This is a genomic window from Ectopseudomonas oleovorans, from assembly GCF_003052605.1.
GTDB classification, from domain to species: domain Bacteria; phylum Pseudomonadota; class Gammaproteobacteria; order Pseudomonadales; family Pseudomonadaceae; genus Aquipseudomonas; species Aquipseudomonas oleovorans_A.
The window spans coordinates 1-57671 of the sequence record NZ_QASO01000005.1; the positions used below are offsets into that span (position 1 = coordinate 1).

Annotated in this window: 41 protein-coding genes and 4 pseudogenes (1 of these 45 running past the window's edge); 25 read left to right on the forward strand and 20 right to left on the reverse strand. The window is 61.1% G+C overall.

Going from position 1 to position 57671, the window contains the following annotated elements; translation table 11 throughout:
- Positions 1-63 precede the first annotated feature (63 nt).
- Together rnhA and DBO86_RS00930 are read right to left on the reverse strand one after the other, a co-directional pair.
- Positions 64-516, reverse strand: coding sequence for a ribonuclease HI (rnhA, locus tag DBO86_RS00925; protein ID WP_003461424.1), 453 nt, complete (start codon positions 514-516; stop codon positions 64-66).
- Positions 517-557: 41 nt separating this feature from the next.
- Complete coding sequence (locus DBO86_RS00930) at positions 558-1316, reverse strand: class I SAM-dependent methyltransferase (protein WP_108232741.1); 759 nt, start codon at positions 1314-1316, stop codon at positions 558-560.
- Positions 1317-1388: 72 nt separating this feature from the next.
- Here DBO86_RS00930 and gloB point away from each other — a divergent pair, with 72 nt between their 5' ends.
- Positions 1389-2162, forward strand: coding sequence for a hydroxyacylglutathione hydrolase (gene gloB / locus DBO86_RS00935; RefSeq protein WP_003461422.1), 774 nt, complete (start codon positions 1389-1391; stop codon positions 2160-2162).
- Between the two features lie 121 nt (positions 2163-2283).
- On the forward strand, positions 2284-3858 hold the full coding sequence (locus DBO86_RS00940) for a lytic transglycosylase domain-containing protein (RefSeq protein ID WP_104730204.1): 1575 nt from the start codon (positions 2284-2286) through the stop codon (positions 3856-3858).
- On the opposite strand, the gene DBO86_RS00945 is transcribed toward DBO86_RS00940, so the two are convergent.
- Positions 3859-5301 carry an HDOD domain-containing protein gene (locus DBO86_RS00945; protein WP_108232742.1) on the reverse strand — a complete coding sequence of 481 codons (1443 nt, stop codon included), beginning with the start codon at positions 5299-5301 and terminating at the stop codon, positions 3859-3861.
- 147 nt (positions 5302-5448) lie between these two features.
- Between DBO86_RS00945 and DBO86_RS00950 the strand changes: the two genes are divergently transcribed.
- The 12 genes from DBO86_RS00950 to DBO86_RS01005 all read left to right on the forward strand — a co-directional run bounded on the left by DBO86_RS00950 (position 5449) and on the right by DBO86_RS01005 (position 18729).
- Entirely contained in the window at positions 5449-7278 is a 1830-nt protein-coding gene (locus DBO86_RS00950; protein ID WP_084340772.1) for an extracellular solute-binding protein, read from the forward strand.
- Positions 7275-9134, forward strand: coding sequence for an extracellular solute-binding protein (locus DBO86_RS00955; RefSeq protein ID WP_108232743.1), 1860 nt, complete (start codon positions 7275-7277; stop codon positions 9132-9134). The genes DBO86_RS00950 and DBO86_RS00955 overlap by 4 nt, the downstream gene beginning before the upstream one ends.
- Position 9135: 1 nt before the next feature.
- Positions 9136-10221: a microcin C ABC transporter permease YejB gene (locus DBO86_RS00960; RefSeq protein WP_108232744.1), complete on the forward strand. Its 1086-nt coding sequence runs from the start codon at positions 9136-9138 to the stop codon at positions 10219-10221.
- Positions 10222-10223: 2 nt separating this feature from the next.
- Positions 10224-11243: an ABC transporter permease gene (locus DBO86_RS00965; RefSeq protein ID WP_108232745.1), complete on the forward strand. Its 1020-nt coding sequence runs from the start codon at positions 10224-10226 to the stop codon at positions 11241-11243.
- 1 nt (position 11244) lies between these two features.
- Positions 11245-12858, forward strand: a complete 1614-nt coding sequence (locus tag DBO86_RS00970; RefSeq protein WP_108232746.1) for an ABC transporter ATP-binding protein — start codon at positions 11245-11247, stop codon at positions 12856-12858.
- 28 nt (positions 12859-12886) lie between these two features.
- Entirely contained in the window at positions 12887-13681 is a 795-nt protein-coding gene (gene fabI / locus DBO86_RS00975; protein WP_108232747.1) for an enoyl-ACP reductase FabI, read from the forward strand.
- Positions 13682-14082: 401 nt separating this feature from the next.
- The gene (locus DBO86_RS00980) at positions 14083-15294 is read left to right on the forward strand and encodes a CmpA/NrtA family ABC transporter substrate-binding protein (RefSeq protein ID WP_108232748.1); all 1212 of its coding nucleotides are present in this window, start codon (positions 14083-14085) and stop codon (positions 15292-15294) included.
- A gap of 18 nt (positions 15295-15312) precedes the next feature.
- Positions 15313-15891, forward strand: a complete 579-nt coding sequence (locus tag DBO86_RS00985; RefSeq protein ID WP_104730198.1) for an ANTAR domain-containing response regulator — start codon at positions 15313-15315, stop codon at positions 15889-15891.
- 129 nt (positions 15892-16020) lie between these two features.
- Entirely contained in the window at positions 16021-17250 is a 1230-nt protein-coding gene (gene alaC, locus DBO86_RS00990) for an alanine transaminase (RefSeq protein WP_074856024.1), read from the forward strand.
- Between the two features lie 162 nt (positions 17251-17412).
- Entirely contained in the window at positions 17413-18135 is a 723-nt protein-coding gene (locus DBO86_RS00995) for a 1-acylglycerol-3-phosphate O-acyltransferase (RefSeq protein ID WP_108232749.1), read from the forward strand.
- A gap of 146 nt (positions 18136-18281) precedes the next feature.
- Positions 18282-18476: a hypothetical protein gene (locus DBO86_RS01000; RefSeq protein WP_003461399.1), complete on the forward strand. Its 195-nt coding sequence runs from the start codon at positions 18282-18284 to the stop codon at positions 18474-18476.
- 10 nt (positions 18477-18486) lie between these two features.
- The gene (locus DBO86_RS01005) at positions 18487-18729 is read left to right on the forward strand and encodes a hypothetical protein (protein ID WP_003461396.1); all 243 of its coding nucleotides are present in this window, start codon (positions 18487-18489) and stop codon (positions 18727-18729) included.
- Between the two features lie 43 nt (positions 18730-18772).
- Here the strand turns inward: DBO86_RS01005 and DBO86_RS01010 are convergent, their stop codons facing one another.
- Positions 18773-19498, reverse strand: coding sequence for an amidotransferase (locus tag DBO86_RS01010; RefSeq protein WP_108232750.1), 726 nt, complete (start codon positions 19496-19498; stop codon positions 18773-18775).
- 298 nt (positions 19499-19796) lie between these two features.
- Between DBO86_RS01010 and DBO86_RS27000 the strand changes: the two genes are divergently transcribed.
- The 3 genes and pseudogenes from DBO86_RS27000 to DBO86_RS01020 all read left to right on the forward strand — a co-directional run bounded on the left by DBO86_RS27000 (position 19797) and on the right by DBO86_RS01020 (position 20448).
- Positions 19797-19910, forward strand: a complete 114-nt coding sequence (locus tag DBO86_RS27000; RefSeq protein WP_279630219.1) for a PA2485 family small membrane protein — start codon at positions 19797-19799, stop codon at positions 19908-19910.
- Positions 19911-19930: 20 nt separating this feature from the next.
- A complete protein-coding gene (gene ptrC, locus DBO86_RS01015) occupies positions 19931-20131 on the forward strand; it encodes a type III secretion system co-regulatory protein PtrC (protein ID WP_108232751.1) in 201 nt (66 codons plus the stop codon).
- A gap of 53 nt (positions 20132-20184) precedes the next feature.
- Positions 20185-20448, forward strand: a pseudogene (locus tag DBO86_RS01020) (PepSY domain-containing protein).
- A gap of 140 nt (positions 20449-20588) precedes the next feature.
- Here DBO86_RS01020 and DBO86_RS01025 read toward each other — a convergent pair.
- The 3 genes from DBO86_RS01025 to DBO86_RS01035 form a co-directional block, all read right to left on the reverse strand.
- Positions 20589-22733, reverse strand: a complete 2145-nt coding sequence (locus DBO86_RS01025; protein WP_108232752.1) for a 3-hydroxyacyl-CoA dehydrogenase NAD-binding domain-containing protein — start codon at positions 22731-22733, stop codon at positions 20589-20591.
- Positions 22734-22828: 95 nt separating this feature from the next.
- Positions 22829-24034 (reverse strand): acetyl-CoA C-acetyltransferase, encoded by a 1206-nt coding sequence (locus DBO86_RS01030; RefSeq protein ID WP_108232753.1) that lies wholly within the window; start codon positions 24032-24034, stop codon positions 22829-22831.
- A gap of 590 nt (positions 24035-24624) precedes the next feature.
- The gene (locus DBO86_RS01035) at positions 24625-25512 is read right to left on the reverse strand and encodes an AEC family transporter (protein ID WP_108232754.1); all 888 of its coding nucleotides are present in this window, start codon (positions 25510-25512) and stop codon (positions 24625-24627) included.
- 94 nt (positions 25513-25606) lie between these two features.
- Between DBO86_RS01035 and DBO86_RS01040 the strand changes: the two genes are divergently transcribed.
- Both DBO86_RS01040 and DBO86_RS01045 read left to right on the forward strand, forming a co-directional pair.
- Positions 25607-25966, forward strand: a complete 360-nt coding sequence (locus DBO86_RS01040) for a rhodanese-like domain-containing protein (protein ID WP_084340762.1) — start codon at positions 25607-25609, stop codon at positions 25964-25966.
- A complete protein-coding gene (locus tag DBO86_RS01045) occupies positions 25963-26769 on the forward strand; it encodes a c-type cytochrome (protein WP_084340761.1) in 807 nt (268 codons plus the stop codon). The genes DBO86_RS01040 and DBO86_RS01045 overlap by 4 nt, the downstream gene beginning before the upstream one ends.
- Before the next feature lie 133 nt (positions 26770-26902).
- Here DBO86_RS01045 and DBO86_RS01050 read toward each other — a convergent pair whose 3' ends face one another.
- The 8 genes and pseudogenes from DBO86_RS01050 to pqqF all read right to left on the reverse strand — a co-directional run bounded on the left by DBO86_RS01050 (position 26903) and on the right by pqqF (position 39278).
- On the reverse strand, positions 26903-27700 hold the full coding sequence (locus DBO86_RS01050; RefSeq protein WP_003461372.1) for a transglutaminase family protein: 798 nt from the start codon (positions 27698-27700) through the stop codon (positions 26903-26905).
- Positions 27697-28647, reverse strand: a complete 951-nt coding sequence (locus tag DBO86_RS01055; protein WP_108232755.1) for an alpha-E domain-containing protein — start codon at positions 28645-28647, stop codon at positions 27697-27699. The genes DBO86_RS01050 and DBO86_RS01055 overlap by 4 nt, the downstream gene beginning before the upstream one ends.
- A gap of 2 nt (positions 28648-28649) precedes the next feature.
- Positions 28650-30059, reverse strand: coding sequence for a circularly permuted type 2 ATP-grasp protein (locus DBO86_RS01060; RefSeq protein ID WP_108232756.1), 1410 nt, complete (start codon positions 30057-30059; stop codon positions 28650-28652).
- Positions 30060-30659: 600 nt separating this feature from the next.
- Positions 30660-33295: pseudogene (gene nahK / locus DBO86_RS01065) on the reverse strand (hybrid sensor histidine kinase/response regulator NahK/ErcS').
- Positions 33225-34388 (reverse strand): nitric oxide-sensing protein NosP, encoded by a 1164-nt coding sequence (gene nosP / locus DBO86_RS01070; protein WP_108232757.1) that lies wholly within the window; start codon positions 34386-34388, stop codon positions 33225-33227. Before nosP ends, nahK begins: the two are co-directional and overlap by 71 nt.
- A gap of 246 nt (positions 34389-34634) precedes the next feature.
- Positions 34635-35027 carry a hypothetical protein gene (locus DBO86_RS01075; protein WP_074856001.1) on the reverse strand — a complete coding sequence of 131 codons (393 nt, stop codon included), beginning with the start codon at positions 35025-35027 and terminating at the stop codon, positions 34635-34637.
- 258 nt (positions 35028-35285) lie between these two features.
- Complete coding sequence (locus tag DBO86_RS01080; RefSeq protein WP_074855999.1) at positions 35286-36470, reverse strand: porin; 1185 nt, start codon at positions 36468-36470, stop codon at positions 35286-35288.
- A 426-nt stretch (positions 36471-36896) separates the two neighbouring features.
- Positions 36897-39278, reverse strand: a complete 2382-nt coding sequence (pqqF, locus tag DBO86_RS01085; RefSeq protein WP_108232758.1) for a pyrroloquinoline quinone biosynthesis protein PqqF — start codon at positions 39276-39278, stop codon at positions 36897-36899.
- A 107-nt stretch (positions 39279-39385) separates the two neighbouring features.
- Between pqqF and DBO86_RS26165 the strand changes: the two genes are divergently transcribed.
- Positions 39386-39586 carry a hypothetical protein gene (locus DBO86_RS26165; RefSeq protein WP_208630311.1) on the forward strand — a complete coding sequence of 67 codons (201 nt, stop codon included), beginning with the start codon at positions 39386-39388 and terminating at the stop codon, positions 39584-39586.
- Between the two features lie 714 nt (positions 39587-40300).
- Positions 40301-41236, forward strand: a complete 936-nt coding sequence (locus tag DBO86_RS01095) for a hypothetical protein (RefSeq protein ID WP_108232759.1) — start codon at positions 40301-40303, stop codon at positions 41234-41236.
- A gap of 310 nt (positions 41237-41546) precedes the next feature.
- Here DBO86_RS01095 and DBO86_RS01100 read toward each other — a convergent pair whose 3' ends face one another.
- From DBO86_RS01100 to DBO86_RS01110, 3 genes are read right to left on the reverse strand one after another with little or no spacing between them, the layout of a single operon-like run.
- Complete coding sequence (locus DBO86_RS01100) at positions 41547-43616, reverse strand: 3'-5' exonuclease (protein WP_108232760.1); 2070 nt, start codon at positions 43614-43616, stop codon at positions 41547-41549.
- Between the two features lie 47 nt (positions 43617-43663).
- The gene (locus DBO86_RS01105; RefSeq protein ID WP_108232802.1) at positions 43664-46396 is read right to left on the reverse strand and encodes a site-specific DNA-methyltransferase; all 2733 of its coding nucleotides are present in this window, start codon (positions 46394-46396) and stop codon (positions 43664-43666) included.
- Between the two features lie 2 nt (positions 46397-46398).
- Positions 46399-49494 carry a BPTD_3080 family restriction endonuclease gene (locus DBO86_RS01110; protein ID WP_108232761.1) on the reverse strand — a complete coding sequence of 1032 codons (3096 nt, stop codon included), beginning with the start codon at positions 49492-49494 and terminating at the stop codon, positions 46399-46401.
- A gap of 644 nt (positions 49495-50138) precedes the next feature.
- Here DBO86_RS01110 and DBO86_RS26390 point away from each other — a divergent pair.
- The 3 genes and pseudogenes from DBO86_RS26390 to DBO86_RS01125 all read left to right on the forward strand — a co-directional run.
- Positions 50139-50408, forward strand: a complete 270-nt coding sequence (locus DBO86_RS26390; protein WP_108232762.1) for a hypothetical protein — start codon at positions 50139-50141, stop codon at positions 50406-50408.
- Positions 50405-50752, forward strand: a complete 348-nt coding sequence (locus tag DBO86_RS01120) for a LasR-specific antiactivator QslA (RefSeq protein WP_108232763.1) — start codon at positions 50405-50407, stop codon at positions 50750-50752. The genes DBO86_RS26390 and DBO86_RS01120 overlap by 4 nt, the downstream gene beginning before the upstream one ends.
- Positions 50753-51240: 488 nt before the next feature.
- Positions 51241-51471 (forward strand): annotated as a pseudogene (locus tag DBO86_RS01125) (DNA repair protein RadC); the annotation flags it as partial.
- Positions 51472-51475: 4 nt separating this feature from the next.
- Here the strand turns inward: DBO86_RS01125 and DBO86_RS01130 are convergent.
- Positions 51476-51667, reverse strand: a pseudogene (locus DBO86_RS01130) (DDE-type integrase/transposase/recombinase); the annotation flags it as partial.
- A 19-nt stretch (positions 51668-51686) separates the two neighbouring features.
- On the reverse strand, positions 51687-52409 hold the full coding sequence (locus tag DBO86_RS01135) for a Crp/Fnr family transcriptional regulator (RefSeq protein WP_167399089.1): 723 nt from the start codon (positions 52407-52409) through the stop codon (positions 51687-51689).
- Positions 52410-52701: 292 nt separating this feature from the next.
- On the opposite strand from DBO86_RS01135, the gene DBO86_RS01140 reads away from it, so the two are divergent.
- Positions 52702-57671, forward strand: partial view of a glycoside hydrolase family 94 protein gene (locus DBO86_RS01140; RefSeq protein ID WP_167399090.1) — the 5' portion only. 3652 nt of this gene lie beyond the right edge of the window; only the first 4970 of its 8622 coding nucleotides appear in the window; the start codon lies at positions 52702-52704; its stop codon lies beyond the right edge, outside the window.

Consider the following 57671-nt stretch of genomic DNA (forward strand, 5'->3'; position numbering starts at 1 on the left):
ATGAGCATTTTGAGCCTGTTTTTAACGCAGCAATGGCAACGCAGGTAGTTTTTCAACAGCCTGCTAACGCGCCGAACGCACCTCGTCGACCCCACGATTGGCCAACTGGTCCGCTCGTTCGTTGCCGGGGTGGCCGGTATGGCCACGCACCCACTGCCAGCTCACCTGATGACGATTCACCTCCTCGTCCAGCTTCTGCCAGAGGTCGGCATTTTTCACCGGCTCTTTCGAAGCCGTCTTCCAGCCGCGCTTCTTCCAGTTCGGCAGCCATTCCTGAATACCCTTCATCACGTACTGCGAGTCGGTCACCAGCTTGACCGAACAGGGCCGGGTCAATGCGATCAGGCCGGCGATCGCCGCCATCAGCTCCATGCGATTGTTGGTGGTATTCGGGTCACCGCCCCACAATTCCTTTTCTGCGCCTTTATAGACCAGCAGCGCACCCCAACCTCCGGGACCAGGATTGCCCTTGCAGGCGCCATCGGTGTAAATCACCACTTCATCGGTTTCGGACATTCATAAGCTCTGTACAGATTTGACGGGCCCGGGCATGGCCTTTAGTTGTCGACGTCTCGCCGACTGATCTTGGCCACCGGCATCGGCAGCAACTTGCCCATTGACTCACGGCGCGATTGCCGCAAGGGGCGCAAGCCGACCACCAGTTTGCGCGCCACCAACAGGTAGAAACCGGCGCCCGGCAACTGCCAGGCATCGCCCCAGCTTTCCATTCGCCGCAGGCGCATTTGCCAGGCCAGCGAAGCGAGCGGCGGACGATAGCACCCGAAGCGGCGTTTCTCCAACGCAAAACCCAGCAGGCTCAGCCAGTCACCGACGCGGCTCGGGGCGATGCAACGCGCCTTGGCCAAACCATCCTGGGCAAACAGGCGCCGCACGCCCCAGGCGCTCCAGGGGTGAATACCCAGAATCAACAGATGCCCGCCAGGCCTGACACTGCGTGCCGCCTCACGTAGCAGGCCGTGAGGCGACAGGCTGAAATCCAGGCCATGCTGCAGCACCACCACATCAGCGGCGTGCTCACCCAAGGGCCAGGATTGCTCCTCACAGACGATCTGCACGCCAGGCATCGGCGCACCAAGGCGCACGTTGTGCTGAATCTGCCCGGCCTTGGGCGGCCCCTCGGCGCCGGGGCCGTAGCTCACCAGATAACCGCCGAAGAAACGTGCCAACTCTTCCTCCAGCAAGCACCGCTCCTGCTCCAGCAACAGCTGGCCGAGCGGCCCGGCAAGCCAGTCGCGCGCCTCACCGATGAGTTTGAGCCACTCAGGGTCGGCCTGGGCGAATGCCTGATCAGTCATCGCTGCCTCCGCATGACAGGTTCTGCATGTCCTGTCTAAGATGCACCTTTATCACCAGCTTAGCGACCCGCAATGATCCAGATCGACGCACTACCCGCCTTCAATGACAATTATATCTGGCTGCTGCAGGAGGCCCGCAGCAAGCGTTGCGCCGTGGTCGACCCCGGTGATGCTGCGCCGGTCATGGCCTGGCTCGAGGCCCATCCTGACTGGACACTCAGCGATATCCTGATCACTCACCATCACTTCGATCACGTTGGCGGTGTCGAGCAACTGAAGACGGCTACCGGCGCCCGTGTCGCCGGCCCGGCGGCGGAAAAGATTCCAGCCCGTGACATCGACCTCAAGGATAACGACGCAATCGACGTACTCGACCTGCGCTTCGAGGTCATGGCCGTACCTGGACATACCCTCGGTCATATCGCCTACTACCACGCCGAACAGAACCTGTTGTTCTGTGGCGACACCCTGTTCGCAGGTGGCTGTGGCCGCCTCTTCGAAGGTACGCCGCAACAGATGCACCAGTCGCTGAGCCGCCTGGCAGCGCTCCCCGGTGCAACACGGGTCTACTGCACCCACGAATACACCCTGAGCAACCTGCGCTTCGCCCACGCCGTCGAGCCGCACAATCCGGACGTCAGTGCGCGCCTGGCCGAAGTGGCCCGCTGGCGCGATGAGGGCCGCATCAGCCTGCCGTCGAACATCGAATTGGAACTGGCTACCAATCCTTTCCTGCGTGTTGGCGAGCCTGCGGTCGTCGCTGCGACCAACGGACGCGACGACCGGCAGTCAAGCGAGCCAAGCGCCGTATTCGCTAGTCTGCGTGCCTGGAAAGACAGGTTTTAGTCGCTGAGAAAAAGGTCGACAGGCCCGCAAAAGACCAGATTAAGACTGGTGAAAACTTGACCACCCCCGGCCCGATTCCTAGAATCGCCCGACCTTTTCGCCGGGACATACACCTCACCCAATGCCTTTATCATCACGCAAACCATTGAATATAAAGGCGTTAGCGCGAAACTCCCGAGCGCTCGCGGTGATGTGCAGCATGATCCTGGCCGGCTGTCAGAGCCTGCCCAGCGATACTCCGGACCGTTCGGCTGATACCTCTCGAGCCGTGGGCCTGGAGCGCGAGCCGGAGTGGCTCAACAATCAGGTCAAGCCGCGTGAATACGCCGATATCTGGGAACGCGTACGCGACGGCTTCAAGCTGCAGGATGAAATCGGCATCAACCCGCGCATCGAACGCGTGCGCCTGTGGTACGCCAGCAATCCAAAACACGTCAATACCGTCAGCGAACGCAGCGCGCCTTATATCCACTACATTGTCGAGCGCCTTGCCGAGCGCGACATGCCGATGGAGCTGGCGCTGCTGCCGGTGATCGAAAGTGCTTACGATCCACTGGCCTACTCCTCGGCACATGCGGTCGGCCTCTGGCAGTTCATTCCCTCGACCGGCCGCCATTACAACCTGCGCCAGACCAACTGGTACGACGGCCGCCGCGACGTCACTGCATCGACCGAGGCAGCGCTCAACTATCTCAGCCGCCTGCATGAAATGTTCAACGGCGACTGGCTGCTCGCCCTGGCCGCCTACAATGCTGGCGAAGGCCGCATCAGTCGCGCCATCGAGCGCAACGAAAAGCTCGGCCTGCCCAGCGACTACTGGAACCTGTCGCTGCCCAAGGAAACCGAGGACTACGTGCCCAAGCTACTGGCGCTGTCACAGGTGATCCTGACGCCCGAAGCCTACAGCGTGAGCCTTTCGCCAATCGCCAACGAACCCTACTTCGAACAGATCGCAATCAAGCAGCACATGGATCTGTCGCGCGTCGCCAAACTGGCCGACCTGGATGAACAGGAGCTGCTGCAGCTCAACCCCGCCTACAAGCGCGGGATTACCCTCGACGGCCCGCAACACCTGCTGGTGCCGACCGATAAGGCAGAAATGCTCAGCGCCAACCTGGCCCTGATGAAACCGCAGGAAATGGTCGACTGGCAAAGCTATACCGTACGCTCCGGCGACAGCCTGCACGCCATCGCCAACCGTCACCACCTGTCGGTCAACATGCTCAAGGACGTCAATCGTCTGAGTGGCAACAACCTGAGCATTGGCCAGGTGCTGACCATTCCCGCCAAGCCCGGTGCTCAACCGAGCGAACCGCTGTATCAGCAGCGCAGCGTCGCGCAGAGCGCGAGCACGCGGATCTATCAGGTAAAGAACGGCGACAACCTGTGGCAGATCGCTCGCGCCAACCAGGTCGCGGTGCACGACCTGAAGCGCTGGAACAAGCTGCAAGGCAATGCGTTGAAAGTCGGCCAGGTGCTCACACTGGCAGCCGCCGACAGCGGCGCGCGCGCCGCCAGCGCCAATCGCAGCACCGCCACCTCACGAGACAAGGCTACCTACTACCGCGTAAAGCATGGCGACTCACTGTATGTGATCGCCAAGCGCTTCAATATAGACCTCAAGCGCCTGCAGGCCTGGAATCCACGCAGCAGCAAGCTGCAACCAGGGGAAAAGCTGACCCTCTATCTGCCGTGATCAGCGCTTGCTGATCGCCTCCAGGCAACGCCTCGCCAGTTGCGTGAAACGCTGAAACGCCACGAATTGCTCGTGTCGCAGCGCCCGCCCGGACAGCCTGCTGTCGGCATACAGCACGCCGATTTCCCGGGTACCCGCGATGATCGGTGCAATGAAGAACATGCCGGCGCCAAGACTGCGCCGAATCGGCTGGGTCACCAGCTCGGCCAGGTTGTAGCTGGCGGGCACGCCCATCCAGATCGCCTCGCGATGGCGCAGCGCATAACTGAAGATATGCGGCTGCTCCACCTGCTCGGCAGGCAGCACGAAGTCCTCCAGCCATTGCTGAGACTTTTCACCGATCACCCGTTTGGCGCGGAAGCGGCTTTGCCCATCGGCCAGCACCGCGAGCATCACCCGCTCCAGGCCAACGCCCCGATGCAGGCCTTTGAGCAAGGTGTCGAGCACCAGCCCGACATCGGCCCTGGCATTGACCATCAGGCCAAGATCCTGCAATGCCTGCTGCATCACCAACAGATCCGGCTGCAGCAAACACGCACGACGCGCCTCCTGCTGCTGGCGAATCTGCTCGAGATCGGTATTGGGAATCAGCCGGCACAACTTGCTGGCACCGAAGGTCGAGGCAACCTTGACCGCCTCATCAGCACTGGCCAGCACCTGCTGCAGGGTTTCCTCCGGTGTCAGCTCGATAAACGCTGCCACCTTGCCCAGCACGCCCTCCATTTCTGCACAATCCCAGCCATCCAGCGCCGCCTCGCTGATGCGCACGCCCAACTGTACGGCGTAGGCGGCCGGATCATGCTGGCTGGCGCCCGCCTGGGCGAGGATGGCGGTTTCGCCGAGGTTCCAGCTTTTCAGCAACGCCTGGGTAAGTTGACGAAAGCTGGCACCGAGCATCTCACGCACTGCCTCATCGACATCGACACCGGGGCGCTCAAGGGCATCGGCCAGTTCGTCAGCCTGCGCCCCACCACAGCCCCAGAACGCCAGCTCGCCCAGATGATGGAGCAGCGCAGCGATGAACACTTCTTCGCTGTGCCTGGAAATGACATAGCCAGCCAGGTTGCGCGCCTGCACCGCGGCATGGAAAGAACGCGCGAGTAACATCTGCAACTGCTCACGCGGCGCGCGGGTAAGCAGCCCGTCTATCAGGCTCACCGAAAGACTGATCAGGCGTACATTGTCGAAGCCGATCAGTACGATGGCCCGCGAAATGGTCTTTATGGTTTCCTGGGACGGGTTGTAGTAGACGCTGTTGCCGACCCGCAGCACCTTGCTGGTCAGCGCCGCATCACGCAGCAACACATCGGCCAACTGCTGTACTGAAGCAGAATCCTGCTGCGCAAGGCGCTGCAGATCCTGCACCACTGCAGCCAGCGCGGGCAGTTCGGCTTGGTTCAGGCGATCGATCCATGACTGCAAACCATGGCTTCGTTCCGACAAATTCGTACCCTCATGGTGTGTCCCTGAAGTGTATGCCGTAGCGTCGTAAGCGAGCGCCCACCGCTGCACTCTTTTTCCTGCCCATACAAGCTGTTACTGTACCGACCCAGAAGCCCAAACGCCGCCATGGATCGGATCTCACCCCCGATGCGTCCCCTCCTCCTGCTGTTCCTCAGCCTGGCCTTGAGCTTTCCCGCCTCTGCGACTATCAGCGAGAGCCACGGCTACGCCCAGTTCGGGACACTCAAGTATCCTGCCAGCTTCAGTCATTTTGACTGGGTCAACCCCGATGCGCCCAAAGGCGGCACGTTGCGCATCATGGCGTCGGGTACTTTCGATACGCTCAACCCCTACACGTTCAAGGGCAGCAGCCCGATCTCGACCGCACATTTCCTGCAGTACGGCGCCAATGAGCTGAACGAACCCTTGATGGTCGGCACTGGCGCTTACGACCCCTCGGGGGATGAGCCTGCCTCCAGCTATGGCCTGATCGCCAGAAGCGTCGAGTACAGCGAGGACCGCAGTTGGGTGGTCTTCAACCTGCGACCGGAAGCGCGTTTTCACGATGGCAAGCCGATCACGGCCTACGACGTGGCCTTCTCCTATCGCCTGCTGCGCAATGACGGCCACCCGCAGTACCGCACCAACCTGCAGGAAGTGAAACGCGTCGATATTCTCGGCCGCCACCGCATCCGTTTCGTCTTCAAGCGCACCGGTAACCCACTGTTGATCCTGCGCCTGGGTGAACTGCCGGTCCTGCCGCAGCACTACTGGAAAGATCGCGACTTCAAGAGCACCACCTTCGAGGCGCCGCTGGGCAGCGGTCCCTACCGCATCGTCCAGGTGGTACCTGGCCGGCGCCTGGTATTCGAGCGGGTGAAGGACTGGTGGGGCAAGGATCTGCCGGTCAATCGCGGCAAATACAACTTCGACCGCGTCGAGGTGGAGTTCTACCGCGACAACCATGTCGCCTTCGAAGCCTTCAAGGCCGGCGAATTCGACTTCTATATAGAGAACCAGGCAAAGAACTGGAGCAACGGCTACCGCTTTCCGGCCGTTACCCGCGGCGAGGTGATTCGTGCCGAGATACCGCACCAGATTCCGACCCAGACCCAGGCGCTGTTCATGAACACGCGCCGCGATCTGTTCAGCGACCGCCGGGTGCGTGAGGCGCTGGGGCTGATGTTCGATTTCGAGTGGACCAATCGCACGCTGTTCAACAACGCCTACGTGCGCGCCGCCAGCTACTACCCCAACAGCGAATTCTCGGCCACTGGCAAGCCCGAAGGCGCGGAGTGGCTGTTGCTCTCGCCGCATCGCGACAAGCTACCCGCACGCCTGCTCACCGAGCCACCGACACAACCGGTAACTGACGGTCGCGGCATCCCTCGGGAAACCTTGCGCCGCGCCCTCGGTCTATTGGCCGATGCCGGCTGGAAACCCTCCGGCCAGGAGCTGCGTAATGCTCGCGGTCAACGCCTCGAGTTCGAGATCATGCTGGTCAACCCCAGCCTCGAACGCATTCTCCAGCCCTATACTGCCAACCTCGCCAGTATCGGCATACGCGCCAACCTGCGCACTGTCGATCGCGCCCAGTACAAGCAACGCCTTGACCAGTTCGACTACGACATGATCCTGCTGACCCTGCCGCAAACCCTCAGCCCGGGGCTGGAACAATCGCTGTACTTCCATTCCAGCCAGGTGAACATCAAGGGCGGCAAGAACTATGCAGGCGTCAACGATCCGGTGGTCGACGAAATGATCGACAAGCTGCTCTCGGCGCAGACTCGAGACGAACAGGTAGCCGCCACGCGGGCCTTGGACCGAGTCCTGCTCTGGCAGCACTACAGCATTCCCAACTGGTACATCAATTATCACCGCCTGGCGTACCGCAATCGGTTCGCCTTCGTCACCACGCCGCCCTACACACTGGGCCTGCGCACCTGGTGGCTGAAGCCTACGGAGAACGCTCGATGACCCACCCGCTGCGCAGTTTCCTGCTCCACGGTAGCAGCCTCATCCTGCTCGGTCTGGCCGGCCTCGCCTTCGCCGCACCCAAGCATGCCGTCACCCTGTATGACGAGGCGCCCAAGTACCCCGCCGACTTCACTCACTTCGAATACACCAATCCCGACGCCCCCAAGGGCGGCACCTTTCGTGAAGCAGGTTTCGGTAGTTTCGATAGCCTGAACCCCTTTATCAGCAAGGGCGTCGCCGCCGACAACATCGGCCTGATCTACGCCACCTTGACCGTGCAGAGCCTGGACGAGCCGTTCACCGCTTATGGCCTGGTCGCCGAGAAGATCGAGAAAGCCCCCGACAATGCCTGGGTGCGTTTCCTGTTACGCAAGGAAGCCCGCTTTCATGACGGCACGCCGATCACCGCCGAAGACGTCAAGTTCACCTTCGATACGCTGATGGAAAAAGGCGCGCCGATGTACCGCGGCTACTACGCCGACGTCGAGCAGGTGGAAGTGGAATCGCCGCACAGCGTGCGCTTCGTGTTCAAGCACGCCGGCAACCGCGAACTGCCGCTGATCGTCGGCCAGTTGCCGGTGCTACCCAAGCACTGGTGGGCCGAGCGCGACTTCGCCAAGGGCAATCTCGAGGTACCGCTGGGCAGCGGCCCGTACAAGGTCGGCCGAGTCCAGGCCGGCCGCAGCATCCGCTATGAGCGTGTCGACGACTGGTGGGCCAAGGATCTGCCCGTGAGCCGCGGCTTCTACAACTTCGACAGCATCCAGATCGATTATTACCGCGACAACACCGTGGCCCTGGAGGCGCTGAAGGCCGGCCAGTTCGACTACTGGCTGGAAACCAGCGCGAAGAACTGGGCCACGGCCTACAACACCCCGGCGGTAGCCAACGGCCAGCTGATCAAGGAAGAAATCCAGAACCGCAACCCCACCGGCATGCAGGGTTTCATCTTCAACACCCGCCGTCCGCAGTTCCAGGATCGCCGCGTACGTGAGGCGCTGGGCCTGCTGTACGACTTCGAATGGGCCAACAAACGCCTGTTCTACGGCGCCTATTCCCGCACCCGCAGCTATTTCGACAATTCCGAACTGGGCTCGCAGGGGCTACCCGGTGAAGACGAGCTGGCGATTCTAGAACCGCTGCGCGGCAAGATTCCGGCCGAGGTGTTCAGCGAGGAATTCCGTGTACCGGTCACCGACGGCAGCGGCATCATTCGCGAGCAACAGCGCCGCGCCTACCAACTGCTGCAACAGGCCGGCTGGCGCATCGAAGGTGATCGCATGCTCGATGCCAACGGTCAGCCGGTCAGCTTCGAGTTCCTTCTCGCACAAACCGAATTCGAGCGTGTGCTGCTGCCATTCAAGCGCAATCTGGCTGACCTTGGCATGGATCTGGTGATTCGCCGCGTCGACGTTTCGCAGTACATCAACCGCCTGCGCTCGCGTGACTTCGACATGATCGTCGGCGGCTTCGGCCAGTCCAACTCGCCGGGCAACGAGCAACGCGAATACTGGCACTCCTCCAGCGCCGACAATCCCGGTAGCCGCAATTTCATCGGCCTCAAGGACCCGGCCATCGATCAGATCGTCGAAGGTCTGATCAACGCCGACTCGCGGCAGAACCTGATCGCCCATACCCGTGCCCTCGATCGCGTGCTGCTGTGGGGCCATTACGTGATCCCCAATTGGCACATCAAGACCTGGCGTGTCGCCTACTGGAACCGTTTCGAGCACCCAAAGGTGACGCCACTCTACGATATCGGCCTGCACACCTGGTGGATGCGCCCAGGCCTGGAGCAGCCGAGCGAAGCTCAGCAGCAAGCCGCCGAACAAGCGACCGAAGAGGCGAAGCAATAACATGCTGGCCTATATCTTTCGTCGCCTGCTGCTGATCATCCCGACCCTGTTCGGCATTCTGGTCATCAACTTCATCATCATCCAGGCCGCGCCCGGCGGCCCGGTCGAGCAGATGATCGCCAAGCTGGAGGGTTTCGATGCGGCTGCCGGCGGCGCCACGGGGCGCATCGGTGGCGGCGGCGCCGAAGTGTCGGTGGCCGGCTCCAGCTATCGCGGCGCCCAGGGCCTCGACCCACAACTGATCGCCGAGATCGAGAAGATGTACGGCTTCGACAAGTCGGCGCCCGAGCGTTTCTGGATCATGATCAAGAACTACGCTCAGCTGGACTTCGGCTCCAGCTTCTTCCGCGACGCCCAGGTCATCGACCTGATCATCGAGAAGATGCCGGTGTCGATCTCGCTCGGTCTGTGGAGCACCCTGATCATGTATCTGGTGTCCATCCCGCTAGGGATCGCCAAGGCCACCCGCCACGGCAGCGCCTTCGACGTCTGGACCAGTTCGGCGATCATCGTCGGCTACGCCATCCCGGCGTTCCTCTTCGCCATCCTGCTGATCGTGCTGTTCGCTGGTGGCAGCTACTGGGACTGGTTCCCGCTACGCGGGCTGACCTCGAACGACTTCGAGCAGCTCAGCCTCGGCGGCAAGATTCTCGACTACCTCTGGCACCTGGTGCTGCCGGTTACCGCCCTGGTCATCGGTAACTTCGCCACCCTGACCCTGCTGACCAAGAACAGTTTTCTCGACGAGATCAACAAACAGTATGTGGTGACCGCCCGCGCCAAGGGCCTGACCAACCATCGCGTGCTCTACGGCCACGTATTCCGTAACGCCATGCTGCTGATCATCGCGGGCTTCCCCGCCGCCTTCATCGGCATCTTCTTCACCGGCTCCCTGCTGATCGAGGTGATCTTCTCGCTCGACGGCCTCGGCCTGATGAGCTTCGAGGCGGCGATCAACCGCGACTATCCGGTGGTGTTCGGCACCCTGTTCATCTTCACCTTGCTGGGGCTGATCGTGAAATTGATCGGTGACATCACCTACACCCTGGTCGATCCGCGCATCGACTTCGAAAGCCGGGAGGGTTGAGCATGAAACTCTCCCCTCTCAATCGACGCCGCCTCGACCGTTTCAAGGCGCACAAGCGCGGCTGGTGGTCGCTGTGGCTGTTTCTCATCCTGTTCGGCCTGAGCCTCGGCGCCGAACTGATCGCCAACGACAAGCCGCTGGCTGTGCGCTACGACGGGCAGTGGTACTTCCCGGTGCTCAAGCGCTACCCGGAAACCGTGTTCGGCGGCGAATTCCCGCTGCAGGCCAACTACAAGAGCCCCTACATTCAGGACCTGATCGCGGAAAAGGACGGCAAGATGATCTGGCCGCCGATCCCGTTCAGCTATTCGAGCATCAACTACGACCTGGAAGTGCCTGCCCCCGCGCCTCCCTCGGCGCAGAACTGGCTGGGCACCGACGATCAGGGCCGTGACGTGCTGGCACGGGTGATCTACGGCTTTCGCATCTCGGTGCTGTTCGCCCTGACCCTGACCCTGGCCAGCTCGGTGATCGGCGTAATCGCCGGCGCATTGCAAGGCTTCTACGGCGGCTGGGTCGACCTGCTTGGCCAGCGCTTCCTGGAAATCTGGTCGGGCCTGCCGGTGCTCTACCTGCTGATCATCCTGGCCAGCTTCGTGCAGCCGAACTTCTGGTGGCTGCTGGGCATCATGCTGCTGTTCTCCTGGATGAGCCTGGTCGACGTGGTGCGCGCCGAGTTCCTCCGCGGGCGCAACCTGGAATACGTGCGCGCCGCGCGGGCGCTGGGCATGGGCAACGGCGCCATCATGTTCCGCCATATTCTGCCCAACGCCATGGTTTCGACCATGACCTTCATGCCCTTCATCCTCACCGGCGCCATCGGCACCCTGACCGCCCTGGACTTCCTCGGCTTCGGCCTGCCACCCGGCGCACCCTCGCTCGGTGAACTGGTCGCCCAGGGCAAGAGCAACCTGCAGGCGCCCTGGCTGGGCATCAGCGCCTTCGCCGTATTGGCGATCATGCTGAGCCTGCTGGTATTCATCGGCGAAGCCGCCCGCGATGCCTTCGACCCGAGGAAATGACATGAGCCAGAACGAAACCCTGTTGCAAGTGCGCGACCTGGCCGTAGAGTTCGTCATGGGCGAGCAATGCCAGCGCGTGGTCGAAGGCGTCAGCTTCGACATTCACAAGGGCGAGACCCTGGCCCTGGTTGGCGAGAGCGGCTCGGGCAAGTCGGTCACGGCGCACTCGATCCTGCGCCTCTTGCCCTACCCGCTCGCGCGCCACCCGCACGGCAGCATCGAGTACGCCGGCGAAGACCTGCTCAAGCTCAGCGAAGGCCGCCTGCGCGGCATTCGCGGCAACCGCATCGCCATGGTATTCCAGGAGCCCATGACCTCGCTCAACCCGCTGCACTGCATCGAAAAGCAGATCAACGAAGTGCTCGCTCTGCACAAGGGGCTGCGTGGCAAGGCCGCCAGCGCACGCACCCTCGAGCTGCTGGAGCTGGTCGGTATTCCCGAACCGAAGAAGCGCCTCAAGGCCTATCCGCACGAACTCTCCGGCGGCCAACGGCAGCGCGTGATGATCGCCATGGCCCTGGCCAATGAACCACAGCTGCTGATCGCCGACGAGCCGACCACCGCCCTGGACGTCACCGTACAGCTGAAAATCCTCGAATTGCTCAAGGATTTGCAGGCGCGCCTGGGCATGTCGCTGCTGCTGATCAGCCACGACCTCAACCTGGTTCGCAGAATTGCCCACCGCGTATGTGTCATGCAGCGCGGTCGCATCGTCGAACAGGCGTCGTGTGAAGAATTGTTCCAGGCTCCGCAGCATCCCTATACCCAGGAACTGCTCGGCGCCGAGCCCAGCGGCGACCCTGCGGCCAATCCTGCGGGCCAGCCGTTGCTGGAAGTGGACGACCTGCGCGTGTGGTTCCCGATCAAAAAGGGCCTGCTGCGCCGGACGGTGGATCATGTCAAAGCGGTGGACGGCATCAACTTCAGCCTGCCCCAGGGCCAGACCCTGGGCATCGTCGGCGAAAGTGGTTCCGGCAAGTCCACGCTGGGCATGGCCATTCTGCGGCTGCTCGCCAGTCGCGGTGATATCCGTTTTCAGGGCCAGCAGTTGCAGGGCCTCAGCCAGCAGGAAGTACGCCCGCTGCGGCGGCAGATGCAGGTGGTGTTTCAGGACCCCTTCGGCAGCCTGAGCCCACGCATGTCGGTGAGCCAGATCGTCGGTGAAGGTCTGCGCATTCATGGCATGGGCAACGAGGCGGAGCAGGAACAGGCGATCATCGACGCGCTTTTGGAGGTAGGGCTGGACCCGCAGACGCGGCATCGCTACCCCCACGAGTTTTCTGGCGGGCAACGGCAGCGGATTGCCATTGCCCGGGCACTGGTGTTGAAACCGGCGCTGATCCTGCTGGACGAGCCCACTTCGGCGCTCGACCGTACGGTGCAGCGTCAGGTGGTGGAGTTGTTGCGCGGCTTGCAGGCCAAGTACAACCTGACCTATCTGTTTATCAGCCATGACCTGGCGGTAGTCAGAGCGCTGAGCCACCAGTTGATGGTGGTCAAGCAGGGCCAGGTGGTCGAACAGGGGTCTGCCGAGTCGATCTTCAGTGCACCGCAACACCCTTATACGCAGCAGTTGCTGGAAGCCGCTTTTCTGGCCCCGGCAACGGCTCACTGATCCTTGAAACAGGAAGAGGAATAGCACAATGGGTTTTCTAACCGGTAAGCGCGTACTCATCGTTGGCGTTGCCAGCAAACTGTCCATCGCCTCGGGTATCGCCGCCGCCATGCACCGCGAAGGTGCCGAGCTGGCCTTCACCTACCAGAACGAGAAGCTCAAGGGCCGCGTGGAAGACTTCGCTGCCGGCTGGGGCTCCAGCGCCGACCTGTGCTTCCCTTGCGATGTAGCCAGCGACGAGGAAATCGCCGCGGTGTTCGAAGCACTGAGCAAGAAGTGGGACGGCCTAGACTGCATCGTCCACTCGGTCGGCTTCGCCCCGGGCGACCAGCTCAATGGCGACTTCACCGACGTCACCACCCGTGAAGGCTTCAAGATCGCCCACGACATCAGCGCCTACAGTTTCATTGCTCTGGCCAAGGCCGGTCGCGAGATGATGAAAGGCCGCAACGGCAGCCTGCTCACCCTCTCCTACCTGGGCGCCGAGCGCACCATGCCCAACTACAACGTCATGGGCATGGCCAAGGCCAGTCTGGAAGCCGGCGTACGCTACCTGGCCGGCAGCCTCGGCCCGGAAGGCACTCGCGTCAACGCCATCTCTGCCGGCCCGATTCGCACCCTGGCTGCCAGCGGCATCGCCAGCTTCCGCAAGATGCTGGCCGCCAACGAGAAGCAGACTCCGCTGCGCCGTAACGTGACCATCGAGGAAGTCGGCAATGCCGGCGCCTTCCTCTGCTCCGACCTGGCTTCGGGCATCAGCGGCGAGATCATGTACGTCGACGGCGGCTTCAACACCACCGCCATGGGCGCCATGGAAGACTGAGAAGGTCGCCGGACATCGCAGAGCGATGCCCGGCTCTGCCGCACCTCATGCACGACCCAGCCGTGCCTGAACCCACACGCCGCATATTGCTCAGCAAGTGCGGCGTTGTCGTTGCTGGCTTTTGTCAGCATTCAGCTACCCGAACCGAAACGCCACCACTACTCGGGACGCTGAACGCCTCATCCAACAGTGCATACTCTGCGCACTGGCATATGCCTTGCTTTCTCTACGTGCAGTGAGCCTCTCCGACGACGGACAAGGCCCGAACGACAACGGCGTCGTATCCGAACTCGGCCCTTTACGGCGGTGATCGGTACGACGCCTTTTTTGTGGGCCACCCGCACAGCCCTGCAAACCTCAGCCGGCGGCTCGGAACCTAATGCGTGGATGAAGGAAGTGACATGAGCGAACAGCATATCCCTCGCGGCGACACCCTGGCCTGGGTCGGCGGCAGCGATGCACCGGAAAAGAGCGTGCTGAACATCGGTTTCATGGCCCTGAGCGATTCCGCCTCGGTGATAGTCGCGGCCACCCAGGGCTTTGCCGAAAAATATGGGCTGAGCCTCAAACTGCAGCGCCAGGCCTCCTGGGCCGGCCTGCGCGACCGCCTGCTCAGCGGCGAGCTGGACGCCGCCCACAGCCTGTACGGTTTGATCTACGGCGTGCAGCTCGGCCTCGGTGGCGCCGCGGCCACCGACATGGCGGTGCTCATGGGGCTGAACCAGAACGGCCAGAGCATCAACCTGTCGCACACGCTGCAAAGCGCCGGCGTGACCAGCGGTGAAGCACTGCACCAGCATGTGCACCAAAACAAAGCGCGACTGACCTTCGCTCAGACCTTCCCCACCGGCACCCATGCCATGTGGCTTTACTACTGGCTGGCCAGCCAGGGCATCCATCCGCTGCGCGACGTGGACAGCGTGGTGGTGCCACCGCCGCAGATGATCGAACACCTGGAGGCCAAGCGCATCGACGGCTTCTGCGTCGGCGAACCCTGGACCGCCAAGGCCGTCGATGAACAACTCGGCTGTACCGTCACCACCATTCAGGCGATCTGGCCGGATCACCCGGAAAAGGTGCTGGGCTGTACCCGCGCCTTCGCCGAGCAGAACCCCAATACCGCCCGAGCCCTGATCATGGCGGTGCTCGACGCTGCACGCTTCATCGATGAGAGCGAAGAAAACAAACGCAGCACCGCCCTGCTGCTCAGCGGTAGCGAATACGTCAACGCGCCGGTCTCGGCGATCACCCCGCGTTTTCTCGGCCAGTATCAGGACGGCCTCGGCCATGCCTGGCAGGACGAGCATCCGCTGCGCTTTCATGCCGGCGGGCTGGTCAACCAGCCCTACCTGTCCGATGCCATGTGGTTCATGACCCAATTCCGCCGTTGGGGCCTGCTACGCAAAGACCCCGACTACCTGGGCGTGGCCCGCCAGGTGCAGCAACTGGCCCTGTACCGCGAAGCCGCTACGGCGTTGGGAATTGCCGTGCCGGGCGAGATGCGCAGCTCCATCCTGCAGGACGGCACCAGCTGGGACGGCAGCGCCCCTGCCGCGTACGCGCGCAGCTTCCGCCTCCATGCCCTGGCCGACAGCCCGGCTGTCGCCCTGTAACCGCCGGGAGAACCATCGATGCTGCGTATCCTTCTGATCAACGACACCCCGAAGAAGGTCGGCCGCCTCAAGAGCGCGCTGATCGAGGCCGGATTCGAGGTCATCGACGAATCCGGGCTGACCATCGACCTGCCGGAGCGGGTCGAGGCCGTGCGCCCCGACGTTATCCTGATCGACACCGAGTCCCCTGGCCGCGACGTGATGGAACAGGTGGTACTGGTCAGCCGTGACCAACCGCGTCCAATCGTCATGTTCACCGACGAACACAACCCCAGCGTGATGCGCCAGGCGATCCAGAGTGGCGTCAGCGCCTACATTGTCGAAGGCATCCATGCCCAGCGCCTGCAACCCATCCTCGACGTCGCCATGGCCCGCTTCGAGAGCGATCAGGCATTGCGTGCCCAGCTCCAGGCACGCGATGCCCAACTGGCCGAGCGCAAGCGCGTCGAACAGGCCAAGGGCCTGCTGATGAAGATGAAGAGCTGCAACGAGGAAGAGGCCTATACGCTGATGCGCCGGCAGGCCATGAGTCGCCAGCAGAAGCTGATTCAGGTGGCCGAACAGATCATCGCCATGCACGACATGCTCGGCGGTTGACTGTTGCGCTACGCCGCTCGCTGGCTGTGCTGGACAGCGAGACGGCGGCGCGCGTATCTTCGCCGCAGGCTGCAGCAGTGGCCAACGTCGCTCGGACGGTTCCGGGCGCTTACGTACTTCGAGGAAATCATGGCTGATAACGCCAAGCGCCGCTTTGCGCGCATCGATCGTCTGCCCCCCTACGTCTTCAACATCACCGCCGAACTGAAGATGGCTGCACGCCGTCGCGGCGAGGACATCATCGACTTCTCCATGGGCAACCCCGACGGTGCGACTCCGCCGCACATCGTCGAGAAGCTGGTGCAGGTCGCCCAGCGTGAAGATACCCACGGTTACTCCACTTCCCGCGGTATTCCGCGCCTGCGCCGCGCCATCTCGCGCTGGTACAAGGATCGCTACGAGGTGGAGATCGACCCGGAAAGCGAAGCCATCGTCACCATCGGCTCCAAGGAAGGCCTGGCGCACCTGATGCTCGCCACCCTGGACCATGGCGACACGGTGCTGGTACCCAACCCCAGTTACCCGATCCATATCTACGGCGCGGTGATCGCTGGCGCCCAGGTGCGTTCCGTGCCGCTGGTGCCGGGCGTGGATTTCTTCGCCGAGCTGGAACGCGCCATTCGCGAATCGATTCCCAAGCCGAAGATGATGATTCTCGGCTTCCCCTCCAACCCCACCGCACAGTGCGTGGAGCTGGACTTCTTCGAGCGCGTGGTAACCCTGGCCAAGCAGTACGACGTACTGGTGATTCACGACCTGGCCTACGCCGACATCGTTTATGACGGTTGGAAGGCGCCTTCGATCATGCAGGTACCCGGCGCCAAGGACATCGCGGTGGAGTTCTTCACCCTGTCCAAGAGCTACAACATGGCCGGCTGGCGCATCGGTTTCATGGTCGGCAACCCGGAGCTGGTCAGCGCCCTGGCGCGGATCAAGAGCTACCACGACTATGGCACCTTCACCCCGCTACAGGTGGCGGCCATCGCTGCACTGGAAGGCGACCAGCAGTGCGTTCGCGATATCGCCGAACAGTATCGTCAGCGGCGTAACCTGCTGGTCAAGGGCCTGCACGAGATCGGCTGGATGGTGGAAAAGCCCAAGGCTTCCATGTACATCTGGGCCAAGATTCCCGACGCCTACGCGCACCTGGGCTCGCTGGAGTTCGCCAAGAAACTGCTGGCCGAAGCCAAGGTCTGCGTCTCGCCTGGATTGGGTTTTGGCGACTATGGCGACGACCATGTGCGCTTCGCCCTGATCGAGAACCAGGACCGCAGCCGTCAGGCGCTGCGCGGCATCAAGGCGATGTTCCGCGCCGACGGGTTGCTGCCAGGCAAGCCGGCCAAGGCAGAGACCGAGTAAGCATTGAAGGGCGCCGTGAGGCGCCCTTTCTACGTGGGCATGGAAACCGACAAGTTCTGCGACAATTCAGGACGTTACGCACGCCAAGCGATAGTTTCGAGCAATTGCCCGACAGAGTGAGCGCCCGTACACTGCGCGCCCCTTCCCTGACGGTTCTCCCCAATGCTCTACGTCTTGCGCATACTGCTGATGGGCGTGCATTTCATCCTGGCCGGCCTGCTCGGCCTGCTGCTCGGCCTGTGCCGCCCGTTCAACCCCGACAACAGCCGCCTCTGCGCGCGTTTTTATTCGCTGCCCGCCCTATGCCTGCTGCGCCTGAAGCTGAAGACTGACGTACGCCCGCTTTTAGAACACCAGCGCTCCTGCGTGATCATCGCCAACCACCAGTCCAACTTCGACCTCTACGTGCTTGGCCGCGTGGTACCGGAACGCACCGTGAGCATCGGCAAGAAGAGCCTCAAGTGGGTGCCATTCTTCGGTCAGCTCTACTGGCTGGCCGGTAACGTGCTGATCGATCGCAGCAATGCCGTAGCCGCCAAGCGCGCAATGCTGACCACCACCGAAACCCTGCGCAATCGCGACACTTCGATCTGGGTCTTCCCGGAAGGCACGCGCAACCTTGGCCGAGGCCTGCTGCCGTTCAAGAAAGGCGCGTTTCAGATGGCGATCACGGCCGGTGTTCCGATCATCCCGGTGTGCGTGAGCAACTACAGCAAAGCCATGCGCCTGAATCGCTGGAACAGCGGCCGCATCCTGATTCGCTCGCTGCCGGCAATCCCTACTGCCGGCCTGAGCCTGGACGACATGCCCGCGCTGATGGAGCGTTGTCAGCAGGCCATGAGCGAATGTATCAGCAGCATGGACAAGGAACTGGCGTCCGCGTGAGGTATAACGCGGGATGCCGGAGCGAGCAGGCAACTCGCGCCTGCTATCAAATCCATCGATAGTTACTCTGCAGAGCATCCATTATTCAATCGAAATGACTTCGACGATTCTGTGCCCACACCCACTCCTGACCTGGAGCACAGAACATGTCCCGCCTCTCTCAAGCCGCCCGCAACGGCGCTCTCGCTGCCATCGGCCTGTACCTGATCAGCACCTCGACGGTGCTGGTCGTGAGTTACGCCGCCGTCCAGCCAAGCACTCCAACCATAGAACAACCAGGCCCGCTGCAGAGCCTGATCACTCATTTGCCCGCCCTGCTCGGCGCGCGCTCGCAAGGTTGAGTGAACGGCCATGATCAAAAATCACCGCACCCGCCTGCTGGTGCTCGCCAGCCTGTCGCTGCTGACCACCTTGCTGGCCCTCAGTGGCATCGGCAAAGGCTCGGCTGGCGCCGTGGCGCGCAACATCGAATGCAGCCACAAACTGGCTCATCACCTGGACCTGGCCGAAAGCCTCAAGCGGCAGCGCAGCAGCCCGCCACCGAACAGAAGCGAACGGCTCTCGCCTTACTTCGTGCTCACTCAGCAGACATGAAAAAGCCCGGATGACCGGGCTTTTTCATGTCTCGATATCAGACTCAGGCCTTGGCTTGCTTGCCTTGAGCAACAAAGCGCATCATCCACTCAGCCACTGCACTGCCCTGCTGCGAATGCTTGAGGCTATCCACGCCCTGCTGATAGACCTGCTCACCGAGATGCTGCTGGCGCAGATCAAGCAATGCCCGCGAGTAGTCGTGAACGAACTCTGGATGCCCCTGGAAGCACAGCACCTGATCCTCGATGTGGTAGGCCCCAATCGGGCAGAAATCGCTGGAAGCCAGCAGCGTGGCCTTTTCCGGCAGGTGGGTGACTTGGTCCTGGTGGCTGATCAGCAACTGCAGTTCGTCCAGCGACGGGCTCATCCACTCGGGTTTGTTCTCCAGGCGATAGCTGTGCACCCCTACGCCCCAGCCCTGCTCCGCGCGCTCGGCTTTCCCACCGAGCAGCAAGGCCAGCAGCTGGTGACCAAAACAGATGCCCAGCAGCTTGTCGCCGCGCTTGTAGCGCTCGAGCAGATACTCCTTGAGGGTCTGAATCCAGGGATCGCTGCCGAAAGAATCCGCCTTGCTGCCAGTCACCAGATAGGCATCGAATTTCTCGCTATCGGGCGGGTAATGCCCCTCCACCACGTTATAGACACTGAACTCCGCCGCAACCGGCTGCTGGGCGAACAACTGCTCGAACATGCGGCCATAGCCCTGGTACTGGTCGACCAGTTCGGGGCGGAGGATGTCAGTTTCCAGAATACAGATACGCAGTGACATGAGGTTTCCTGAGTTGAACGCCGAGGGAGGGTGATTTGTGCGTTTTTCTTAACATATGAATTCGCACAAATAAATAGCCAGCCCTGATTTTCAAGCAGATCCGCGATTATCGGCGCTGTGCAATGCCACGAACGGTCGTCAATTAAAATTGACGAAACTTTACCCTTTCAGTGCGTGGCGACGCTTCATCAGCCGCTTCGATAGCTACCATGCACGTCATTCACTTCTGTGATTGCACGCCCGCAGCGAATATCGCCACATCGGGCAGTCGCCCTCATCGCATAGAAGGAAATCGATCATGAGCATCTACGCCGCACTCGCCAGCTTCGCCGCCGCTTCCGCCTTCCAGACCGTCGCACCGGTTTGCGCCGAGCAGGCTGCCGCCGCAGCCCGCGACGTTCGTCCGAGCTGACACAACTCAGGAGAGCCGCCATGCACAGCCAACTCAGCCTGGACGCCTACGGCGTCACCTACGCCCACCTGCAAGATGGCAGCCTGCAGTTCGAAACCGAAGCCACCCTGCAACTCGATGATGGCAGCATGTTGACCCTGCGCATGCCAACTCGTCATAGCGAGATGCTGGCGATCCACGAAGCCGTGTGCATCCGTCAGGGCTGGTGCCAAGCGGCGTGAGAAAGCGATGGTCTAGACTCCTCGTGACATTCACGGAACGAGGAACTGGCCCCATGCAAACACGCAACCTGATCACCCTGTTCGCCGGCAGCCTGTTGCTTGCCGGCAACGCTCTAGCAGATCGCCCCGACAGCGACTGGATCAGCATCGACGAGGCGCTGAGCAAAGCACGTGCAGCTGGCTAGGAGCTACACAAGATCGAAGCCGACAATGACGGTTACTGGGAAGGCGAAGGCCTGAAACAGGATGGCCGTCTTCACGAATTTCGTATCGACGGCAAGAGCGGTGCAGTGATTCGCGACCAGCTGGACGATTGACTCAACCAGTCAGCTAGCCAATGAGAAACGGCCCTTTCGGGCCGTTTCTGCATCCGTAGGGTGCGCCGTGCGCACCGGGGACACTCCGCTTAAGCGGTGCGCATGGCCTGGGCGGCCCCGCGACACCCTACAAGGGAGGCTCAGAACGTCTCGCCCTTGGCGGCCTTTTCCAGCAACAGCGCAGGCGGCAGGAAACGTTCGCCGTACTGCTCGGCTAGGTACTGCGCACGGGCGACGAAGTCCTTCACCCCGTACTGGTTTATGAACTGCAGCGCACCGCCGGTCCAGGCGGCGAAGCCGATACCGAAGATCGAGCCGATATTGGCATCGGCCACCGATTTCAGTACACCCTCTTCCACACAGCGCACCGTCTCGATGGCCTGGATGAACAGGATGCGGTCGCGCACGTCCTCCTGCGAGATCTGCGCATCGGCCTTCTCGAAACGCGCCTTGAGCTCAGGCCACAGGTGCTTCTTGCCTCCTACTGGGTAGTCGTAGAAACCCATGCCCGCCGCTTTGCCCGGACGCTTGTACTCGTTGAGCATCAGGTCGATGACCGCAAACGCCGGGTGTTCTGGGATGGATTTGCCCTCGGCCGCCAGATCCGAGAGGGTCTGCTGGCGGATGTGATTCATCAGGCTCATCGACACTTCGTCGCTGATCGCCAGCGGGCCGACCGGCATGCCGGCCTTGCGGGCCTCGTTCTCGATCATCGCGGCGCTGACGCCCTCACCGAGCATGGCCAGGCCTTCGTTGGTGAAGGTGCCAAACACGCGCGAGGTGAAGAAGCCGCGGCTGTCGTTGACCACAATGGGGGTCTTCTTGATCTGCATGACGTAGTCGAAGCCACGCGCCAGCGTCTCGTCACTGGTCTTCTCACCACGGATGATCTCCACCAGCGGCATCCTGTCCACCGGGCTGAAGAAATGCAGGCCGATGAATTTCTCCGGTTTGGCCACGGCAGTCGCCAGGCCGGAGATCGGCAGCGTCGAGGTGTTGGAGGCGATCACTGCATCGCTCAGAGCAGCAGCTTCGGCGGCAGCGGTAACCTTGCCCTTGAGCGCACGATCCTCGAACACGGCTTCGATGATCAGGTCGCAGCCGGCAAAATCCGCCTCGCTGTCGGTCGCTTTGATCAGCGCCAGGAAGGCTTCGCGCTGCTCGGCCGTCATGTGGCCCTTGCTCACTTTCTTGTCGAGCAGCTTGGCCGAGTAGCCCTTGCCCTTCTCCGCCGCGTCGAGGGACACATCCTTGAGTACCACTTCGATGCCGGCGGCCGCCGAAACGTAGGCAATGCCGGCGCCCATCATGCCGGCACCAAGCACGCCGACTTTTTTCGTCTTGGTTTTCGGATAGCCCTGTGGGCGCGAGCCGCCAGCATTGATTTCGTTGAGCTGGAACCAGAAGGTACCAATCATGTTCTTCGCCACCTGGCCGGTGGTCAGCTCGGTGAAGTAGCGCGCCTCGATGATCTGCGCGGTGTCGAAGTCGACCTGCGCGCCCTCGACGGCGGCGCACATGATCTTCTCCGGCGCCGGGAAGCAGCCCTTGGTCTTGTTGCGCAGCACGCTCGGGGCGATGGCCAGCATCTGCGCCACGTTGGGCGAGCTGGGCGTGCCGCCGGGAATCTTGTAGCCCTGCACGTCCCACGGCTGCTTGGCCACCGGGTTGGCGGCGATCCAGGCACGCGCTTTGGCCAGCATCTCGTCACGGTCGCTGGCCAGATCGTGGATCAGGCCGGCCTTGAGCGCAGCGTCCGGGCGTACCTTCTTACCCTCGGCCAGGTACGGCAAGGCCTTTTCCAGACCGAGCAGACGCACCATACGCACCACACCGCCGCCGCCTGGCAGCAGGCCGAGGGTGACTTCCGGCAAACCGAGCTGCACGTGGCTTTCGTTCAGCGCGATGCGATGGTGGCAGGCCAAGGCGATTTCCCAGCCGCCGCCCAGCGCTGCGCCGTTGATGGCGGCAACCACCGGCTTGCCGAGGGTTTCCAGGCGGCGCAGTTGGCCCTTGATTCTCAGGATCATCTCGTAGAAGCCCTGGGCCTCGGCCTGGGTGACCTTGATCAGTTCATTGAGGTCGCCGCCGGCGAAGAAGGTCTTCTTCGCCGAGGTGACGATCACCCCGGCGATCGAGTCCTTTTCCGCTTCCAGGCGGTCGACGATCTGGCCCATGGCCTCGCGGTACACCGCGTTCATGGTATTGGCGCTCTGGCCGGGCATGTCCATGGTCAGGACGACGATATTGTCCTGGCCTTTTTCGTAACGGATGGCGTCTGTCATTTTTGTATTCTCTTCCCAAAGCTGTGGGAGCTGCGTAGCTGCGTAGGGCGGGTGCAACCCGCCAGCACACGAATGGCGGGTTTCACCCGTACCGATCAGATTCGTTCGATGATGGTGGCGATGCCCATGCCGCCGCCCACGCAGAGGGTGGCAAGGCCGTAGCGCAACTGGCGCTTCTCCAGTTCATCGAGCAGCGTGCCGAGGATGGCGCAGCCGGTGGCGCCCAGCGGGTGGCCCATGGCGATGGAACCGCCGTTGACGTTGACCTTGTCCTCGCTCACGCCCATGTCCTTCATGAACTTCATGACAACGGAGGCAAAAGCCTCGTTGACCTCGAACAGGTCGATGTCGTCGATGGAGAGTCCCGCCTTGGCCAGCGCCTTACGCGTGGCCGGCGCCGGGCCGGTGAGCATGATGGTCGGGTCGGTGCTGGTCACCGCGGTGGCGACGATGCGCGCACGCGGTTTCAGGCCCAGTTCCTTGCCCTTGGCCGCGGAGCCGATCAGCATCAGCGCGGCGCCGTCGACGATGCCGGAGCTGTTGCCCGGCGTGTGTACGTGCTCGATACGCTCAACATGGCTGTAGACGCGCAGCGCAGTGGCGTCGAAGCCCATCTGCCCCATCATCTCGAAGCTCGGCTTGAGCTTGCCGAGGCCTTCCAGGGTCGAATCGCCACGGATGAACTCGTCATGGTCAAGCAGCACGATGCCGTTCTGGTCGGTCACCGGCACCAGCGACTTGGCGAACGAGCCATCAGCGCTGGCGCGCGCCGCCTTGTGCTGCGAGCACAGGGCGAAGGCATCGACATCAGCGCGGCTGAAATCCTCCAGGGTGGCGATCAGGTCGGCACCGATACCCTGCGGGACGAAATTGGTGTGGATGTTGGTTTCCGGGTCCATGACCCAGGCGCCGCCGTCCGAGCCCATGGGCACGCGCGACATGGACTCCACGCCACCGACCACCACCAGATCCTCGAAGCCGGAGCGCACCTTCATCGCGCCCAGGTTCACCGCCTCCAGGCCCGAGGCGCAGAAGCGGTTGAGCTGCACGCCGGCGACGCTGACGTCCCAGTCCGCGACCATGGCGGCGGTCTTGGCGATATCGGCGCCCTGATCGCCCACGGGCGTCACGCAGCCCAGCACGATGTCGTCCACCTGGCTGGTATCCAGATCGTTGCGCGTTTGCAGGGCATTGAGCAGGCCGGCAATCAGCTGAACCGGCTTGACGCTGTACAGCGCGCCGTCCTTCTTGCTCTTGCCACGCGGTGTGCGCACCGCATCGAAAATATATGCTTCGGTCATGGCGTCCTCGGAGACTGATACGGCGCTGGCGGAACATCACAAACCGGCCGCGCCTGTTCTTATTGAGCCTGACTACCATAGCGCTGGTACATCAGCGCTCAATGACCTAAGCGCTCAGTACCATTGACCGCTGAGCTCAGACGAACGGTCGCTTGCTCGAACTGACGGCTGCAAGGGCGAGCAAGCTGTCTGCCTCAAGGCCTGCATTGTTCTGGAGGACGTCGCACATAGCCCCAGCTTCCTAACAGCACTTCGTTAGCAACCAAACCATCTAAGGAAACTGTGACGTCAGCCCTAGAGTTACTCCTGTGCCTGTATCAGAAACGGGTGCAGGGAACCGTCGCCGGGTCATGCCGGGGCGGGCAATCAAAGCAACGCCTGGTGTGACACAGCAGCCTGCCGCATGGTGATGCAGGCTCCCGGTGCCCCCATAACAACAAAAGGCATGCAGCCATGTTCAAACAGCCGAAATATCGCCAGGCTGGCGTAATACTTTTCGCCACGGCAATCATCCTGATCCTTCCCAATCTGACCCGTCTGGTCAGTTGATCCCCCACTGTCCCCGCAACTGCGCAGACGCCGTAGCGCGCTCAGCGCAGTGCGGGTATCCACCACGCCAGCAGCAGTGGAATCAGCACGAAGGCCAGCAGTGTCGAGCACAGCACCAGACTGGCGACCTGCTCAGCTGAACGGCCTGCGCGCACCGCGAACAGGTAATTGAACACCGCCACTGGCATCGACGGCTGCAGCACCAATACGGCGTGCGCCAACTGCTGCAAGCCGATTGCCCAGCCGATGATCCAGCCCAGCGCCGCGCCACAAAGAATGCGCAGCAACCCCAGCACCAGGCCGTTACCCAGGTGCTGCACACGGATACTGGCCAGTGACACACCCAGCGTGATCAACATCAGCGGGATGGTCATACCGCCCAACAGGTCGACGGTATTGGCCAGCCAGCGCGGCAATTCAACATCGAGAAACAGCACTGGCATCACCAGCGCCAGGCTGATCATGATCGGGTTGAGCAACAGTCCCTTGACTGAAGCCGCGGCCCCGGAGAGCAGCATGCCGATACTGAAATGCCCCACCGACAACACCAGGAAAAATGCCACTGCCAATGCCAGGCCAGGCTCACCGAAGGCGAACAGGGCCATGGGCAGGCCCATGTTGCCCGAGTTCGGGAACAGGTAGGCCGGTACCAGCACTTTCCAGTCCAGGCCGAACAGGCGACTCAGCAGCCAGCCGACCAGCCCCATGCATGAGGTCACCAGCACGCAGGCCAGGGCCATCTGCGAGAAGGCCCCCACATCCAGTTCGGCTCGGCTCAGGGTAGACAGCACCAGGCAAGGCGTACCGACATTTAGCACCAGGCGCGCGATGAAATCAGTGGGGTACTGGTGACCGCTGCGCACCCAGCCGTAGCCGATGCCTGCCGCAATCAGTACCGGAGCCAGAACGGCGAACAACTCGGCTAACATCTACTACCCCCGTCACGTCGAGCGAGGCATCCTAGACTGCACAAAAGGCTCGGGCAATGATGCCGGGTCCTATCAATCCGCTCTGGGGTCTGCCATGCGCCTGATTCTCCTGCTCACCAGCCTGTTCGCTCTGCTCACTGCCCATGCCGGTGAAATCGATCAGGCCGCCGCCATCTCCGCCTTGCAGCGCAGCGACAGCCTGCTGATCGACGTGCGTAGCGCCGAAGAGTTCGCAGAAGGTGCACTGCCCGGCGCCATCCGTATCGGCCATGAAGATATCGCCGCACAGATCGCCAGTGTCGCCCCGGACAAAGATCGCCCCCTGGTGCTCTACTGCCGCAGCGGTCGCCGCTCCGCCATCGCCCAGCAAAGCCTCGAGGAAATGGGCTATAGCCAGGTGATCAATGCCGGTGCCTATGACGAACTACGACCACTGCTGGAGCATCGCGAATGAGAGCTGCCCTGCTGCTGACTTTGGTCATCCTGAGCGGCGTGGCGCAGGCGGCCGAGTTCGAGGTGCAACTCAACGATGGCCGACGCGCCTGGAGCAGCAGCGAACTGCTCGTGCACCCGCAAGCGCGCGATATCGAGATCATCGATGACGTCAGCTACAAGCGCACCATGCACTACAGCGCCGTGCCGGTCAGTGCGCTGCTGGAGGGTATCGAGCCCGGCGACCATCTCCAGGCCGTGGCGCTCGACGGTTTTGCCGCAGAACTGCCAGCCTCGATTCTGTTGGCCAGGGAAGGAGCAAAAGCCTGGCTGGCCATCGAAGATCCCGAGCATCCCTGGCCGCCGCTGGCACAGGGCAAACCCAGCGCAGGACCTTTCTACCTGGTCTGGACCGATCCTTCTGCCAGCCAGATCGGCCCCGAGCAGTGGCCCTTTCAGGTCGCCCGGATTCGTCAGCTGGCCGCTGTCGAACAGCGCTTCCCTGCCCTGCTCCCGGCGACGGATGCCAATGCTGAGGTGCAGGCCGGTTTCGCCGTCTACCAGAAGAACTGCATGGCCTGTCATCGCCTCAATGGCGCGGGTGATTCCGAGTTCGGCCCGGACCTGAACATTCCGCACAACCCGACCGAATATTTCACAGGCGATTTTCTACAGCGCTACATCCGCGACCCACAGAGCTTGCGGCGCTGGCCGCAGGGGCGTATGCCCGGCTTCAGCGAGCAGGTACTGCCACCTGCCGAACTGCAGCGCTTGATCGCCTACCTGCGGCACATGGCCCAGCGCAAGAGCGACACGAGCCCGTAGAACGATTTGGGAAGGGTGCGCCGTGCGCACCGGGATTTTGGCGGGGTAAACCGAGGTGCGCATGGCGCGCCCCACGAAAGGCCGTCAGTCTGGGGCGCGCGGCGCCCCTATGTCACGAGCGCCTATTGGCGCATCACTGCTGACGCACCTGCAGCAGTGGCGCCACCTGCACCTGCGCATGCATTTGCTCGCAACCGCCACCGCGGCGCATGCCACGTACCGGGCAGGCATCGAGGTAATCCAGGCCGACTGCCAGCTTCAGATGTCGCTCCGGGCGCGCCAGGCAGTTGGTCACGTCGAAGCTGTACCAGGCATCGCCGACCCAGGCCTCGGCCCAGGCGTGGCTGGCCAGGTGCTCGGCATCGTCGGTATAGAGGTAGCCCGACACATAGCGCGCCGGCACGCCCAGGCTGCGCGCGCAGGCGAGGAAGGCATGAGTGTGATCCTGGCAGACGCCACGACGACCGGCAAAGGCCTCGACGGCACTGGTGTCCACCTCGGTGATGCCTGGCTGGTAGGCGATATGGGCATTGAGCGCATGCATCAGGTCGATCAAGCCGTTGCGATCCGTACGTGCCTTGCTCTGCTGCGCGGCGAACTCGCGGATGGCGTCGTCGGCCTGGGTCAGGCGGGTGAAGCGCAAGAACGGCAGCGCTGACTGGCGCTCGTGCTCGGCCTCGCAGGTTTCGTCGATCTCCACCTGGCCGCGGGCGCCGATGACGATGGACTCGTGCGGCTCGTCCAGGGTCAGCACGTGCAGAATGTTGCCGTAGGGGTCGAGCTGAGCGTGCACCGGGCGCGGCAGATCAAGCTGCCAGCTGAGTACCTGCTGGCGCTCGCTGTCATGCGGGGTCAGGCGCAGGTACTGGATACTCGCGCGTACCTGGTCATCGTAGCGGTAGGTGGTGTCATGACTGATCGAGAGTCTCATGCGACCTCCAGGTAGGACGTATGGATGGTATTGCCTAGCTGGCGCACCAGCAGAATGAAGTCGGTGAGCCAGGCATGCAGGCCTTCGTCGAGCACTTCGTCGATGCTGGTATAGCGCAGTCGCGCATCCAGTTCGGCGGCCAGGCGTTGTGCCGGGCGACCGTTCTCACCCGGCAGACCGGCGAGCATCAGATTCAGTTCTTCCATGCAGGCACGCAGCGAGCGCGGTACCTCGGGGCGCAACAGCAGCAGCTCGGCGACCTTGCGCGTACGCGGCGATCCTCGATAGATCTCGGCGAAGGCCTCGAACGAGGACAGCGCGCGCAGCAAGGCACTCCATTGGTAATAGCTACGCGCCGTACGCTCTTCCAGCTCGTCGATTTCCTCGCCGAGCATTTCGTAGCGCGCATCGAGCAGGCGCAGGGTGTTGTCAGCGCGCTCGATGAAGGTGCCCAGGCGGATGAAGCGATAGGCCTCGCCGCGCATGATGGTGCCAAAGGTGGCGCCACGGAACAGGTGTGAACGCTCCTTCACCCATTCGCAGAAACGGCTGATGCCGTAGCGCCCCAGGCCCTGCTCGGCGATACCGCGCATCTCCAGCCAGGTGGCGTTGATGTTCTCCCACATGTCGGCAGTGATCCGCCCGCGCACGGCATGGGCATTGCTGCGCGCGGCCTGCAGGCAGCAGTAGATGCTGCCGGGGTTGCTCGCATCGAGGGCGAAGAAATGCAGCATGCGCTCGCCGTGCAGCGGGCCGTGGCGCTCCAGGTAGTCGTCCAGGGTGCCGGTGATCAGCAGCGGCATGGCCAGTTCATCGAGGCCATCGCCCCGGCCGTCCTGCGGCATCAGCGAAAGCGAATAGCTGACATCGAGCATACGCGCGAGATTCTCGGCACGTTCCAGGTAGCGCGACATCCAGTACAGATCGGAGGCAGTTCTCGAAAGCATGGTCAGTCCTCCACCACCCAGGTGTCCTTGGTCCCGCCGCCTTGCGACGAATTGACCACCAGCGAGCCTTCGCGCAGTGCCACACGCGTCAGACCGCCAGGCACCAGGCGGGTTTCGCGACCGGTCAGAACGAACGGGCGCAGATCGATATGGCGTGGTGCGATGCCGCGCTCGACGAAGGTCGGGCAGGTCGACAAGCACAGCGTCGGCTGAGCGATATAGGCCTCCGGTTTGGCCATCAACTGCGCGCGGAAGTTCTCGATCTCGGCCTTGCTCGCCGCCGGGCCGACCAGCATGCCGTAGCCGCCGGAGCCCTGGGTTTCCTTGACCACCAGCTCGGACAGATTGGCCAACACGTGGGACAGTTCTTCCGGTTTGCGACACTGCCAGGTTGGCACGTTCTTGAGGATCGGCTCCTCGTCCAGATAGAAGCGGATCATGTCACCGACGTAGGGGTAGATCGACTTATCGTCGGCCACGCCAGTGCCGATGGCGTTGGCCAGCACCACATTGCGCGAACGATAGGCCGACAAAAGCCCAGCGACACCGAGCAGCGAGTCGGGGTTGAAAGCCAATGGATCGAGGAAGGCGTCGTCAAGGCGGCGATAGATCACGTCCACCTGGCGCGCACCGGCGGTGGTGCGCATGTAGACCTTGTCGTCGCGCACGAACAGGTCAGCGCCCTCCACCAATTCCACGCCCATCTCGCGGGCAAGGAAGGCGTGTTCGAAGTAGGCGCTGTTGAAGCGGCCCGGCGTCAGTACCACGACCGTGGGGTTGTCCAGCGGGCTGGAGCTCTTCAGCGCATCGAGCAGCAGGTTCGGGTAGTGGTCCACCGGCGCCACGCGTTGCGCAGCGAACAGCTCAGGGAACAGGCGCATCATCATCTTGCGGTCTTCGAGCATGTAGCTCACGCCGCTGGGCGTGCGCAGGTTGTCTTCCAGTACGTAGTAGCTGCCGTCGCCGTCACGTACCAGGTCGACCCCGGCAATGTGCGCGTAGATGTCGCGGTGCAGGTCGAGGCCCTTCATGGCCATCTGGTAGCCCTCATTGGCCAGCACCTGCTCGGCCGGGATGATCCCCGCCTTGATGATGCGCTGGTCGTGGTAGAGGTCGGCGAGGAACAGGTTGAGTGCCTGCACACGCTGGATGCAGCCGCGTTCGACGATACGCCATTCGCTGGCGGGGATGGAGCGGGGAATGATGTCGAAGGGGATCAGCCGCTCGGTGCCCTGATCATCTCCGTAGAGGGTGAAGGTGATACCGGCGCGGTGGAACAATAGGTCGGCTTCTCGTCGGCGCTGAGCCAGCAGATCGTCCGGCGTCTCTGCCAACCAGCGGGCAAATTCGCGGTAATGCGGGCGGACAGCACCGCTCGCGTCGTACATCTCGTCATAAAAGGTGCGGGCCATGCCGTACTCCTTGTCACCCGGACTTGCAGCATCCTCTGCAAGGCCCGAGCCAGTGAAATTAATCCTTTAATTTCAAATAGATACCAACAAAACCCAAACAGAAAGCACCGAAATGGTGCGGCGCGATGTTTCTGTCATGAGACGCCGCCCCATTGCGTGGCACAGCAAAAATTCACTGGCCATCGCAGCGCGCGGTGAAGGTAAAAAGCTTGCAGCCCCGCCCTGCAGTGGCCCCGGACACTTAGCTGTCACATTGCGTGACCGACTGGTCAAGCGCAACCGCTTTTGTACCGACTACACGACGAACAAGTGTCGGAATGAACGTGCGTAGCCGGATGAAATCCGGGGCAGAACGGCGTGATCTTTCCCGGATTGCATCAGCTACGGGCTCGCTGAGCAGACGCCAGCAACAGCTCATCACGACTCACAAATATGCCCCCTTTGCGAGTGCTGCTTGTTGTAGGAGCCCGCTTGCGGGCGATCCATGTATCCGTGGCCTGATCGCCGGCAAGCCGGCTCCTACAAATATCGTCCGATTGCGACTCACGACCTGTAAACCTGTCCGCTGAACAGGCAGCACCCTACGGATATGACCCGCGATCAAACACCCGCTCCACGCTCCATCAAATGACTCATCGCCGCCTTCAGCTTCATCGGTCGCACCGGCTTGTGCAGCAGGCTATGGCCCAGCTCGCGCATCTGCTGCTTGAGCTCGTTGCTGTAGTTGGCGGTGATCATCAGCGCCGGTAGCGGTGTACTACGCCGGGCGTTGATCTGCGCCACGGCGTCGACGCCATTGCGCTCGTCGTCGAGGTGGTAGTCGGCGATCAGCAGGTCGGCCTCGGCGTGGTAGTTGTCCACCTGGCACGCCAGGTCTTCTTCGCTCAGCGCGGTGACCACCCGGCAGCCCCAGCCTTCGAGCAGGGTGCGCATGCCGGCGCAGATCGCCGCGTCGTTATCCAGCACCCAGACCCGCGCGCCGCTGAGGCGTTCAAGCAGCAGATCCGGGCTGTCCTGCACGGCACGCACGCGCGGCGGGTCAGCGGCACCTCGACGGCGAACATCGAGCCCCTGCCCTGCTGCGACGCCACGCGAATGCGATGGCCTAGCATGCCCGCAATCTTCTCGACGATCGCCAGGCCCAGACCCAGACCGCGATCCTGCTTGCGCTGCACGTTATCGCCGCGTTTGAACTCCTGGAAAATCTCCACCAGCTTGTCCTGGGCGATACCGATGCCGGTGTCCCAGACTTCGATGGACAGGCTGTTGCCGCGCCGTCGACAGCCCAGCAGGATGCGCCCGCTGGCGGTGTAGCGAATGGCGTTGCTAAGGAAGTTGCGCAGGATCCGCGCCAGCAGTTGCACGTCGCTGCGCACCAGGGCCGAGCTGGGCAGGTAATCCAGGCGCAGGCCTTCGCTGCGGGCGATCTGGTGATACTCGGCGGCCAGGTTCTCCAGCAGCTCGCTGACGGCGAATGGCGCGATATCGGGCTTGATCACCCCGGCATCGAGCTTGGAAATGTCCACCAGCGTGCCGAGCAGGCTTTCCACGTCTTCCAGCGAGTTGCTGACGTTGCGCACCAGCGGCGCGCAGCCTGACAGGTCGCGTTTCTCCAACAAGGCACTGGTGAACAGCCGCGCTGCGTTGAGCGGCTGCAGCAGGTCATGGCTGACCGCGGCGAGGAACTTGGTCTTGGACAGGTTGGCCTGCTCGGCCTCGCCCTTGGCATCACGCAGGCGCGCTTCCATCTGCGTGCGCTCGTCGATCTCGCGGCGCAGCTGGTCGTTCACCGTGGTCAGCTCGGCGGTGCGCTCGCGCACGCGCTGTTCCAGGTGTTGATAGGCCTGGTGCAACGCCTCGGCGGTGCGGCGGCGCTCGGTGATATCGCGGATCAGCACGAAGATGCCGACCACTTCGCCGCTGGCCTGACGGTTGGGCACGTAGGAACGCAACATGTAGCGCTCCTGGCCGTTGTGGTTGGTTTCGGCGAATTCGAAGGTCACGCTCTCGCCGGACAGCGCCAATTCGACGTAGGGTTCCAGACGCTGGCAATGCTCCTCGCTGTGCACTTCGCGCAGGCTCTGGCCGAGCATGGCGCCGCGTGGCCAGCAGTACCATTCCTCGTAAACCTTGTTGGTGAATTCGTAGACCAGATCAGCCGACAGGTAGGCGATCAGCGCCGGCACGTGATCGGTGATCAGGCGAATCCAGCGCTCGCTGTCGCTCAGCGCCTGAGCCTGGCGATGGCGCTCGGTGATATCGGTGAAGGTGTTGACGAAGCCGCCGGTGGGCAGCGGATGAGTACGCACTTCCAGCATGCGTCCGTTGAACAGACGCACCTCCACCTGGCGCAGCGGTTTGCCGGCGGCGTCGCGGCTGTCCGGGGTCAGCGGTTCAAGTTCGCTTTCCGCCATCACTTCGGCGAACGGCCGATGGGCGTTGATCGGCGCCAGGCCGCAGAGTTCGAGGAAACGGTGGTTCCACAACTCCAGTGCACCCTCGGCATTGACCATGGCCATGCCCTGCGACAGGTTGTCGACCGCGCGCTGCAGCAGGCGCGACTTCTGCGCCAGGGCCTGCTCGCGGCGCAGCGCCTCGCTCTGCTTCACCTCGGTGATGTCGGCGTAAAGGATCACCAGCCCGCCCTCCCGGGTCGGCCGCTCACTGACCTGCACCCAGCGCCCGTCCTGCAGGCGGAACAGGCTCGGCTCGCCCTCCTTGCCCAACTGCGCTTCCACCACCAGACCAGTGCTGCGGCTCAGCCGGCGAATCTCCTCCAACCGCGTACCGGTGCCGATACGCGCGCGGCTGCGCGACCACAGCGCCTTGAAGCGGCTGTTGAATAGCACGATGCGCTGTCGATCATCGAACAGCACGAAGGCGTCGGAGATGCTCTCGATGGCGTCGATCAAATGCTGGTGCGCGGTCTCGGCGCGCAGCCGCGCATCGCTGAGTAACTGGTTGCTCGACTTCAACTCGGCCATCGCCTGGTTCAGCGCGTCGGTGCGCTCGCGCACCTGCTCGGACAGCACCACCGAGTGCTGGAAGGCCGCGTAGGCGTCATCGCCACGGGAATGGATCGACTCGACCCGCTCGATCAACGCGGAGTTGATTCGCCTGAGCTTGGCGTTCTCCTGCTCCAGCGCCGCACAGCGTGCCTGCAGCTCAGCGCTCGCCACGCCCAACAGGTCGGCCAATTGCGACGCCGGTGAAGGTCTGGTTGATGTGCATGCCATTGAACTGCTCTCCGTAGGTGTTGAAGCCGATCACCCGCTGCTGGCGCAGCAGCGTGGCGACCGACTCGACGCCGCCATCGTTCTCGATCTCCAGGCGGCGCAGGAAGCAGTCGCAGCCGATGGTCAGCAGCAGCGGACCGAGGCGCTGCTCCAGCCCGGCGAACAGCTGCGCAAGGTTCGGCAGCAAGGGGCCCGGGCGCATGGCAGTGAGGACGATGCCGTTCTCCACCGCGCAGTAGAAGGTCAGGCTGAGGTCGTCGTGCACCTGCTGGATCGAGCGCACGTAGTAGTGATCGCTGATCCGTACCGCCAGCGGATAGGCGGCGAACGCGCGCAGATCCAGCGCCTCGACCGGCACCCCGATCAGCTCGGCATATTCCTGCGCGGCCGGTGCGGCATTGAGCTCAAACACCCGCCGTGTGGCACTGTCGGCGCGGGTTACCACGAGCTTTTCCGCACTGGGCTGGATGTGATGGGTGCTGAACACCTCGAACTCCAGCCAGGTGTTGAACAGCACCACTACCGCTGCGCCGCTGTGGAAGCGGCCGCCGTGATAAACGTGGGTATGGGTCAGGTGGTTATCGTCGCCGGCCGAGCCGCCGAAGTGCGGGATGCTGCCCAACGCCGCGCTGAGTGCGCCGAGCACCAGTTCTTCGCGGCTGGAAAGTCCGTCGAGCAGGGTCAGGGCGAAGCTGTGGCCCTTGATCGAGGCCAGCTCGTTGCTGCGGCAATTCTTGACCAGACCATCGACCAATTGCTGCGCGTCGAGCAGATTGAAGCGCTCCATCTCGTCGATCAGCACGCTGGCGATGGAGAAACAGCGCAGGTCGAAGCCCAGCGCCACCACGCAGCCACGGCCATAGCCCTGCGGGGTGATCTCACCGGCGCTGGTACAGCCGACCAGGCTGACGCCGCCGAAGTGGGCTTCCAGCGCCTGGCCGAGCCCGTCGAGGTCGTATTCAGCCGAGCAGAAGAACAGCACGAAGCCGAGATAGGGGTGGATCAGCTGGCGCGCCAGTTCCTGGGCGGCCAATTCCACATCCTTCGTGCTGGAGACGGCGCTTAGCACGCCGTCCGGCTGTTGCAAGGCCATATCACGCCCCAATGCACCTGCTGATCATGGCGAAATTCTACGAAGCCGGTGCTGCCCGCCCCATGCTACTTGAGTACTGGGTAGTCGATCCGTAGGGCGTACTCGCGAAGCAGTACGCGACGCACGCCGCCACCCCGCTCACGCCATACATGGGCAATTCAATATGTAGGGCGGGTGCAACCCGCCAGTGGGCAACGGCGGGTTGCACCCGCCCTACAAACTGCTGCGCCGTGCGCACCAGTGTTCTTACAGGGCCGGCCAGAACATCAGGTTCAGCACGAACATTCCGGCGTAAAAGCCGATCTCCAGGGTTTCCGTCCACGGCTGGATGCGCTTGATCGCGCCATGCACATGCACCAGCACCATCAGCAGGGCCACCGCGGCCAGCACCTCGAAGGTGGTGTGCAGCGCTTCACCGGTCAGCGCGGCGCGCAGCATCAGCGCTTCGACGATGAGGATGAAGGCGCCCAGACAGCGCCCGAAATACACCGCCAGGTCGATGTCCTGCGGAATGCGCCAACGCATCAGGCGCGCCCAGGCCAGCGGCACGAGGAAGATGGGCAGCGCAAAGACCAGCGTAGTGCTGATCGCCAGTACCAGCAGATAGGTTTGAGCCGATTCGCTCCAGAGTCCGATCATTGAATTCTTCCTTTCGATCCCTGAGAGTCTGTTCACGATCTGGCGAGCTAGAGCGATACAACACCGATGGCGGCCCCGCAAAAACAAGCGAGGAGCGGCCGAGGTCGCGGGCGACTGTACTTTTGCACATGAGCATTCCGACCGGGCTGGCGATCCAGCTTGTTTTTAACGCAGTAGCGCCGACGCGCAGCAGATCGTGAACAGGCTCGAAAAGAACGGGAGGCCCTTGGGCCTCCCGTCGTCCGCAAGCCGTATGGCTTACCAGCTGAGCACCGCACCGACGGCGAAGGTGTCGGTATCCTCGTTCAAACCACTGCCGGCGGCGGCATCGATCTGGTACTGGTTGTACTCGGCGACCAGCTTGAGGTTGTCGTTGATGGTGCGGAAATAGGCGATGCCACGGGTCTCGTAGTCCGCCGCCACACCCAGGCCGTTGCCGTCGTCCTCGGTCTTGCCGTAGGACAGCGCCACGCGGTTCTTGCCCCAGGTGTAGGAGCCCTGCAGCAGATAGCCGTCGCTGTCGATGTCACGCAGGGTCGGCTCACCCAGGTTGTTGGTGAAGAAGGGGTTGATGCCCTTGGCCTGGAATCCCGAGCCGGTCAGAGACAGGCCGCCGAACTTGGCCTGCACGCCATAGCCGAGGCCCTTGGAGGTGACCTTGTCGACGCTGTCGTCGGTGTTCTCGGAGGTCTGGTAGGCGCCGTTGACCCAGGTGTAGATGGTCGAGCCGCCAAGATCGAACTGGTAGCTGACTTCCGATTCGAAGCGCGGATTTTCCTGGTAGGCCTTGCCGGTGGCGCTGTCGTCGTTGGTGTCGACCGGGTCCATGATGCCCACGGCCACACGCAGGCCTTCGGCCAGGTTGTTGTTGCGGTAGGTGATCTGCGAGGTCGGGAACGGGTACGGGTAGCCAGTGCCGATGTTGCCGAACGAAACGCCGTTGCCGTCCACCAGGCCGAGGGTGTCGGAGACGTTGCCGTACCCGGCCAGCAGCTCGTCGAGGAAGATGTTGGAGCGCGAGAACAGGCCGAAGTCCTTACCCACCAGCACCTCGCCCCACTCCGGGCTGGAGACGGTGCCGTAGAACTGACGAACGTCGATGGCAGTGTCGGTGCCGTTGGTTTCGCTGTCGTTGATGGTGACCCAGAAGGACGAGCGGCCGGTCAGCTTGAGACCATCGATCTGCTTGCCGAAGTTGAAGCCGATCCAGTTGGGCAGAAAGCCCATCTTCACCCGCGACTGGCGACGGTCGAATTGCTCGCCGTCACGATCGACGTCGCTGTTGACGTAGAAGGCGTTGATGTAGCCGTCGGTGGAGAAAGTGGTGTCGTCCTTGTCGTACAGGACGATCTCGGCGGCGGCCTGCTGCGCGGTCGCCAGAGCGACGGCGGTGGCCAGGGTCAGGGGCAGAAGTCGAGTGATGGCGATCTTGTTGTTGTGCATAACGCTCTCCGCTTGAGTGGCGACCGCCAGGGCAGTCGTGTCGGAGGCGATTATCGAAAGCGGGTCCGGCGGGCCATACGCTGCCTTGGCAGCGATTCGCTGCTGCTTTGGCCGGGCGCTACCGTCGCGCTTCCGCCGACTCGCGACCGACCTGCTACCGGTAGCGGGAGAAAGGTATTAGTACCGGGCCAGCCCTAGGGCGTAGACATGCGCCAGTAACGAGCGGCGCAGCTGCACAAGGCTTCGCCCCGGGTCGGGGCTCCTACACAAGCACCAGACACTGCCTCATCCTGTAGGAGCCGCGCCCCGCGGCGAATCGAAAGAACGCGGCAAAGCCAGAGCCTCGCACCGGACCGGGGCTCCTGCAGAAAAAGGGCGTTGGAAATTCGCGCGCAGTCGCGCAAGGAGCGCTGAAGAGAACGCAGCCTAGGCCAGAGACGGCGCTGCGCTGGCCAGTACGCGCCAGTCGCGGGCGCTCAGCAGTTGCTCATGTGCCTGGAGCAGATCGCTTTGGGTCAAGGCTGTCAGCGCCTGCTGCACCCGTTGCAAGTGCACCTCGGGCAAGCCTGCCAGATGCAACTGCCAAAGCTGCTCGGCACGTGCGAGGTTGGCCTCGGCCGGGCTCAGTGTCGGTAGCAAGGCAGCGCGGTAACGCGACACGGCCTCATCATCCAGCGCAGCGAGCGACTGACGCTGCTCGAACAGAAAAGCGCGGATATGCTCGAAGATCCCAGCCGCCTCGCACACCGGCGACTGCAGGGCAAACAACAGCCCCCGGCAACCCTCGACCTGACGGAAACCGGCGAACAGCGCGTAACCCAGTTGCAGCTCACCACGCAGGCGCTGATAGAAACGCCCCTGCAGCACCTGCCCAAGCAGACGCCAGGCAGCCTCGGTGCAGGCATCGCCGGCAGGCAAGGGACAAAACAGCAACAACGCGGCATCCGTACCCGGCTGCGCAACCTGCTGCCAGTCGATCCCGGTCGCGATACGGGGCATTGGCGGCAGATCCGCAAGCGCCTCGACCGCTACGCACAGCTCGGCCAGTTGTGCCTGTTCGCACACCCCAAGCCCAACACTCAGCCCTTCCAGTCGCGAGGTCTTGGGCAGCTCGCAGAGCTGCGGCAAACGCTGCAACAGCGCCCGCAACAACATGCCCTGGGAAGCGGGCTCGACTGGTTCATCCCGCGCGGCCAACAGCAGCAGTAGCAGCAAAGCACTGAAGGTCGGCAATAGTGGTGCCGGCCCGCGCAATGAAAGGCTCCAGCCAGCAACTTGTACGCTCAGCTGGCAGGCAATGCCAAGCCGCTCACCGCGCCAGCGCAGATCGGCGCTGCGCGCCAGCAATCCCGCTTCGATGGCCGCAGCGTCGCCCGCCGCCGCACAAGGGCCTCGCCAGTAAAGCGCAGCCGGCCCGCCCTCGACCTGCCCCGGATGATGTCGTAGCGCGGCCAATGGCAAAACGGCCGATGCCACGGCAGCGCCGGCCAGTAACAGATCATCGCCAGGCAGCCGCCACGGGTGGTTCGGAATTGGAGTTGGTGATGGCATCGGCAAAGCCTGCAATGGCAAATCCAATCCGATTGCCGGCCACAGCGGCTGCGCCTGCTCGCCGCACTGCAGTTCGATCAGCCCCTCACCACGAGCCAGACAAACCAGCAAGGCATTCAGATCGCGCAAGGTGTGGCTATCGTCCTGAGCAGGCGACTGTAGCTCCCTGGCCGCCGCCAACGGGCTTAGCCCAAGCAACCTGAGCGCTGCTGCCTGCTGTTGGTGCAACAGCCGCAATGACCAATCTGCATCGCCCTGCAACTGCTCGGCCCAACTCTGCACGGCATCGCGCAACGCGGCGCCCTGCTCCGCGGTGGCGCCAGGAAAGTCCAGGCGCAGCAGACACTGCCCTCCGTCCTGATACAGCACCCGCGCCTGCAACTGCCGGCACAGCTGCAATTCACGCAAGCCGTCGAGCAAGCCGCCGGGCGCAGGGTCCTGCAAAGCATCCAGCACCAGATCCAACGACGCATTCAGGTGATGGGTGTCGAGCTGCACGGCAACGCCCAAGTGCACACCTGAGCGACTGTGCTGCAGGCGCAGGCACGGCGCTCGCAGCGGCAGCAGGTCCAGCGGCGGAGCGGAACAGGCGTCGCCCTCGCCTGCGGGTAACGCTCCAAGCAGCGCCTCGGCAATATCCAGCAACTGCTCGGCCGGTTGTGGCCCGACCAGAGTCAGCCTCATATGCCGAGCCTGGTAGTGGTGCTGATGATGATCACGCAGCGCTCGCTGAAATTCCGCCGACTCCACAGCCAGCGTGCTGCGATCACCGGCCAGGAACGCGCTGCAGCGATGCCCGGCGGCGAGCGCCTGACCCAGAGCATGATCGATGCGACTGTCGGCATCCTGGCTGCGCGCCTGATATTCGGCGTGCAACACCTCGCGCTCGCGCAGCTGCGCGTCGAGCGCCAGCAACGGCTGGCCAAGCATATCCAGCAGACGCGTCAGCGCCGGCTGCAGCAGCTCGGACGGCACCTCACAGACGAAATCGGTGTGCCGCGCCTGGGTCGAGGCATTGACCAGCCCGCCATGGCGCTGGACGAAGGCCATCAAACCCTGATCGACCGGGTAATCGCGACTGCCGAGAAACAGCAGATGTTCGAGAAAGTGCGCCAGGCCCGGATAGGCTGGCGGCTCGTCATGACTGCCGGCGGCCACACGCAGGCACACCCCAACCTGCTGCGCCCAAAGCTGCTGCTGCGCTCGCAGCTCGGCGCCATTGGCCAGTCGCCGGGTAACGGGAGCTTGATCAGACATCGATGGTTCTCTGGGCAGCTTGCCGCCAAGCGTGCCCCCTTGCACCACGGTCCGGCAATGCTGCTTTTGGCCTAGACAAGCCGACACATTGGTACAAAAGCCCTCCTATGGCCGGCAACAAAAGCCCGTCCCGCGCGGGCTTGCTGTTAGAATACGCAGCCTTTTTCAGTCCGTCACAGCGCCCCATGTCCCAGGATTCCAACCGCCTCGCCCTGTCCCGCCGCTTCTCCGTCGCCCCGATGATGGATTGGAAGTGCTTTTATATTTTTCTATTTAAATTCAAACAGATAGATAAAGGCGCAAACTAAATTTAGCAATTCCTTAGCATCAGCGGTTTATCGCTCAACAACCTGTCTTCGCGTTCAGCGTACCTACGCCCTGGGCTAGACCCGCTTGTGAATACTCGGTTACCCAATGCCTGAATCGCCAGCCATGCCAGCGAGAGATGACGAAGAACGATCAGCGCGACCATGCCGACGTGGTCTGGTCGGAAGCGCTACCGATCCGAATATCGCAGAGAGCGCCGGTGGTTTTACACCGGCTTTGCATAGGTCAGAAACGAAAACAGCCAGTGCATTGGAGTTTTTTTGTCGAGACGGAGTGATTCGAACACTTGCCCCTTGCACCCCATGCCGGAGGTCGAGCTTATAAAACATTGATTTTACTAAGGTATTTTTGAGCGCTCGCTGCAGCCATTGCTCTACTCTATACAACAGTTTTCAACGATTCCCCGCAAAAGTCCCTGGGGGCTACCAGGCGAACAGTGCCTTAAATCTTCTTAAGCCCCATTTTTGGCCAGAGGCAAGCAAGAGCCTCCTTTCCCTCTCCGAGGGCGATTGAAAACCAGCGAGACAAAGGGGCAGCAATCTCAGAGAGTTCTCTCTCACGGAGCCGATCAAGGATGAAAAGGCGTTGAGGGCTTCCAATACATTACTGTTTATATATACAGTATGCTTAGATGCCGCCCTGCTGGTAAATGGCCAGTGATCCGGCATCCCCCTGAAAGTCATAAAGGAAGCTCTATGCTGGAATTCGCCTTAGCCATCGTGTTCATGCTCACCGCCGCCGCCCTGCTCGGACATATAGCCCACGTCCACGCCTCTCCGGAAAAGCTGGCTTGGTATCTGCAGGTGACGGATTGGAAGGCCCAACATTACACAATGGCATTGTTCGTGGGACTGCTGCTCGTCTTGTATGCCATTACTGGCATCAGCCAACTGACCGGCTGGAAACCACAGCAACCGATTGGGCTATTTCTGCTAGCAGCAACCTGCATCACCGCAGCAGCCTACCTTTGGTTTTACTGGGATCTGACACCTAAAGCTGCCAAGTACAAAAGCCTTTTGAAGGCCATAGGCGCTCTGCTCACTGTCTGCATCGCTACCACATCCAAAATCCACTCAGACATGGCTATCGCTGAGCTAACTGGCCTTCCCGCACAGGAACTACCAGGAGCACAGCTGTTCCTGACCTTCATCCTGACACCAACCATCTGGTTTTTGGCGATTTCGTTTGTAGTGGGCTGTATCAGCATACCGCTTACATTGCTGTTGCTGATCTGGGGTATCTACAAGGACTGGAAGAAAGACAAAGGCAGTAAATTCGACTTTGCATCCGCGAGGCATGTCTGCGCCTGGGTTGCCATGACCTATTTCAGCATCATTATGCTCACCATGAGCTCTGGCATTCTCAAGAAAAATTTCTATGAAAAGCGGCTGAACAACGCTATTGCTTATTCTGCTTTCCTGCTCCCACCATCTTACTGCGGCCTGCCAGATATAAAAGGGGGCAGTATCGCAGTGATGAAGTACAAGCGCGCGGCCTTGGCCTTACCAGACGAGAAGATGGGCTATACGTTCAGCAAAATTGCCTGCGACCCACTGCAAAAATCGCCAGAGCAATTGGTTTCCGAGCTCGGAGCCAAGAGCCCCCCGATTGGGTTAACTCAGGCGCAGTGAACGAACATAACGTGCTGTTCTAACGCTGGTGAGGCTCAGTTGCCCACCAGCACCGCCCAACTGCCCCCACACCAGCCTACTCGACTCCAGACGCACCGGCGTCTACCCTCTAATACTGGGCACGTTATTCGAGGATCGCCTGTAAGCGGCCATGATGGCGTCCATCAGTTGCCCGAGCTAAAACCGGCTACTAAACACCCAGGCTCGCCTGCTTACAAGCAGGCAGAGGCTGAATAGTCTGATATTTCGGATTGAATGAACCAGGTATTCTCAGTCCCGGGTCCCGGGTCCATTTTGAATTTGATTACAGCTATCTATGCATCACGAGATCATCCAAAAACTCCGAAGCCGGACTAACACTAGTCACCAGCAACTCGTCTCGTGCGCGCGTACAGGCCACATAAAGGAGATGCCGCTCTGTGTCATACACCTCTTGCAGGTCAGCATCATCACCCACTGTTTCGATCCGTTCCTGCAGCGGGATCACTTCGTCATCACAGGCCATGACGACCACCGCCCGAAACTCCAGACCTTTTGCTAAGTGCATAGTGCCAATAGATACGCAGCCGCTTTCTGTATCCACATGCTCATCCAGTACCTTGAACGGCAAGCCCGCTGCTGCCACCGCTTGTGATGCTCGATCCACCTGGGCTTCTGAACGAACGAAAACCCCGAACTCATGGGGCACAAACCCAGCCTGACTCCGTGCACTTATCCAACTGGCAACGCTCTCGATCTCGTCGCGTATTGTTTTCAGCACATGCACGGTTGGCTGCGGGCCATTGAAAACCGAAACAGTATCACTCCGGTCTTCAGTGATTCCGTCCACGTCGCTCACCATCGGTCCAAGCAAACGGTCTGCCTGTAATCGAATTTGGTGCGAGGTTCGGTAATTGATGCGCAAGGTCCGCGAGCGCCCCCTCACATCAACACCCAATGATTTCCACGAGAAAGACTGTTGGAAGATGCGCTGTCCCAGATCCCCAGCAAAGAACAACGCATTCGGGCGGCTGCCACCAATAGCGGCGAGAAATCTGAGTTGCGCAACGCCAATATCCTGCGCTTCATCAACGATGGCGTGATCGAAGATTACCTTGTCGCTCTCGGCAACCTTCCCGGCCAAAATCGTGAAAACCTCCGACATCGTTACTACGTTGAGTACCTTCAACTCGATCTGCACGCGTTCAAAGATGCTCCACAGCACCTTGCGCTGTGCCTCCGGGAGGCGGGTCTTTCGGCCAAGCCGTGCTACATCGCGATACGCTTCCCACCCCTTCAACTGCCAGGCATCGACTACCTGCTCCCATTCGGTAAGCAAGAAGTGCAGACTGAATTTATGGCCACCAACAGCATGGCTGGCTTCATCGATCAAAGAGCGGATCTGTTCGCGGCTCGCAACGGAAACGGCTCCGATACGAGACTTGTAAAGCCGCAGGCCTATCGCCTCAAGTGAGTAAACGTCAATACGTTCAGCCAAGCGGGGCTCATTGCTCAGCAACCATTTCAATTTCGCGTGCAACGCGTTAGCCAGCGTGTTGGAGAAGGTAGTCAGTAATACGCGTGATTCTGGATTTGCACGCACCAAAACCGCTGCACGGTGCAACGCCACTACTGTCTTACCTGTACCCGCAGAACCGGAAACTCGTGCGGGCCCGGAATAATCGCGTTCGACAAGTTGCCGCTGCTCTGGGTGCAGGAATACCGTCCATTTTTCCCAAGGGCAGTCGAGCGCACGCTGCAGCTCTTCAACATCCGCCATAACACGGAAGCGGCGCTGCGCGTCCGGGTGATCAAAAGGGCTTTTCTGATCTGCAAGGAAGTCCAGAATTCGCGGCTTGCCGCCAGTCGCGAGTTCGAGCAATGCCTCCGATGCCTCGGCAGGCAGGTGATCCGTCAAGGTCAGCAAAGAGTTTTCTGTGGCCTGTTTTACATCCACCAGCCACTCCGGAGGGACGCCGTAGCTCAGGAGCTCATCGTCGGATACTCCAGAGAACAGAAGCACTGCGTCCAGCTTCTGCTGCACGTACACCGGAACCAGGATCTCCTGAACCGTCTCGCGAATTTCAACCAGTTGCGCGGCGCCCGTCTTGGGGTGCGTTTCAAGTTTTCTCCGTTCGGCCCAGGCGTATGCCTTGTCGTGATGATCGACGTAGCACAGCAACAAACTCGAATCACCGCGATGGACGATGATACGAATGTCACTACTGACCCGTACCGACCAGAAATTCTTGTCCTTCGCCTTGTCGAGCTTGTGGAAACTCATGCCGGGGTTGGCGGGGTTCAGCTGCAAATCGAAGGCTGTCATTTTTGCGGCCTTCTGCTCTTCACCCGTCAGGCGAGCCAGGCTATCGGTAAATGTGTCCGCGATCCGGAAATCCATACCCACTCTGCTTGTCTCCTAAAGACCAAACCCTGGCCATGAAATGGTCAGCTGACCTTGAATACCTTCATCACTTCATCACCCAGGTGATTGATCACCTTTACGGCAATCCGGCCGGACTTCGGCTTGGGGAAAGGACGTGAGGTATCACTATTGAGCGAAGCCCAAGCGTCAGCGTCGATCTCGGCCTTGAGCGTGGTCTTCAGCGAGTTGTATGGATCATTCGCACCCAGAAAGTAAGCATGGCGGACGAAGAAGCTTTCTTCGTTGTAATCCGTGTCGATGAACCAGCAGGCGATACCGTCGGCACCGTCGCTGATGACTTCGCCAGTCTGCGGTTTGAACACATCAACACCGAGTACCTTCACACGCATTTGGCCGTCGTCATGGGGGATAAGATCGATGTCCGGCTCACCGAAGATCACAAAAAGGTTGCCCTTCCCTGTGTTCTTCAGGTCTTCGGCCATGTGCAGGTCAGCGTTCATGCGAGCCTTGAGCACTGGCAACTTGCCTAGCTTGGCGAACTCAGTGGTGTGAGCCTCGAAGTTGAAAGCGCAGGCAATAAGCACATCGAAGCCAGCGTCTGCAGCTTCACGCGCAGCAGCCACCAGATCGGCACGTTGCACGGTGCCGAACTCGGGACCAATGAAGATGGCTGCTCGTTTCTCTGACTCGCCTTCCAAGTAGCGCCCTTCGGCACACACCAAATCTCCCGGCCAGGGGGTAAGCGCGGTGAAGCTGATGCGGTCTTCCTTATGTGCCTGCTGCACACCAGCCGTTCTTAGATTCGTCAGAATTAGCTGCGGGAAGGATTGCTTAGCCGCATAGTCGGCACCTGGCTCGGATATCTGCAGTTGATCAATCAACTCGTCATTTTCATCTACGCCCAGCGTGCGGTGCGGACTTAGACTTTCCACCGTGAAGGGACCTGCCACGCGTACGGCCTTCTTGTTCTCATAAGGCTTGTCGTAGAGGTACTCGAATTCAGCCTTGGCGGCAATGGAGGCATCAATTTCACTCTGCCTAGCGATGCGCGCTTGCCACCATTCGGCGTGAATTTGTTTAGCCTTGTCCGACCAGTCCTTGCCCACGCTGCGTGGAATCTGCCATTCCTGCCAGGATTTTTTCAAAAGCGCATTCAGTTGCTCGCGCAGCGGCTCTAGTATTTGCTGCCACTTGTCCCATATCACATCGATCTCGGCGTTGTTAGCGATAGATTTCAGCGTGATATGTGGCACACGGTCATAGACGAAGCCATGTCGAACATTGCCATGCACAGGTTGACTGCTCGGTGCCGTGCGCGTGAGTTCGGCTTCTTTCAACTGGCCTTCGAGCGAGTCGGCTAGCAGGTAGAAGGGATAGCGTGCGCCCATGATGCGGGCGCGGGCAAGTGCCAGCGCTACACGCGAGGTGTCAATAGTAATCCAACGGCGCCCACCTTGTTCCGCTGCGGTTGCGGTAGTGCCGGAGCCGCAGGTCGGGTCAAGCACGAGGTCGCCGGGATCGGTAGCCAGTAACAAGCAACGTCCTATGATACTTGTCGATGTTTGAACGACATAAATCTTCGGATCAGATCGGCTTTGGACAGCGCCACTGATGTCAGCCCAGAGATTTCCCATCGCACCATAACCAAAGTCATTTTGCGACCTGCGATAGTTGAGCTTCCCATTCTTTGTTACAACTAATCGATCCGCCTTACCTAATCGAACGAGCCCCGACTCTTTAGTCTTAAATGTGCCTTTTCCTGGAGTGTGCTCTGCGCCAAACCACTCAAACTTGGTCACATCACCTTCACCCGCAGATCGCGAGCTTGTCAAATTATCCAACCGAAAAAATGTTCCATCAAAGTATCTTGAGGTATATCGGCTCTCTGAACTTTCGCTGCGACCAACATAAAGTGTTCGTGCCTTTGTTACTTCCTTGTTCTTTCCAAACCAAAGCACGAAATCACAAGTAGCACCGAGTAAAGTATTTCCTTCGCTGGTCGTCTTGCGCACGGTGATTTGGCTGATGAAGTTATCGTCACCAAATACTTCCTCCATTACCGCCCGTACTCGATGAACATTCTCATCGCCGATCTGCACAAAGATCGAACCCGAGTCGGTCAGTAAATCACGCGCCACGGTCAGTCGATCTCTCAGATAGGTGAGATAGGAATGAATGCCGTCACGCCAGGTGTCTCGGAAAGCCTTGACCTGTTCTGGCTCTCGCGTGATGTGCTGCGCCTTACCATCCTTCACATCACGACTGGTAGTTGACCACTGGAAGTTGCTGTTGAATTTGATACCGTAGGGTGGGTCGAAATAGATGCACTGGACTTTGCCACGTAGGCCCTCGCGCTCGGCGAGGCTTGCCATGACCTGCAGGCTATCTCCCAAGATCATGCGGTTGGTCCAGTTTTGGTCGTGCTGGTAAAACTCCGTTTTGTCCGCCCCCTTGGGGATGCCGTTGAAGTCTGAAAACAGGTCAGCCGTGGCCTGTCCAGCATCGTGCTCACGCTCTCGTGTCTCGCGCAGCAGCTCGTCAATCAGCGCCTTGGGATGCACTTTCTCCTGAATGTAGAGTGGCGGGGCGTTGACGACGAGATCGCTCCAGTCCTGTTCATCTTTACCACGCCAAACGAGCTGAGGATCGAGATCGGTGTTACGCGGGTAGCGAATCTGCTTTGGCGTTGCAGGCTCCTGGACAAAGGATTGCTGCTCGGCAGAGGGGATATTTTTGCGCTTAGCGTCGTCGTGCTTGATGGTTTCTACAGTCTTGAGCTCGGGTTGCTTCGCCATGGTCATGCTTTCTCGCTGTCGGCCAGCACGGTGGCGGACTCGATCATTTTGTTGAATTCGTTTTCGATTTTTTCAGCAAAATCGTGCTGCATCTGGAATACGTCGGTGAGCTCAGCAAAGGCCCAGCGGCCGTAGCTGCCGAGGTGATTCACGCCGGGCACCCAGTAGGTATCCATAGTGGACTTCTTTTCCACCGCGTCTTCGCCGCGATAGCCCTTGATCTCAACAACGAGGTTGAGCAAATCGTCAGGGCCGCGGCCATCGTCGACACGCACGATGAAGTCCGGCAGATATTTGCGCATTTCCGAGCCGAAGCGATACGGTACTTCGAAACCGAGACCGTGGTTTTTCACGTAGGCCCGCACTTGCGGGTGCCGCTCAGCGACACGGCAGAATTCAGCCTCCCAGTCGCTATCGAGGACTACCCAGTTGACGTGGCTGTACTGAGAGCTGGTTTCCCAACGGCTAGTCTTAGAGGTGTTGAAGCGCACATTCCGGGTTGATCCACTGGGGTTGTATGGATCAAGCAGCGCCTTGATGGGGCGGTCACCGAGAAAGTGCCGAGTAATGGCCGCAGTGATCTTGTTGCAGGCCATGTCGGCCAGTTCCTGATACATCAGCAGGGCGGGATAAGTATCGCCTTTGCAGATGAGACAGGTGTCCAGCCATTGCTTGGTGATGCGCTTGAGCTGGCCGAAGAGGTGCAGCCTGGGTTCCTCGCCGGGATCTCGCCACTTGGTGTAGAGCAAGTGCTGTGTAAGGTTGAAAACCAGGCTGGAGGGGCGCATGTCCCCAAGATGCTGGAGCGTCATATCTGCCGACTCGCCGATGATGCCGGCATTTTGCGTTTGCGATGGGCCTACCAACGCGGGCGTAAGCACGAGTTTGGACTCATCATTAAAGTCAGCAGCTAATCGCTCCTCAGGCAGCTCGACTCGATAGCCTTCGACACGTGGAAAGACAATCTCCAACGCATCGCGCTCAGGACGCATCGCTTTGATCTGCACAGTTTCGCGCGGTGTGGAAGGCGTTGCGATTACTGGTTTGGCGGTGAAGTCGAAGGGGATACCGAACACATCGGCATATTCGACGTTGAACAAGCCCTCGTCGTTTAGCTCGTAGGATTGACGGCGCAGAGCGCGGCCAATGACCTGCTCACACAAAAGCTGAGTGCCAAAAGCGCGGATGCCTAGTACGTGGGTAACGGTATTGGCATCCCAACCTTCTGTGAGCATTGATACCGACACAACGCAACGGATCGAGCCACCCAACTGCCCAACCTTGCCGACCGTATTCATTACCTCGCGCAGCAGCTCCTGATCCGTAACGTTGTCAGCCGCTCGTACGTCTCCGCTACGTTCAACGATCTCACGGCGGAAACGCTCAATTTCATCTGCAGCCATGTTGCGGAAGTTATCGTCCAACGCATCACCGGCTTCGAGCTGTTCGCTGTCGATAAGTAAGGTGTTTGGGCGCGGCAACGGATTGCCGTGTTCATCGAAGTTACGAAACAAGGCAAGGCGGCCATTTTCCGGTGTCGATGTTCCGTTGTCGTTCTTGCGAATGAAACCTGAAATGTAGTCATATACCAGCTTGGAGATAGCGGTGTTCTGGCAAACGACGATGAAGCAAGGTGGAACACTGATCCCAGCGTCCTGCCATTTTGCGTAAGTCTTCTCATAGTGCCCGTAGAGGGCTTGCAGAGCTGTCTGCAGCCTTGTCGGAAGTTTGAGTGGATCGAGATCCTGATTGGAGCCACGCCCTTTCTTGGGCATGTCCTTGCGGATGTTTTCCCACAGGTTGCGGAACATCGGCATCTCATCGCCAGTGATGTTTTCTGCAACAGGGACGCGTGGCAGCTTGACGATGCCGCACTCGATGGCGTCCATCAATGAAAAGTCGCTCATCGTCCACGGGAACAAGGTGCCTTCGACATAGCCAGAACCGGCCAGAAAAAAAGGGGTGGCCGAGAGGTCGATGACGCGATTAACTCCCAGCTTGCGGTTGACCGCTTCCAACCCGGAAATCCAAAGGCGGGCAGCTTCGTTCTCATCCTTGGCGTGCGCCTTAGCTTCTTTCAGGGCTTCTCCCGTAAGCGGATTGCCCTTGTCATCAATGTAGTCGTCATCCGACGCAGGCTTTTCCCGGTAGCAGTGATGCGCTTCGTCGTTGATGACCATGATGTTCTTCATGCCCATCAAATCCGACATCACGCGTTGAATCATCTGCCCTTCAGTTTCAAGCGTTAGGGGATCATCGCCAGTTCGCCCCTTGAGCAGTTGCCTGCCGCCCTTTGAAATTTCAATACGCTCGCGCAGCTTGAAGGCGTGGTAGTTGGTTATGACGATCTTGGCTCGGGAAATGCCGTCAAGCATGTCACTCGGAACAAGCTCGCGCTCCTTGTAGTAGCTATCAGGATCGTTAGGCTGCAGCACGCGCAGACGATCCTTGATGGTGAGGCCAGGAGCGCAGAGCAGGAATCCTCGCGTAAAGTGCTTGCTGGCAGGACTACGCACGGCGTTGATGGTCTGCCAGGCAATGATCATCGCCATAACCGTGGTCTTGCCGGCACCCGTAGCGAGCTTGAGCGCCAGGCGCATCAACTCAGGATTGGCGTCCTTGTTGGCAGCCGCGAGGTGCTCCAGCAGCTCTTTGCCAGGCTTGGATAAGGGCGCGACCTCTGTAAGCCAAATCGCCGTTTCAACTGCTTCGACCTGGCAAAAGAACGGGCGCACACCATGAAAATCGTGATGTCGCCAATGCTGGAGCAAGCGTGCCGTTTCGGGGGTAACCTGCCATTGGCTCGCAGGCAGCGCACGCCATGTGTCTACATGGCCACGGACTTTATTGATGATTGAGGTGGGATCGTATTGCTGTTTGCCTGTGGACAGCCCTTTGCCTTCGTCAAAGAGAAAACCATCCTGCTTCGGAGTCACCTTCTGCTTCTTAGGCTTTGGAATCGGCGTTATGAACTGCGCTTTACGCCGATCTTCAATGATCTTCTGTGTCGGTTGGCCAGTTTCGTCTAGCTCCCAGTGACGGCTAGGGCGCTGGTATGGGGAATTCAGGATCGGGTGATCGAAAAACGGGTTCGACATAAATAGAAACCTGCGCTCCTTGGTATTGTCGTGCGGTTGGGCAACGTACTGGTCACATTTTGCACCCAACTGTATCGGCACATGCTTGGGATTGAGCCTTCCGCGTCCCATTACCGAAAAAAGCGAAGGATAACTGTTTGTGATGCCGAATTGGTGGCTATCTCGATTTGCGCAGCACACTAATCGTCGCCCAGACTAAAGGTCGAAGGATGTAATCACCTAGCGCAGACCAGCCGTTGGTTTGTATACCAGGGGGCATTTACCGGCAGCCAACTACGCCACAGTAGGTTGCCATCCTGAAACCCTCGGGCTAGAGTGCGCCCGTCGTGGTAAGTCCCGCGACCGGGAGTCGAAACCCGCTTTGTCTGAGGGCGCGGCAGCGTTCATAGCGGCGTAGCAGGTACCTTGTACCCAGCTACTGCATTTCTATGGCGGGCCGTGCGGGGCAGGCTTTTGCCTGGCCGGTTCCCTCGGACGCCGGTATTTCGACCCCCGTACGGTTCGCCACCATTACCGAGTCGAAACGGTGTTGGTGGTTCCTCTCACTGTCCGAGGAGCATAAGGAATGCGCTACCCCTTTTTTACCCGAGAGCTCCGCCTTGGGCTTCAGGTCTTGCTATTCACCTCTAATCAGGAGGTGCGCCATGGCTGAGTTCGAATCCTGCGTTGTACCTTTTCCGTTGCAGCGAAGCCCGCTGAATGAATCCGAACGCTCTCCCCTACCCTCTGAGGCTGCAGCTGAACTGCGTGGCGTCATGCTCGGCAATCTGCTCGATCAACTGGCTGAGCCTGACGGCTTTCAGCCTACAGATCTGCGCGTGCGCATCGCTGCTTACTCAGCGCTGGCTCTGCTCGATGAGATGGTCGTGCTCTATCGCCGCGCCCTCTCTGATGTTCGAGGAGGTGCCAAATGAGCAAGGGTGTGATGACCTACCTTCCACCTCACGACGGCCATCCAGGTATGGAGATCACCTGGGCTGCCGATTGCAGAGAGGCATTCGACCAGGGCGTGAAGCTGGCACAAACCTGGCTCGATAACGCCCGCAGTGGATGGCTCTGGGCAGTCATGATCGCCGAGCGCGATCTGCTGCCCTGCGCTATTGAAAGACGAGCTTTTGAGGTGGGTTTCCTGAGTCGTATCCACCAGCGTATGTGCTCGCATCTTCGCTGCGGTGAACAGGCCGAGATCTATACCGCCGGTGATTCCCTTGGCCACAGAAAGACCCTGACGCTCGCCGAAGCGAGCTGTCAGGGCTGACCTGAGCCATGGCAAATGCCAAGAAGTGGCCTGTTAAAACAGACCAGGAAGGAAGGTTCTGAGCTAACGGAGTGCAGGGGCAGCGTACTGACTCTTTGCACTTCGTTAGCCCAGAGACCGAGAATATTTCGGTAGCGGCCGTCTGCCAATCGTTTTGATGGGGCACTGGTTAGAAGTGGCGGCCAGCCTCGCTACTTTCTCGTTGTTGGTGCAGGCCACATCCGCAGTTCTACTGTTCGCCAACAACGCCTCTGGGCGTTTTAGACCGTATCGATAGAGCCTGCGCGCTTCGCTTGCTGGTGGCGCCTGTGCGATCGGTGGAATGGCGGTCTTGCTGTCTCCTCTCACCCTATCACGGCGTTCTCGCCGTCAAGGGCTGCACGCGCTTCGCGCGTTTGCGGCTGGGCCGGCTATCGCCCCCTGACTGCTGCGCTGCGCCGTGCTGGGCCGGTTCCGGGCAATTCCGCCCGAGCAACTGGAGCACGATCATGTCGCAGCTTTCTCTCGCCTTCGACGCTTCTCTGATGATTCGCGACGAGCAAGGTCGCTATCTGCCTGCCACTGCAGAACAGATCCTGGACGCTGCTCGCAAGGTGATCGATCAGAAGGTTCAGCGAGGCGCAGCCTTCACGTCTTCGGAGCTGGTCAAGGAGTACCTGGTCGCGAAGCTGGATGGCTTTGAGCGCGAGGTTTTCGCAGCGCTGTTTCTGGATGCAAGGCCACCCGCGAGTACAGATCGATGACCACCGCCAGATAGAGACAACTTTCCCCCGTGGGCAGGTAGGTGATGTCGCCCACCCATTTCTGATTCGGTGCCGATGCCGTGAAACCCTGCTTGAGCAGGTTATCTGACACCGGAATAGAGTGGCGGGAGCTGGTGGTGGCCTTGAACGTTCTGGCGCCTTTGGCACGCAGCTCAGCCCAGCCAATACCCCTATCTGAGCTGTGCTACGCAGGGCTGGAGACGCTCACTTTCCCGCTTGACGAGCCTGTAGCACTCGCAACACAACTGCTCCAGCTGATGCCGATCGAGTACGGTAATGGTCTCGGCGTCGTAATCGATTATCCCTTGGCGCCTGAGCTTATCGGCAGCGCCTACCATGTTCGTGCGACTCGTACCGGGCCTGTCTCCAAGCAACTCTTGCGGCACCGTCGCACCGTTACCCGGCAGATGATCAAGCCAGAGCAAGAGCAGGCGACAGAGCTGCTGATCGATAGAATGATGCCGGGTACAAACGGCGGCCTGCGCCATCTGCGCGATCAAGGTTTGCGTATAACGCAGCACGAGTCCCAGCAAATCTCCGTGACGGTCGAACTCATCCTTGAGCAGCGCACCCTCGAGGCGAAAGGCATGGCCGCTGCGCTGAACCACGGCACGGCTCGGGAGATTCTCCCCGCCAATCGACAAGGCAATACCCACCATCCCGTCATCTCCAACGACCGAAATCTCCGTCGCGGCGCCGTGCTCTGTCTGGTAGAGCAGAGAAATGAGGGCATCGACCGGGAAATAGACGTGACTCATCACATCATGTCGCTCATGGAGAACCTGGCCTGATGCAAGATGCACCCGCTCAAGGTGTGAAAAGAGCCGTGTACAGACATCCGGTGATAGCGCACTGAGCAGATGATTTCGCAGAGGCAGTGGTAGTTCTTGCATGTTCGATCTCCCGCAGTACAAGCGCAACGCAGGCCCAGCATACGCCGAGAATACGGGCCGTCAGTACGCTGGGACACAAACGCCGCTAGAGGCGGGCTCCGTGACTGAGCAAAGCCTGGAATAACGCCTGGAGAGCCCGGTAGCTATGTGCGGCAGCGGACAGACGTCCCACCTGTTTCAGGGCCTGATGACTGTTCACGCATCTGCATCCGCGCAACGGCATGCTGGCAACCCTGGAGTGATTCCTCTGCGCTGGCCTGCCCGAACGCTGACGCCGCACGCCAGGAAGCATATGGATACTCAGTGGTCTAGCCTCATCCGGCGATTATGGCGCTCTACGCCCCGTACATTCGAATACGAGGCCGTCCTGCGCTCTGAACTGTTCAGCGCCGAGCAAATGGCGAACCATGGTGTCGAACTCGCGCATCAGCATCGACTCAGCCAACACACCACCTCGGATGCCTTGCTGGAACGACTGACCGAGAACGCCGAGGTACTGGCGAGCAGCTGCCAGGCCATGACGGCCGCGACGCTTTCCAGCCAACGGGCTACACCCGCCGCCGAGTGGTTGCTGGATAATTTCTATCTGATCGAAGAGCAGATACGAACCGCCCAGAAGCACCTTCCCAGAGGCTACTGCCGCGAGCTGCCTGGGCTGTCCAATGGGCCTTCGTCCACCCTGCCCCGCGTTTACGACATCGCCCTGGAAACCATCTCCCACGGGGATGGACGGGTCGACAGTGAAAGCCTGGGACGTTTCATCACCGCCTATCAATCCACCACCCCGCTGACGCTGGGCGAACTGTGGGCTGTGCCTATCATGTTGCGCCTTGCTCTGATCGAAAATCTGCGCCGTGTGGCCGCACGGGTCATGGCCAACTGGAATGACCGCAACCTGGCGAATCATTGGGCAGACCGCTTGAGTGAAACCGCAGAGCGCGATGCCAAGAGCATCGTGCTGGCCGTAGCGGACATGGCGCGTTCACCGCTGCCCATGACCAGCTCGTTCGTCGCCGAACTGGCGCGTCGGCTGCAGGGGCAGAACACGGCGCTCATCCTGCCGCTGACCTGGATCGAGCAGACACTGGCGGAGTCCGACCTGAACATAGAGCGTCTGGTGCAACAGGACGCGCAATCACAAGCGGCCGAACAGGTCTCCATCAGCAACAGTATCAACAGCATGCGGATGCTCTCGGCAACCGATTGGCGCAAGTTCGTCGAGCGCATGAGTGGCGTGGAACAGGTGCTGCGCGAGGACCCTGCAGGCATCTACGCTCGCATGGACTTCGCCACGCGCGATCACTATCGACATGCGGTGGAACGTTTGTCCCGAGCCTGCCAGCACGACGAGACAGAAGTCGCGCGCGCGGCGCTCGCACTGGCCGCAGGCGCACCGCCTGATAGCCCGCGCATGGCCCATGTCGGTTTCTACCTGGTCGATAAGGGCGTACCGACACTGGAGCGACAGCTCGGTGTGCGTTTGTCGCTCATCGAGCATGGGCAACGGCTGCTGAGCCGTGCGCCACTGTATTTTTTCCTGATTCCGGCCCTGCTGCTCACCGTCCTGCTGGCCTGGCCCCTGCTGGCCCTGGCTCATGCCGATAATTGGTCGTTCGTGTACCTGGCCATGCTCAGCGTACCGCTCCTGCTGATGACCAGCCGCCTGGCCATCGGCCTGGTGAACTGGCTGGTGACCCTGACGATGCCGGCGAACATGTTGCCGCGCCTCGATTACAGCGAGGGCATTCCCGCGGATGCCTGCACCCTCGTGGTAGTGCCGACACTCATTGGCAGCGCGATGGATGTCGACGAGTTGGTGGAGGGCATGGAGGTGCGCTACCTGGCCAACCGCGATAGCAATCTGCATTTTGCCCTGCTCACCGACTTCCTCGACGCGCAGCAGGAAACGCAGGATGAGGATGCGGCGCTGCTGGAGCGGGCGAGCCAGGCAATCGAAGCATTGAATGACAAGTACCCGGCCATGGAAGGCAGCCGGTTCAACCTGTTGCACCGGCCCAGACGCTGGAACCCGGCTGAGCGCCGCTGGATGGGGCATGAACGCAAACGCGGCAAGCTGAGCGAGCTCAATGCCGTGTTGCGCGGCCAAGGACGAGAGCGCTTCGCCTCGATCGTCGGCGATCTGGCGCGGCTGCAGCAGACTGTCTACGTGATCACCCTGGACACTGACACGCAGCTACCGCGTGATGTCGCACGCCAGCTCATCGGCACCCTCGCTCACCCCCTGAACGTGGCACAGTTCGACGCCAGCACGCGACGCATCACTAGCGGTTACGCGATCCTGCAGCCACGGGTCGGCATCAGCCTGTCGAGTATCGCGCGCTCGACCTACGCCCACCTGTTCGGCAGCGATGCAGGGATCGATCCGTACACGCGCGCGGTTTCCGATGTCTATCAGGATCTGTTCAATAATGGTTCGTTCATCGGCAAGGGCATCTATGCCGTGGATGCCTTCGAACGGGCACTGGAAGATTGCCTGCCGGCAAACCGCATCCTGAGTCATGACCTCATAGAGGGGTGCTATGCGCGCTCCGGCCTGATCAGCGACATCCAGGTTTACGAGGAGTACCCCGCCTGTTACAGCGCCGATGCCAAACGGCACCATCGCTGGATTCGCGGTGACTGGCAGTTGCTGCCCTGGTTGCTCTCATGCCCGCCCTCGGCTGGCTGCCAGCAGGCCACCGGTCTGGATGCTCTGGGCCGCTGGAAGATCTTCGACAACCTGCGCCGCAGCCTCGAGCCGACGGCTTTTCTGTGCGGTCTCCTATGGGCCTGGTTCGCCAGCTCGCAGCCACCGCTATGGACACTGGCGATCATTGCCCTGGTGCTCACGCAACCCTTGCTTGGCCTACTGCACGAATTGCTGCACAAGCCACCGGAAGTGCCGCTGCGTCTGCATCTGACGACAACCCTGCGCAGCAGCGGATCGAGCTTTCAGCGAGCCCTGTTGCCGCTGGTCTGGCTGCCTTTCGAGACGCTCAACAGCCTGGATGCAATCGGCCGAACGCTATGGAGAATGCTGGTCAGTCATCGCAACCTGCTGCAGTGGAACCCTTCTCGGCAAGTCGAGCGCGGTAGTCGCAACGATTTATCCGGGCTGTATCGCCTCATGTGGGTGTGTCCGGTACTCGCCGCCGGCCTGTTCATTCTGCTGTTCATGCAGCCTATGGCTCTGGCGGTCGCCGCCCCCTTTCTGCTCGCCTGGACGATGGCTCCCGCACTTGCCTGGTGGCTGAGCAAGCCGTCGGCCTCGCTGGTGTTCGAGCCCAGTGCACACGAGCGACGCTTCCTGCGCCAGCAGGCCCGGCGGAACTGGGCATTCTTCGATGACCTGGTAGGCCCTGCGGACAACTGGCTGCCGCCGGATAACATCCAGGAACAGCCGGTTGCCGTCACCGCGCATCGCACCTCCCCCACCAACATGGGGATGGCCCTGCTGTCCCACCTGGCCGCCCATGATTTCGCCTATGTCAGCGGCGGGCGCTTGCTCTCGCGACTGGAGCATATGCTGACCAGCATGGCCCTGCTGCAGCGCCATCGCCGGCATTTCTACAACTGGTACGACACACTCACCCTGAAACCGCTACCGCCGCATTACATCTCGACGGTGGACAGCGGCAACCTGGCCGGCCTGCTCATGACACTGCGCCAGGGACTGCTGGAGTTGCCAGATGCTCCGCCGAATGACGCGCGCACGCTGCAGGGCCTCAGAGATTGCCTCGATGTCCTGCAGGAAGCCGTGCTGGATGCCGGTCTGGATGAACAGCTTCTCGACGAGCTGTTCAAGGTATTGGCAGCGCCAGCGCTCACGCCCGAGTCCCCGAACGACCTGCTGCCTACCGTGCAGCGCCTGCTCGAGCAGGCAGAGAAACTGGCCGTGCCTCTGGGCCAGCAAGACGAACCCAGCTACTGGTTACAGGTGCTGAGCGCACAATGCCGAGACCTGAGTGCTGAAATGTCCAGCCTGCTCCTGCCAGGTGAACGGTCGCAGCTCGTCACCTGGCGGCAACTGGCAACGCTCGATGCCAACGACTGGTCGGCAGACGAGCAGGTGCCAACGCGCAAAGCCAAAGCCTGCGCAATGGAGCGAATCGCGCTGGTAGAACGCCTGGCCAAATTGGCCGGCGACCTAGCAGACATGGATTTCACCTTTCTCTACGACCCGCAGCGAGACCTGCTGGCCATCGGTTACAACGCCGATGAACAGCGCCTCGATGGCGCCTACTACGACCTGCTGGCCTCGGAGGCGCGGCTGACCAACTTCGTGGTGATTGCCCAAGGTCAGCTGCCACAGGAGGGCTGGTTCGCCCTCGGACGGCTGTTGACCAGCAGCGGTGGCGTCCCGGTACTGCTGTCGTGGACCGGCTCGATGTTCGAGTACCTCATGCCGCTGCTGGTCATGCCCAGTTACCCGAGAACCTTGCTGGACCAGACCTGCAAGGCCGCAGTAGCGCGCCAGATCGATTATGCCGGCAAGCTCGGCCTGCCCTGGGGCGTATCCGAGTCGGGCTACAACGCCCTAGATACGCAGTTGAACTATCAGTACCGAGCGTTCGGCGTTCCAGGCCTTGGCCTGAAACGCGGGCTCGGCGACGACATCGTCATCGCCCCCTACGCATCGGCTCTGGCACTGATGGTGGCGCCTGCCGAGGCGTGCCGAAACCTGCAGGCGCTGGCTGGCATGGGCATGGCGGGTCGCTATGGCCTGTACGAGGCACTGGACTTCACCAGCACGCGCTTGCCCCTGGGGCGCAGCTCGGCGGTGATCCAGTCGTTCATGGCCCATCACCAGGGCATGAGCTTCCTGGCGCTTACTGCCGTGCTGCTCGAGCGCCCCATGCATCGGCGCTTCGAGGCCGATCCACAGTTCCAGGCCACTGCCTTGCTGCTCCAGGAGCGCATGCCCAAGAGTGCGACTCAATACCTGCATGCGCCCCAGGTGGCGCAAGAAGAAGCGGCAACTCGCGCCGATGAAAGCAAGTTGCGCGTCTATACCCACCCTGATCGCGCCCACCCTGCCGTCCAGTTGCTCTCCAACGGCCATTATCACGTGATGATCAGCCATGCCGGCGGAGGCTACAGCCGTTGCGACGAGCTCGCCGTCACCCGCTGGCAGGAGGACGTTACCTGTGATGCCGCCGGGACGTTCTGCTACCTGCGCGACACAGCCAGTGGTGCATTCTGGTCAAGCGCATTCCAACCAACGCTGCAACGCACGGAGAGTTTCGAGGCGATATTCACCGA

Bases quoted from the DNA above. Each gene is read 5' to 3' on its own strand.
- rnhA (WP_003461424.1), bottom strand. From the start codon at position 516: ATGTCCGAAACCGATGAAGTGGTGATTTACACCGATGGCGCCTGCAAG.
- DBO86_RS00930 (WP_108232741.1), bottom strand. From the start codon at position 1,316: ATGACTGATCAGGCATTCGCCCAGGCCGACCCTGAGTGGCTCAAACTC.
- gloB (WP_003461422.1), top strand. From the start codon at position 1,389: ATGATCCAGATCGACGCACTACCCGCCTTCAATGACAATTATATCTGG.
- DBO86_RS00940 (WP_104730204.1), top strand. From the start codon at position 2,284: ATGCCTTTATCATCACGCAAACCATTGAATATAAAGGCGTTAGCGCGA.
- DBO86_RS00950 (WP_084340772.1), top strand. From the start codon at position 5,449: ATGCGTCCCCTCCTCCTGCTGTTCCTCAGCCTGGCCTTGAGCTTTCCC.
- DBO86_RS00955 (WP_108232743.1), top strand. From the start codon at position 7,275: ATGACCCACCCGCTGCGCAGTTTCCTGCTCCACGGTAGCAGCCTCATC.
- DBO86_RS00960 (WP_108232744.1), top strand. From the start codon at position 9,136: ATGCTGGCCTATATCTTTCGTCGCCTGCTGCTGATCATCCCGACCCTG.
- DBO86_RS00965 (WP_108232745.1), top strand. From the start codon at position 10,224: ATGAAACTCTCCCCTCTCAATCGACGCCGCCTCGACCGTTTCAAGGCG.
- DBO86_RS00970 (WP_108232746.1), top strand. From the start codon at position 11,245: ATGAGCCAGAACGAAACCCTGTTGCAAGTGCGCGACCTGGCCGTAGAG.
- fabI (WP_108232747.1), top strand. From the start codon at position 12,887: ATGGGTTTTCTAACCGGTAAGCGCGTACTCATCGTTGGCGTTGCCAGC.
- DBO86_RS00980 (WP_108232748.1), top strand. From the start codon at position 14,083: ATGAGCGAACAGCATATCCCTCGCGGCGACACCCTGGCCTGGGTCGGC.
- DBO86_RS00985 (WP_104730198.1), top strand. From the start codon at position 15,313: ATGCTGCGTATCCTTCTGATCAACGACACCCCGAAGAAGGTCGGCCGC.
- alaC (WP_074856024.1), top strand. From the start codon at position 16,021: ATGGCTGATAACGCCAAGCGCCGCTTTGCGCGCATCGATCGTCTGCCC.
- DBO86_RS00995 (WP_108232749.1), top strand. From the start codon at position 17,413: ATGCTCTACGTCTTGCGCATACTGCTGATGGGCGTGCATTTCATCCTG.
- DBO86_RS01000 (WP_003461399.1), top strand. From the start codon at position 18,282: ATGTCCCGCCTCTCTCAAGCCGCCCGCAACGGCGCTCTCGCTGCCATC.
- DBO86_RS01005 (WP_003461396.1), top strand. From the start codon at position 18,487: ATGATCAAAAATCACCGCACCCGCCTGCTGGTGCTCGCCAGCCTGTCG.
- DBO86_RS01010 (WP_108232750.1), bottom strand. From the start codon at position 19,498: ATGTCACTGCGTATCTGTATTCTGGAAACTGACATCCTCCGCCCCGAA.
- DBO86_RS27000 (WP_279630219.1), top strand. From the start codon at position 19,797: ATGAGCATCTACGCCGCACTCGCCAGCTTCGCCGCCGCTTCCGCCTTC.
- ptrC (WP_108232751.1), top strand. From the start codon at position 19,931: ATGCACAGCCAACTCAGCCTGGACGCCTACGGCGTCACCTACGCCCAC.
- DBO86_RS01025 (WP_108232752.1), bottom strand. From the start codon at position 22,733: ATGACAGACGCCATCCGTTACGAAAAAGGCCAGGACAATATCGTCGTC.
- DBO86_RS01030 (WP_108232753.1), bottom strand. From the start codon at position 24,034: ATGACCGAAGCATATATTTTCGATGCGGTGCGCACACCGCGTGGCAAG.
- DBO86_RS01035 (WP_108232754.1), bottom strand. From the start codon at position 25,512: ATGTTAGCCGAGTTGTTCGCCGTTCTGGCTCCGGTACTGATTGCGGCA.
- DBO86_RS01040 (WP_084340762.1), top strand. From the start codon at position 25,607: ATGCGCCTGATTCTCCTGCTCACCAGCCTGTTCGCTCTGCTCACTGCC.
- DBO86_RS01045 (WP_084340761.1), top strand. From the start codon at position 25,963: ATGAGAGCTGCCCTGCTGCTGACTTTGGTCATCCTGAGCGGCGTGGCG.
- DBO86_RS01050 (WP_003461372.1), bottom strand. From the start codon at position 27,700: ATGAGACTCTCGATCAGTCATGACACCACCTACCGCTACGATGACCAG.
- DBO86_RS01055 (WP_108232755.1), bottom strand. From the start codon at position 28,647: ATGCTTTCGAGAACTGCCTCCGATCTGTACTGGATGTCGCGCTACCTG.
- DBO86_RS01060 (WP_108232756.1), bottom strand. From the start codon at position 30,059: ATGGCCCGCACCTTTTATGACGAGATGTACGACGCGAGCGGTGCTGTC.
- nosP (WP_108232757.1), bottom strand. From the start codon at position 34,388: ATGGCCTTGCAACAGCCGGACGGCGTGCTAAGCGCCGTCTCCAGCACG.
- DBO86_RS01075 (WP_074856001.1), bottom strand. From the start codon at position 35,027: ATGATCGGACTCTGGAGCGAATCGGCTCAAACCTATCTGCTGGTACTG.
- DBO86_RS01080 (WP_074855999.1), bottom strand. From the start codon at position 36,470: ATGCACAACAACAAGATCGCCATCACTCGACTTCTGCCCCTGACCCTG.
- pqqF (WP_108232758.1), bottom strand. From the start codon at position 39,278: ATGTCTGATCAAGCTCCCGTTACCCGGCGACTGGCCAATGGCGCCGAG.
- DBO86_RS26165 (WP_208630311.1), top strand. From the start codon at position 39,386: ATGGCCGGCAACAAAAGCCCGTCCCGCGCGGGCTTGCTGTTAGAATAC.
- DBO86_RS01095 (WP_108232759.1), top strand. From the start codon at position 40,301: ATGCTGGAATTCGCCTTAGCCATCGTGTTCATGCTCACCGCCGCCGCC.
- DBO86_RS01100 (WP_108232760.1), bottom strand. From the start codon at position 43,616: ATGGATTTCCGGATCGCGGACACATTTACCGATAGCCTGGCTCGCCTG.
- DBO86_RS01105 (WP_108232802.1), bottom strand. From the start codon at position 46,396: ATGGCGAAGCAACCCGAGCTCAAGACTGTAGAAACCATCAAGCACGAC.
- DBO86_RS01110 (WP_108232761.1), bottom strand. From the start codon at position 49,494: ATGTCGAACCCGTTTTTCGATCACCCGATCCTGAATTCCCCATACCAG.
- DBO86_RS26390 (WP_108232762.1), top strand. From the start codon at position 50,139: ATGGCTGAGTTCGAATCCTGCGTTGTACCTTTTCCGTTGCAGCGAAGC.
- DBO86_RS01120 (WP_108232763.1), top strand. From the start codon at position 50,405: ATGAGCAAGGGTGTGATGACCTACCTTCCACCTCACGACGGCCATCCA.
- DBO86_RS01135 (WP_167399089.1), bottom strand. From the start codon at position 52,409: ATGCAAGAACTACCACTGCCTCTGCGAAATCATCTGCTCAGTGCGCTA.